This window comes from Pseudomonas sp. PWP3-1b2, assembly GCF_049896045.1.
Classification (GTDB): domain Bacteria; phylum Pseudomonadota; class Gammaproteobacteria; order Pseudomonadales; family Pseudomonadaceae; genus Aquipseudomonas; species Aquipseudomonas antarctica_B.
Genome location: NZ_JAFCTN010000020.1, coordinates 53,852 through 98,187, shown reverse-complemented (window position 1 = coordinate 98,187; position 44,336 = coordinate 53,852). Strand labels below are relative to the sequence as shown.

Genomic DNA, 44,336 nt, shown 5'->3' with positions numbered 1-44,336 from the left:
TCAGTCAACAAATTAATTGACTGACCCACCGCCTTCGCGAGCAAGCCCGCTCCCACAGTTTTATTCAGTCCGCAGTGAACTTGAAGATGGTGTTCTGGGTATAGGTCTGGCCCGGGTTCAGGCGGGTTGAGGCGAATGTCGGTTGGTTAGGCGCGTCCGGGAAGTGTTGGGTTTCCAGCGTGAAGCCACTCCAGTGTTGGTAGGTCTTGCCGGCCTTGCCTTTCACTGTGCCGTCGAGGAAGTTGCTGGTGTAGAACTGCACGCCCGGCTCGGTGGTGTATAGCTGCAAGCGTCGGCCCGAGGCGGGGTCGTGGACTTCGGCGGCGAGTTTTTTGATATCGCCTTTGGTGTCCAGCGCCCAGTTAAAGTCAAACCCGCCTTGTTTGGGCTCGGCAAATTTCAGCTGGGGGTGGTCGTCCTTGATGTGTTGGCCGATAGCCGTTGGTGTGAGGAAATCCATCGGTGTGCCCTTGACCGGGGCGAGTTCGCCGGTGGGGATCAAGGTAGCGTTGACCGGGGTGTAGTGGCTGGCGTGCAGGGTGGCGACTTGTTTGAGGATGTCGTCGTTGCCCGCGCCGGCGAGGTTGAAGTAGCTGTGGTTGGTGAGGTTGAGTACCGTCGGTTTGTCGGTGGTGGCCTTGTAGTCGATGTGCAGTTCGTTTTTGTCGTTGAGGCTGTAGGTGACTTCGGTTTTCAGGTTGCCGGGAAAGCCCATCTCGCCGTCTTTGGACAGGTAGGTGAGGGTTACGCCGACCGAGTCCTTGCCCTTGACCGGCTTGGCTTGCCACACGTGTTTGTCGAACCCCTGGGCGCCGCCGTGCAGTGAGTTGGGGCCGTCATTGAGCGGAACCTGGTAGCGTTTGCCGTCGAGCTCAAAGGCGCCGCCGGCGAGGCGGTTGCCGAAGCGTCCGATGGTTGCGCCAAAAAACGCGGTGCCGGCCTGGTAGCCTTGCACGTCGTCGAAGCCCAACACCACGTCCTCGGCCTTGCCGTTTTTGTCGGGTACTTTCAGCGACTGCAGCACGCCGCCGTAGGTGATCACCGTGGCTTGCATGCCGTGGCTGTTGCGCAACACGTACTGTTCGACGGCGGTGCCGTCATTGGTTTTGCCGAACGGTTTTTGCTCGCTGGTGAGGCCAGCGGCCTGGGCGCCGCCGCTGGCGATCAGCATGGACAAGGCGAGGCCGGACAGCAGGTGACGAGGGTGCTTCATGGTCGAACTTCCTTTTGTTGTTTTCAGTGGAATAGTTCTACTAATGTGCGATATTTTGTCGATGGAACAGCAGATTTATAGCCTTTTACCGTGTATTTGCAAAATAAAATAAGACTAATTGAGTGAGGCGATTGTTATATGAGTACTGAGCAGGCCGTTTATCCCGACCTCAAGGGCAAGACCGTATTGGTGTCTGGCGGTGCCTCGGGCATTGGCGAATTCATGGTGCGGGCATTCGCCGGGCAGGGCGCCAAGGTGGGCTTTGTGGACCGTGCGCAGAGCCAGGGCGAGCACTTGGCGGCGACGTTGAATGCACAGGGGCACAGCGTGGAATTCGTGCACTGCGACATCACCGATGACATCGCCTTCAAGGCCGCGATCGAGGGTTTTGAGCAGTCCCTGGGCCCCATCACCGTGCTGGTCAATAACGCCGCCAACGATGTGCGCCACACCCTGGAAGAAGTCGATTCGGCCATGTTCGACCGGCTGATCGCCGTCAACCTCAAGCACGCTTTCTTCGCCGCCAAGGCGGTGGCCCCGATGATGAAAAGCGCAGGCGGCGGGGCCATCATCAACCTTGGCTCGGTGGGCTGGATGATGGCGTCTGCCGGCTACCCGGTGTACGCCGCCAGCAAGGCTGCGGCGCATGGCATGACCCGCGCGCTCGCGCGTGAATTGGGCCCGAGCCGCATCCGAGTCAACACCCTGGTGCCCGGCTGGGTCATGACCGAAAAACAACTGGAAATGTGGGTGGACGACGCCGCCAGGGAACTGATCAGCCGCAGCCAATGCCTGCCGGGCAGCGTGTTGCCGGAACACATCGCCAATATGGCGCTGTTTCTCGCCTCTGATGCGTCGGCGATGTGTTCGGCGCAGAACTTTATCGTGGACGGTGGTTGGGTCTGAATCGATGACGAAACGGGTATTTCTTGAACGCCGGGTGTTGTTGCAAGCGTCCGGTTTGACGTTTCAGGTTGGCGTGGAGGGTTTATGACGCCTGTTTCATCGGCGACCGCTATCGTGTTATCGGGTGTCACCCATCACGACGTGGAGCATCTTGTCGCCATCCGGATTGAGGCCATGCGCGAAAGCCTCGAGCGGGTTGGGCGTTTTGATCCCGCCCGCGCGCGTGAACGCTTTCTCGCTGGGTTTGACGCCAGCAGCACGCGGCGCATAGAGAGGGACGGTGAGCCAGTAGGTTTTGTTGTTGTCAAAGACCGTCACGGCGAGCTTCTGCTGGATCACTTGTACGTGGTGCCTGCCGCTCAAGGTGCAGGGATAGGCTCTGCGGTGCTCGCTCAGGTGTTCAGAGAAGCTGACGCACTAGGGCGGCCCATCAGAGTGGGCGCGCTCAAGGAGAGCGCGTCAAATCGCTTTTACATGCGCCATGGTTTCGCGCTTGTCGAGAGTGGGGAATTCGATAATTACTACGTCCGATAACCCCTCGGCAAGGATGTCTTAACGCCAATCGCTCATGGTGCATCTGCATGTAAATGGGCCAGCAGCCACGCCGTAAAGCTGCGGGCCATGGGCTCATGCTCACTGTCGCGGTGCGTCAACAGCGCCCAGCTCGGGCCGCGAATAGTGGCCTCGACCAAGGGCACCAGTGCGCCGTCTTGCTGGCTTTTGCGGCTGAGCAATTGACTGACCAGGCCAATGCCCAGCCCCGTGCACACCGCGTCCAGTAATAAGCCGGGGTCGGAAAAATTCAGCCCCTGGTCCCTTTGCCCCACATCAACTCCGGCTTCCACGGCCCAATGGCTCCAGTCCATTTCCCGCTCGCCGTGCAAGGTGGTGCGTTGTTCCTTCGGTACCTTCAGCACGCGCGGGTGGCAGGCTGGGAACAAGCGGTCGGCATGCAGCACCTTGAAGCTGCATTCGGCCTGGGAGCTGATGTCGTCGCGCACCGCCAGGTCGATGGTCTGGCTGGCCATGTCGGGCACTTCGTCGGTGCTGAAAATCCACAAATCCACTTCCGGGTGCTGGCGGCGAAAGTCCTCCAGCCTCGGCAGCAACCAATGGCGCGCAAACGTCGGCGTGGTGTTGAGCACCAACTGATTGGGCTTGCGGTACTGCCCCAACCGCCGCACGCCCACCGCCAGTTGCTGCAACAACGCCTGGGTGGTGCTGAGGAAATCGTGGCCGGCGTCGGTCAGGCTCACGCTGCGCCCGCTGCGCAAAAACAGCGGCTGCTCAAGGTAGGCCTCCAGGCTGCGAATCTGCTGGCTGATCGCCGATTGGGTGAGGTGCAGTTCTTCGGCAGCCTTGTGGAAGCTGCCCAACCGGGCCGCGGCTTCAAAGCCGCGCAGGGTGCCGAGCGGGGGCCAGTGATTGAGCATGCTGATAAGTTCCTCTAATCAGTTTTCTACAAAATCCATCGTTTGTCCGGTCTTTATCGCCGCCGTAGCATGCATGCCAAGACTCCGTGGGCAGTGTTCACTGAACACAATGACTTAACTCAAAGGTGCTTGTCATGCAGCAGATTGAAAATCAGAGCAAGGGTTGGTGGATGCCTGCGGAGTGGTCCCCACATGCGGCCACCTGGATGGTCTGGCCGCATAACCAGGCCTTGTGGGAAACCACCTGGGGCGTGACGTTGGCGCAGGTGCAGGAAGATTTTGCACGGGTCGCGAATGCGATTGCGCGCTTTGAACCGGTCAAGATGGTTGTCGATCCTTCAGCTGTTGCCAGTGCCAGCGCCCTGTGTGGGCCACGGTTAGAGCTGATACCGCAGCCCGTGAACGACAGTTGGTGCCGCGACTCGGGGCCGAGCTTTATCTGCCATCCGCAACACGGACTGGCCGGGGTGAGCTGGCGCTTCAATGCGTGGGGCGGCAAGTCGGCCCATGACCTGGACGAAAGCCTCGCGCGCCGCGTGCTCAACCACCTTGGGCTGGAGTGCTTCGGCACGCCGCTGAGCAATGAGGGCGGCGCGATCCACGTGGACGGCGAGGGCACGTTGATCACCACCGAATCGGTGCTGCTCAACCCCAACCGTAATCCTGGCGTGACCAAAGCCGAATTCGAAGACATTTTTGCGCGCCTGCTGGGCATCAAGAAAACCATCTGGCTGCCCGGTGACCCGGATTACGTCACTGGCGACATGACCGACGGCCACGTGGATGGCGTGTGTGCCTTCGCGCGTCCCGGCGTACTGCTGGTGGACGCCACTCACGACCAACGCTCGGTCTACGCCGACGTGGTGCGCGAAAACCGCCGCGCGCTGCAATTGGCTACCGACGCCCACGGCCGCCACTTCGAGATGATAGAACTGTACGAGGCCACCGACGCGGTAGACACCGACGCTGAAGTGTTCTGCGCCTCTTACACCAACTTCTACATCGCCAACGGCGCAATCATCATGCCGGCCTATGGCATCGCTGCTGATCAGGTCGCCGCCGAGGTACTCGCCCAGGCGTTCCCCGGCCGTGAAATCGTGCCGGTGCAGATCAACCATCTGGCCCACGGCGGCGGCGGGGTGCATTGCATCACCCAGCAGCAACCGGCCTGGCCGCTCAAGGGGTAATGCCATGACCATTTTGACCCTTGCGACCACGCAGATGCACTGCACCTGGGACTTGCCCGGCAACCTCGATCGCGCCGAACAATTGGTGCGCGATGCGGCGGCGGAGGGCGCGCAGGTGATCCTCTTGCAGGAGCTGTTCGCCACGCCGTATTTCTGCATCGAGCAACACCACAAGCACTTGGCGCTCGCCGAGGAATATACCCACAGCCGTGTGCTCAAGCGCTTTGCCGCACTGGCCAGAGAATTGGGCGTGGTGCTGCCGCTGAGCTGGTTTGAAAAAGCCGGCAATGCCTTCTTCAATTCCCTGAGCGTCGCCGATGCCGACGGGCAATTGCTGGGGGTGTACCGCAAGACCCATATCCCGAATGCCATCGGCTATCAGGAGAAGGAATATTTCAGCCCCGGCGACAGCGGTTTTCGCGTGTGGCCCACGGCCTTCGGGCGCCTGGGCATCGGCATCTGCTGGGACCAGTGGTTCCCCGAAACCGCACGTTGCCTGGCGTTGCAGGGCGCCGACGTGCTGTTGTTTCCCACCGCCATCGGCTCGGAACCCGGCTGCGCCAGCCTCGATTCCCGCGACCATTGGCAAATGACCATGCGCGGCCACGCAGCGGCGAACATCCTGCCGGTGGTGGCGGCCAACCGTGTCGGGCGTGAAGTGGCGACCACCGACGAGGGCCTGCAAATGGCCTTCTATGGCTCGTCGTTTATCTGCAACCACAAGGGCAAGATGCTCGCCGAAGCCGACCGCGACAGCACCGGCGTGCTGGTGCACAGCCTGGACCTTGCCGCCATGCGCGAAGAGCGCCTGACCTGGGGCATCTTTCGCGACCGCCGCCCGGAAATGTACAGCGCTCTATTCACCCTGGACGGCCGCCCATCATGAAATTTCTTTTGACCTGTACCCTTATGCTTACCGCCGTTTGCGCCTCGGCCGATGAAAAAATCCTCAAGCTCTACAACTGGGCCGACTATTTTGCCGCCGACACCCTGTCACGGTTCACTGCCGAAACCGGCATAAAGGTGATCTACGACGTGATGGATGGCAGCGAAACCCTGGAAGCCAAGATGATGGCTGGCGGCAGCGGCTATGACCTGATTTTCCCTGGCGACACCGTGGCCGAACGCCTGATGCATGCGGGCGCCCTGCAGCCTTTGGACCCTGCAAAGCTCACCGAGACAGGCGATATCGAACCCGGCTTGCAGAAACTGCGCAGCCAGTATGTGCACTCCAACAAGGCCACGGTGCCCTACACCTGGGGCACCATCGGCCTGACGTACAACACGCAGCAGATTGCACAGCGCATGCCGAACGCGCCGGTCAACAGCCTCGATTTGCTGTTCAAACCGGAGAATGCGGCCAGGTTCGCTGACTGCGGTATCTCGGTGATCGACTCGCCGGACGAAGTGCTCGCCGTGGTGCTCAACTACCTGGGCCGAGACCCGCGCAGCGCCAAGCGCGAAGACCTCGCCGCCGCCAACGAGTTGCTGCTCAAAGTGCGCCCCTACATTCGCAAGTTCCAGTCGCAACCGGTGACCGACCTGGTCAACGGCAACCTGTGCCTGTCGCTGGGCTACAGCGGCGACATGACCCAGGCCCAGCGCGCCGCCGATGCGGCTGGCAAAGCCGTGACCTTCGGTTATCACATCCCCCGCGAAGGCACCACGGTGTGGATGGACACCCTGGCCATTCCGGTCGATGCGCAACACCCGGAATACGCCTATGCCTTTATCAACTTCGTGATGCGCCCGCAGAACATGGCCGCCATCACCAACGCCACCGGCTACCCCACGGCCAACGCCAAGGCCCGACCGGATGTGCAGGCGAGCATGCGCGACAACCCCGAGATCTACCCGGATGCGGCCACCTTTGATCGGTTGATCCCCGGCAGGGACATTCCCCAGGCCGACATGCGCGCGCGAATGCGCGTGTGGACCAAAGTCAAAACAGCCTCCGTCAAATAATTGTGGATAACAAGCTTCCTGTGGCGAGCGAGCTTTTGTGGCGAGCGAGCTTGCTCGCGTTGGGCTGCGTAGCGGCCCCGAAAAAAGCGGGAGCGCTGCGCACTCCAACGCGAGCAAGCGCGCTCGCCACAGAGGCTTGCTCAGCCTGATCAACGTCTTTGAACTCAACACCGTATCCCCGAGAACCACATGCCCACTCGCCGCACCTTCATCAAACAAACCAGCGTGGTCTGCGCCATGCCATTGATCAACACCCCACTGCACGCCGCCGTCAGCGGGCGTTTCTACATGCCCGACGAAGGCGAAAAACATCGCCAGGCATTTATCGCCTTTGGTGCTCAGGATGCGATCTGGGGAGGCTTCACCGCCGACGTACAAGCCGCCCTTGGCCGCATCGCCCGCGCCATCGCCGACCATGAACCGGTCACCGTGTTCTGCCGCGAAGACGAGCGCGCACTCGCAGAAAAACACTGCGGCACGCGCAATATCACGTTGGTGGAAGCCGCGCTGGACGACATCTGGATCCGCGACACCGGCGCCAATTTCGTCATTGACGGCTCGGGCGGCGTGGCCGCGGTGGGCTTTAATTTCAACGGTTGGGGAGACAAACAGCAGCACGCCGATGACGCGCAGCTGGCGGCCTTGATTGCCGCCCACACCGGCACCCGACACCTGCGCAGCAAGCTGGTGGGCGAGGGCGGGGCGATTGAGGTAGACGGGCGTGGCACCGGCATCATGACCGAGAGCAGTTGGATCAACCGCAACCGCAACCCCGGCTGGAGCAAGGCCGAGGTCGAAGCCGAACTGAAAGAACGCCTGGGCCTGCGCAAGATCATCTGGCTGCCCGGCATCAAGGGCAAGGACATCACCGACGCCCACGTCGATTTTTACGCGCGCTTCGTGTCGCCCGGCGTGGTAGTGGCCAACCTCGACACTGACCCTGCGTCTTACGACCACAAGGTTACGTTGGCGCACCTGGAAATCCTCAAGCACGCCACCGACGCCGACGGTCGCCCGCTGCAGGTGCACACCCTGTCGCCGCCGCTGAACCCGCGCAACAGCAAATTCAACGAAGGTAATCAGGAATTCGCGGCAGGCTACATCAACTATTTGGTGATCAACGGCGCGGTGATTACGCCCGAATTCGGCGACCCGGTGGCGGACCGCAAGGCGCTGGACCTGCTGACGCGGCTCTACCCGAACCGCACCGTGGTGCAGCTCAATATCGACGCAATTGCGGCGGGCGGTGGTGGCATCCACTGCGTGACCCACCACCAGCCGGTGGTTTAGTCGTCCTTGGCGAGCAACACCTGGGAGAACGCGTCGGAGGCAATAAAGTCGAGGGTTTGGCGCAGTTGTGCGGCGGCTTCCCGGCCAAACGCCTGATCGAAACGCTCGGCCATTTTCAGCGAGATTCGCCGGGCTTTTGCATAAGTGCTCTTGCCCGCTTCGGTCAGCAGCACGCGGCGGGTGCGGCGGTCGAGTTCGTCCACGCGCAACTCCACCAGCCCGTCGCGCACCAGCGGTTTGAGCGTGTGGCCGAGGGCAGACAGGTCCATCACCAGGGTCTGCGCCAGCTCACCCATTTTCGGTGAGTCGGCGTCGACCTACACCGTAGCTGTCAGCGTTGCGCCGATAGCCCTGCCGAACGTGCCGACCGGCGTGCCGTCGAGCCTGCTGCAACGTCGCCCCGACATTGCCGCCGCCGAGCGTCGCATCGCGTCGGCAAATGCGCGTATCGGCGTGGCCAGGGCGGCGTGGTTTCCGCAGATTAACTTGAGTGCCCAGGGCGGTTATCAAAGTGATGAGTTTGCGCGCCTGCTCAGTGCGCCTAACCTGTTCTGGGCCCTTGGCCCGTCGCTGGTGGGCACGCTGTTCGATGGCGGCGCGCGCCAGGCTCAGGTGGACATCGCCAAGGCAGCCACCGACGAAGCGGCGGCCAAATACCGTGGCGTGGTGTTGGCGGCGTTTGAGCAGGTGGAAGACAACCTGTCGCAGATCGCGGGCCTGGGCAGTGCGCTGGATGATCAGCGGGACGCGGCGGCTGCGGCGCAATACGCCGAAGACCTCTCCACCTCGCGTTATCGTCAGGGAGCGGTGGCGTATCTGGACGTGGTGACCGCCCAAGTGGCAGCGCTGGAAGCCAAGCGCACGGTATTGCAACTGCAAACCCAGCAATTGAGCGCTAATGTGGGCCTGATCAAGGCGCTGGGCGGCGGATGGAACGTGGCTCAATTGGCTGCGTCGAACACTATTGAGACCAAGGAGCAGTGAAATCATGACCGACTATGTACCCCCAAAAGTGTGGACCTGGGACGCCGAGAGCGGCGGCACGTTTGCCAGCATTAACCGGCCTGTTGCGGGGGCGACCCATGACAAGGCGCTGCCGGTGGGCAAGCACCCTTTGCAGCTCTATTCGTTGGCCACGCCGAATGGGCAGAAGGTTACGATTCTGTTGGAGGAACTGCTGGCGCTGGGGCACGCGGGCGCGGAATACGATGCGTGGTTGATCAAGATTGGTGACGGTGATCAGTTTGGCAGCGGGTTTGTGGCGGTGAATCCGAATTCGAAGATTCCGGCGCTGCTGGATTGCAGTGGGGAGACGCCGATTCGGGTGTTTGAGTCGGGTGCGATTTTGCAGTACCTGGCGGAGAAGTTCGGGGCGTTTTTTCCGACTGAGCCGGCGGCGCGTGCGGAGTGTTTGTCGTGGTTGTTCTGGCAGATGGGCAGTGCGCCGTATCTGGGGGGTGGGTTTGGGCATTTTTATGCGTATGCGCCGAGCAAGATGGAGTACGCCATCAACCGGTTTGCGATGGAGACCAAGCGGCAGCTGGATGTGCTGGAGCAGCGGTTGGCGGTGAGTGAGTACATTGCCGGGGATGACTATACGATTGCCGATATTGCGATTTGGCCTTGGTATGGTGGGTTGGTGAAGGGGCGGTTGTACGGGGCGGCGGAGTTTCTTTCGGTGCATCAGTATAAGCATGTGTTGCGCTGGGCTGAGGCGATTGAGGCCCGGCCTGCGGTGCAGCGGGGGCGCAGGGTGAATCGGGTTTCCGGGGAGGTGTCGGAGCAGTTGGCTGAGCGGCATGATGCTGGGGATTTGGATTGAGTGCATATCCGGTTTTTGGGTTAGGGCTGATATGGGTTCCGCTCTTACAGCGGGTCACTTTTGGAAAGACCGAGTAAGACTTCAATCCCTTCACACCCAGTTGAGTTTTTCTGTGGGAGCTGGCTTGCCTGCGATGCAGACACTTCGGTCCCTCAGGCACTCCCAGCAGATGCCATCGCAGGCAAGCCAGCTCCCACATTTTTTACCGAGTAAGCCTTCAATTCTTTCACACCCAGTTGAGCTTCACTGTGGGAGCTGGCTTGCCTGCGATGCAGACACCTCGGTCCCTCAGGCACTCCCAGCAGATGCCATCGCAGGCAAGCCAGCTCCCACCTTTTTTACCGAGTAAAACTTCAATTCTTTCACACCCAGTTGAGCTTTTCTGTGGGAGCTGGCTTGCCTGCGATGCAGACACCTCGGTCTCTCAGGCACTCCCAGCAGATGCCATCGCAGGCAAGCCCGCTCCCCCACGGACCGCGCGTTTCCAATAACAATTCTTCGGCGGTTTGCCATGACCCATGCGGTCTTGCTCAAGCTTTAAAAACACTTCACATATTCTCCGAGGTCACGATCTGCGGCGGGATGTGCACTCGATGCCGTACCGGGTCGAAGGCTTCGGCGGTCTGCAGTGCTACCAGCAATTGCACCAGCGCGGTGGCGATTTGGTGGGGTTGTGAGTCCATCACCACGTCGATCAGGCCCTGGCTCAGGGCTTGGCGCGACAGCGCTGTGGACTCTTGCAAAATGCAGCACAGCGCGGGGCGTTTGGGTAATTGCGCCAGGGCGCTGATCACGCCGTCGCCGCCGCCGCCGACCACGCACAGGCCGCGCAGGTCGCGGTGGCGGGTGAGCAGGTCGAGGGTGGCTTCTTCGGTGATGTCGCTGTTGTCGAGGTTGATCAGCGGTTCGAGCGGTTTGAGCCCGGGGGCGTGTTCGGCGAGGTAGCGGTGCAACCCTTCGACCCGTGCCTGGTGGCCCAGAAAACGATGGCCGCCCAGCACAATCCCGACGCTGCCTTTTCGCGTGCCACACAGGCGCGCGAGCAGCCAGCCCATGGTGCGCCCGACCACCGGGTTGTTCTGGCCCACGTAGGGCTCGGCGGCTTGCTCGTGAATGTCCGAGAGCAGCGCAACCACGGGCACACCGGCTTCGCGGATCTGCTTGAGCGCGACGTTGATCAGCGGATGGGCAAAACTGACGACCGCGAGGGCGTCGCATTGCACCGCCAGCCTTTCGATTTGCGCCACGATGGCGCTTGGCGAGCGATCAAACACGTAGTCGAACTGGCAGGTCAGGTTGGCCGTGGCGTGATGCTGTGCGGCATCGGTTATCGCCTCGGCGAGGTTGGCGTAGAACGCCTGCGCCGTGCCCAGCAGCAGCACGCCAAACCGGTAAGTGGGGCGGCGTTCGCGAATGCGCTGGCCGATCAGCCGCGCGGCGAAATACCCCACGGCTTCGGCGGCCTGGAACACCCGCTCGGCGGTTTCCGGGTTGACTGGCGCACGCGCGTTCAGTACCCGGTCGACAGTGGCCACACTGAGGCCCGCTTGCGCGGCGACGGTGGCAATGGTTGGGCGTTTATTGTTGTTCATGACGGGCCCCTTGAGTGCCTTGATAGAAAACTATCAAGCCTTGCTGGGGCCTGATGATAGCTTGATAGGGAATGGATTCAAGGCCTTGAGGGTGAATCAGCCGCTCTCTATATTTCTTCCCGCAGAGCACCTGAAGCTCACGCTTGCGGAGAACAATAACAATGCCTGAATCCACCGCTCGTCCCACCCGACGCGACTACAGCCTCACCGGCCCGGAAGCCGCCCGCGCGGCCGAAAAAGGCCTGGTCTCGGCCAGTTGGTATCAATCGCCTGTGCCGCGTAAACGCCTGAAAGAACTGATGCAGCGCCGCGACGGCCCGGCCTTGCTCGACACCGCCATCTGGGTGGCCGCGCTGTTCGCCACCGGGCTTGGCGGCTACCTGTTCTGGGGTTCCTGGGCCTGCGTGCCGTTCTTCCTGGCGTATGGCGTGCTGTACGGCACCGCGTCCAACCCGCGCTGGCATGAAACCGGGCATGGCACTGCATTCAAGACCCGCTGGATGAACGATGTGCTGTACCAGATCGCCAGCTTCATGTGCATTTTCGAACCCCATGTGTGGCGCTGGAGCCATGCCCGGCACCACACCGACACCATCGTGGTCGGGCGTGACCCGGAGATTGTCGAGCCGCGCCCGCCAAGCCTGTTGATGATGGGGTTGAGCGTGTTCAATCTGCCCCTGGCGTGGAAGACCTTCAGCGGCGTGGCGCGCCATGCCATCGGCCGGATGAGCGCCCAGGAGCAGGATTTCATTCCCGAATCCGAATGGCCGAAAGTGTTCCGCGCGGCGCGGGTCTGGGTCGGCATTTATGCGGTGGTGATCGGCACCGCGCTGTACCTGCACAGCTGGCTGCCGTTGATGCTGGTGGGTCTGCCGAGTCTCTATGGCGCCTGGCTCGGCTACCTGTTCGGCCTGACCCAGCATGTAGGCCTGGCGGAGGATGTACTCGACCACCGCAGCAACTGCCGCACGATCTACATGAACCGCGTGCTGCGCTTTATCTACATGGACATGAACTACCACCTCGAACACCACATGTACCCGATGGTGCCGTACCACGCGCTCAAGCACCTGCACGAAGAAATCCGCAACGACTGCCCGCCGCCGTACGCCCATTTGTTTGAGGCGTACCGGGAGATTATTCCGACGATCTGGAAGCAGCGCAGTGATCCCACTTATTTCGTCGAGCGCCACAGTAAGCGCTTGCCAGAAGGTGAACCAGTCACTTGGAGATTAGTGCCATGAACGATCAATGGATCGACGTTTGCGCCGTGGGCGAAATAGACGAAGAAGACGTGATGCGCTTCGACCACGGGCCGCACACGTACGCCGTGTACCGCTCGGCCGACAACGAATTTTTCGCCACCGCAGGCCTGTGTACCCACGAGAAAATCCACTTGGCCGACGGCCTGGTAATGGACCACGTGATCGAATGCCCCAAACATAACGGCCGCTTCGATTACCGCTCCGGCAAGGCCCTCGGTGCGCCGGTGTGCGTCAACCTCAAAACCTACTCGGTGCGGGTCGAAGCGGGGCGGGTATTACTCGCCGTCACGGCGTGATGATGGATGACGCCCTGATTATCGTCGGCGCCGGCCATGCCGGTGGCCGTGCGGCGCTGACCCTGCGCGAAGAAGGGTACGCCGGGCGCCTGATCCTGATCGGTGATGAACCGCACTTGCCCTACGAGCGGCCGCCGCTGTCCAAAGGTGTGTTGCAGGGCACGGCGGATCTGGCGGGTTGCAGCCTGTTCGACAACGCGCGGTTGGCCGAGTTGGGCATCGAGCACAGTGCGAACAACCTGGTGAGCCGACTGGACCCGCAGCACCAGCGCCTTCAGCTCGCCGACGGCCAATGGTTGCCCTACGCGGGTTTGCTGTTGGCCACCGGCGGCCGGGCGCGGCGCTTGCCCTGGGAAGCGCCCAACATTGTGTACCTGCGCACCCATGACGAAGCGCTGGCCCTGCGAGGTGCATTGCGCCCCGGCACGCGGCTGGTGATTGTCGGCGGTGGTTTTATCGGCCTGGAAGTGGCGGCGTCGGCACGCAGCCTGGGGTGTGAGGTGACCGTGCTGGAAGCCGGGCCGCGCTTGGCCGGTCGAGTGCTGCCGCCGGTCATCAGTGCGGCGCTGCTGGACCTGCATCGCCGCCAGGGCGTGGACGTGCGCTTGAACGTCGTGCTGGAAACCATCAACGCCGACGCCGTGCTGTTGGTGGACGGGGAGCGGCTGGCGTGCGACCTGGTGGTGGTTGGCATCGGCATGCAACCCAATCTTGAGCTGGCCGCTGCGGCGGGGTTGGACGTGGGGCAGGGCATTCGTGTCGACGCGTACCTGCGCACCAGCGCGCCGTATGTCTACGCGGCAGGCGATGTGTGCGAGTTCCGCCTGGGTGGCCTCTATCAACGCCAGGAAACCTGGCGCAACGCCGAAGCCCAGGGACGCCACGCTGCGCTGAATATGCTGGGGCGTGAATTGCCGTTCGAGGCGATTCCGGGGTTTTGGTCCGATCAGTTCGACTGGGGCGTGCAGACGGTGGGCGTGATGACGCCGCTGATGGTCAGTCGGCCGCTACCGGACGGCGGTTTGTTGCTGTTCTACCTGGATGCCGACAGGCGCTTGCAAGGCGCCTGCGGTTGGGCCATGGGCAGCCGCGCGGCCAAAGACATCAAGCTCTGCGAGCGGTTGATCACCGCCGCCATTCCGTTGAGCGAGGCCAGCCTGGCCGACCCCGACCTGTCCCTCAAACACCTGCTGCGAGGCCGATATGCGCCAATTTCTGGTGTTCCAATCCCTGTGGGCCATGCAAACCGAGCCGGGCCCCCTTGAAGCCCAACTGGATCGCATCGCCGCCGCCGGTTTTGACGGCATCACTGACCATTACTGGAAGCCTGTCGATGTCGCGCGCCTGCACGCGGCCGCCACGGCCCGTGGCTTACAGATTGAAGGCCAGCTGTTTCCGCAATCGGTGGATGACCTGGCCGCCGCGCTGGACGTGATCAGCCGCTACGGTTGCCACCACCTGACGCTGCAAGCCGACGTGCGCCCGCGCTCCCAGGCTGAGGCGGTGAAGCTGGTCGAAGGCTGGCAGCGTCTGGCCGAGCAAGTGGACTTTGCCGTGCTGCTGGAAACCCACCGTTACCGCCTGACCAACGACCTGTTGTTCACCCTCGACCTGGTGGCGCAGATGCCCGACCTCAAACTGTTGGCCGACCTGTCCCACTACGTCGTCGGCCGCGAGTTGCCCGAACCTGGCGCCGCCGAGGATGACGAGCACATACGCGAGATTCTGCGGCACAGCTGGGGGTTCCATGGCCGCGTGGCCAGTAGCGAGCAGGTGCAGGTGTCAATCGACTTTCCCCAGCACCAGGCCTGGGTGGAGCGTTTTACCGGCTGGTGGCGCTACGGCATCGAACACTGGCTGGCCCGCCCCGACACGCCCCAGAGCCTGTCGTTCACCTGCGAACTGGGCCCGCCACCCTATGCGATCACCGGCGCGGATGGCTGCGAAATCAGTGATCGCTGGGCGCAGGCGCTAAAGATGCAGGCGCTGATACGTGAGGTGTGGCGGGGCTGCCAGCAATAACCCGCCAATCAAGCACTACCAGTGTGGGAGGAAGGGGTTTGAAAATGATGTTAGATCAGCTCAACAGCCCAGTGCTGACCGCCACGATCAGGAAGATCCCCAGCAGCGCACGGTAGATCACAAACGGCCAGGTGGAGAACCGCTCCAGGAACTTCATCAGGCCCCAAATCGCAAAGAACGCCGAGATGCTTGCCACCACCAGGCCGAAAATCAAATGCGGCCAGGCGTGAACCGGCATGTCGGCGTGCAGCAGCGCCCACAACTCCTTCAAACCGGCAAGGGCGATGGCCGGCAAGCCCAGCAGAAAGGAAAAACGCGCGGCTTCTTCGCGTTTGAAGTTGAGGAACAGCGCAGCGGTCAGTGTCGACCCCGAGCGCGATACGCCCGGAATCAAAGCACCAATCTGTGCAACACCGACGATCAACGCATCGCGCAGGCGCATTTCGCCAACTTCACGGGTGTGCCGCGCACGCACCTCGGCCACGGCCAGCAATACCGCCATCACCACGCAGGAAATCCCGATCACCATCAGGCCACGCAACGGCGAGTTGCAGGCATTCAAGGTCGAAGACAAGGCCAGACCGGCGATACAGATGGGGATCGTCGCCAGCACAATGGCCACCGCCAGTTTGAACCAGCGGTCGTTGTAGTCGCCGCGACGCACCGCGCTGATGCTGCCCGTGGTGACCTGGCGAACATCGCTCCAGAAATAACTGACCACCGCCGCCAGTGCCGCCAATTGCATCGCTGCGGAAAACGCCGAGCCTGGGTCTTGCCAGCCGAGCAGGGCGGGTACCACGCGCATGTGCGCCGTGGACGACACCGGCAGCAGTTCGGTAATGCCCTGGATCACGCCCAGGATGAAAATCTGCAGGTAATCCAGGGAGGCAAAGCCCACGTCCAGGCCGGCGGAACAAACGTTGGTCAAAATAAGTGTCCTTTAGCAATAGGGGGAAGCTGGGAAAGTTTATTCTAAATGTTTCTGGATTTTGGGTGGGACCGGACAAATCCGCAATCGGTTCAGCAAACAGAAAGGTTCTGCAAGGTATTGGCCTGCGTGCAGGATGTGTGAACAATGGCGCCCTGCGTTTTTTGACCGAGAGCCCCATGCCTGAAACCACCGTCGAACTGATCCAGACCGGCCCTGAAGAAGCCGAGCTGATTCGCAACCTTTACCAGTACTACGCCTATGAATCTTCGGACTGGGAGCAGGAAGATGTCGAAGCGGACGGGCGCTTCTACATCCACGACGAACACCTGGCCCGCTACTGGCAAGACCCGCAATGGAGCGCCAACCTGCTGCTGGTGGACGGCTATATCGCCGGCTTCCTGTTGATCGAAGGCAGCGAACTGCCGGGGATCAACGCGCTGGAACTGGCCGACCTGTTCATCCTCAAGCGCTACCGCCGCAAAGGCATTGGCCGCGCTATCGCCACCCAGGTGCTGTGCAGCGGCGAGGCCGATTGGCTGGTGCGTTTTTTTGATCAGGACGAAGTGTCCCAGGCGTTCTGGCGCACGGTGCTCGACAACCTGCCGCGCCCGGTGCAAACCATCGAACTCGACGATGACCCGCACCTGGTGAGCTACCTGATCACGCGAGCGGCGCTGCATTGAACTGACCGGTGCAGGGCGGCTCCTGAATTCGTCAGATATCCACCCTTCAAGAGCGAACACTTTATCTGTGGCGAGCGGGCTTGCCCCGCGTTGGGCTGCGAAGCAGCCCTAAAACCAGCGGCCGAAGAGTGCCTGACTCACCGCATTCAACCTTTTTAGGGTCGCTTCGCAACCCAACGCGGGACGAGCCCGCTCGCCACAGGGGGGGGAGGCCTATGAGCCAGGCTTTTTATGCCCCCGCATTGAGCGCCTGCTGCACGGCCTGCGGCGGTTGCCCGAATGCCCTGAGAAACGCCTGGCGCAGGCGCTCGCGATCACCAAAACCGGTTTCGCGGGCCACCACTTCCACCGGGTGACGGCTGGTTTCCATCATCGCCCGGGCCGCTTCCACGCGCAGTGACTCGATGGCCTTGGCCGGCGTTTGCCCGGTCTCTTCGCGAAACACCCGGCTGAACTGGCGCGGGCTGAGCCGAGCCACCGCCGCCAGCGCTTCTACCGAGAGGTCATGGGTGAGGTTCTCGCGAGCATAGGCCAGCGCCAGTTGCACGCGGTCCGACTTGGGGTCGAGTTCCAGCAGTGCCGACAATTGCGATTGCTCGCTGCCCCGGCGTTGGGCAATCACCAGCTTGCGCGCGATGCGTCGGGCCAGGTCGCTGCCCAGGTCGCTTTCCACCATGGCCAGCGCCATGTCTACCCCGGCGGTCATGCCGGCGCAGGTCCATAGTTGGCCATCGACCACAAACAGCTTGTCTTCTTCCAGGTGAATAGCCGGGTAGCGCTTGCGAAAGGCTGGCGCGTGAATCCAGTGGGTGGTGGTGCGTTTGCCGTCGAGCAGCCCGGCTTCGGCCAGCACCAGGATGCCCATGCACAAAGAGGCCACGCGCCGTGATTGGGCGCAGGCGGCCTTGACCAGCTCCGGCAGGCTGGCCTCGGGCAAGCAAAAATCTACATAGCCGCTGATGATCAACGTGTCGTAACCCTGCGGCCGAATGGGCGTGGTGTTTACCGAGAACCCTTGCGAGGTCATGACGGCGCCGCCGTTCTGCGACACCAGATGAAACTCATACGCCGGTTCGCCCCGCAGCAGGTTCGCGCACTCGAACACCGAGCCTGTGCTGAGGCTCAGGCATTCAAAATTCGGGTAAACCAGCAGCGCAACGCTGTGCATCGTCATTCTCCAGGGGCGGTTGTGGGGGGATTGTCGGCGTGTCCCAGGTAAACGGCAACTGCGTAGGCGCCGTGTCCGAAATCCTTGCGCATTTGACATTGTTGCGGTTTCGTCCAACGCCTAACATGCCCTCATTGATCTAGACGACTGGTCTAGTCTTAGGGGGTAAGCGATAAAAGGCAACCCTGACGTGCAAGGCAGGCCCCGCTGGACATGGCGCAATTAATCGTTGGCCGCAGCGTTGTTTCGGCAAATGCGTTGCCGTCAAACGGGGTGCCCAGGTGTCAGACCTTTCATAGCCGGTGCGCCTGGCCGTGCTGACCCGACAGCTGTTGGGTCTCGCTTAACACACTGATACTCACCGATTCGAGGCACTGCACAATGAAAGTATTAATGGTACTGACCTCTCACGACACCCTTGGCGACACTGGCCGCAAGACCGGGTTCTGGCTCGAGGAGTTCGCTGCACCTTATTACGCGTTCAAGGACGCCGGTGCCGACGTGGTGCTGGCATCCCCGGCCGGCGGGCAGCCGCCGCTGGACCCAGTGAGCGATGAGCCAGACGCGCAAACCGACGATACCCGCCGTTTTGCAGGCGACCCGGCTGCGCAAAAAGCCCTGGCGACCACGCTGAAACTGGACGCTGTGAAGGTCGATGATTTCGACACCGTGTTCTACCCAGGCGGCCACGGCCCGCTGTGGGACCTGGCCGAATCGGCTACCTCGATCGCGTTGATCGAAGCCTTTGAACGTGCCGGCAAGCCAATCGGTTTTGTGTGCCATGCGCCCGGTGCGCTGCGCCATGTCAAAGCGGTCAACGGTGAGCCGTTGATCAAGGGCCGCCGGGTCACCGGTTTCTCCAACTCCGAAGAAGCCGCTGTGGGCCTGACCGATGTCGTGCCGTTCCTGATTGAAGACGACTTCAAGAAGCTCGGCGGCAAGTACGAGAAGGGCGCTGATTGGAGTTCCTTCGTCATCGAAGACGGTCTTTTGGTCACTGGGCAGAACCCTGCCAGTTCCAGTGATGTTGCCAAGGCCCTGCTTAAACTCACCGCGTAACCTGATTAACCGTTGTATTTGTTGGCGACTCTTGTGAGTCGCCAATGCTTGCGCACGCCTGCAATTTGGAAACCCTTACATGACTGACAGTATTCTCAGCACCCCGGTAACACTGGGGCATCACACCTTGAACAACCGTGTTGTCCTGCCGCCGTTGACCCGTCAACGCAGCGCGCAGCCCGGCGATATCGCCACCGACTTGATGGCCAACTATTACCGTCAGCGCGCCAGCGCCGGGTTTATGATCAGCGAAGGCACGCAGATCGAGCCCCGTGGCCAGGGCTACGCCTGGACGCCAGGCATCTACAGCCCGGCGCAGATCAACGGCTGGCGCACCGTCACCGACGCCGTGCACGCCGAGGGCGGGGTGATCTTCGCCCAGTTGTGGCATGTCGGTCGTGTGTCTCATCACGCCTTGCAACCCGACGGCGCCGCACCGGTGGCGCCGTCTGCGATCCAGCCGACGCAAGTCAAGGCCTTCATCGAAACCGCGCCGGGCGCCGGTGAACTGGTGCAGCCGCCAGTGCCTCGCGCGTTGACCACTGCCGAGGTCAAGGCATTGGTCGCGCAATACGCACAGGCTGCGCGCAATGCCATTGATGCCGGGTTTGACGGCGTGGAAATTCACTCGGCGAATGGCTACCTGGTCAACCAGTTCATCTCGGCGCACGCCAACCAGCGTGATGACGAATACGGCGGCTCGCTGGACAACCGCCTGCGTTTCCTGCGCGAAATCGTCGAAGCCGTGAGCGCTGTGGTCGGGCCTGAACGCCTGGGTGTGCGCTTCTCTCCGCTGTTCAGCGGCACTGATCAGGACCGCGTTTACATTGGCTTGGTGGAAGAAGACCCGCATCACACCTACATCGAAGCGATCAAGGTGCTGGAGCAGTCAGGTATTGCCTACGTGTCCATCGCCGAAGCGGATTGGGACAATGCGCCGGAGTTGCCGGAAACATTCCGCCGTGCCGTGCGCGACACGTTCAGCGGGCGGGTTATCTATGCAGGCCGTTACACCGCTGAGCGCGGCGCACGGTTGCTGGAAGCCGGGCTGGCAGACTTGATCGCGTTCGGGCGGCCGTTTATTGCCAACCCGGACTTGCCGCAACGCCTGTTCAACGGCTGGCCGTTAAACCCGCTGCGGGCTGAGGGCATGTATGGCGGGGGTGAAGCGGGGTATGTCGACTATCCGGTTTATACCGGATAGTTATCCTGCTGAACTTGGTGTTTTGAGTGGGGCTGTTGTGGCCAGCAGCCTTGCTGTGGCAAGCGGGCTTACTGTGGCGAGCGGGCTTGCCCCGCGTTGGGCTGCGCAGCAGCCCCAAAACCTGCAACCGCGCTCTACCGGTAGAAATGCAGCGGCTTTATTGGGGCTGCTGCGCAGCCCAACGCGGGGCAAGCCCGCTCGCCACAACAGGGCTGCTTGCCAAGACAGGCCCACACTCCAAGACAGGCCCGTTCACTGAACAAGCCCCGCCCTCAGACCACCCGCAACACAATCTTGCCGATATGATCCCCGCCTTCCATCCGTGCGTGCGCTTGATCGGCTGCGGTGTAATCAAACACCTGGTCGATCATCGGCAGGCAACGCCCCGCTGACAGCACCGGCCACACGTGTTCGCGCAGTTGGTCGGCGATGGCGGCTTTCTCATCCCTGGTACGTGCGCGCAGCAGCGAGCCGGTCACGATTGCGCGTTTGCCGAGGATGGTCAGCAGGTCGACGTCGTTGGCCTTGGCGCCGCCGAGGAAGCCCAGCATCACCAGGCGCCCGTCCATGCCCAGGGCCTTGAGGTTGTTGTTGAGGTAGGAGCCACCCATGATGTCCAGAATCACATTCACGCCCTTGCCATCAGTTTTCTCGGCGATGACCTCGGCAAAATCCTGCTCGCGGTAGTTGATCGCCTCGGCACCCAGGGCGCGGATGGCCGCGCATTTGTCTTCACTGCCAGCGGTGGCGAACGCCTCGATGCCGAACTCACGGCACAGCATCAACGCGGTGGTGCCGATGCCGCTGGTGCCGCCGTGGATCAGCACACGCTGGCCCTTGTGCGCGCCACCGATGCCGAACAGGTTGGCCCACACGGTGAAGAAGGTTTCCGGAATGGCTGCCGCTTGAATCCACTCCACGCCTTCAGGCACCGGCAGCGCCTGGCCGACGGGCACTGCGCAGTACTGCGCGTAGCCGCCGCCGTTGGTCAGGGCGCAGACCTTGTCGCCCACACGGTATTGGTTCACGCCGTCGCCCAGCGCCACCACTTCACCGGCCACTTCCAGGCCTGGAATCGGGCTCATGCCGGGCTTCATCGGGTATTTGCCAGCGCGTTGCAGGGCGTCGGGGCGGTTGACCCCGGCGGCGTGCACCTTGATGAGCAGTTCGCCGGCCGCCGGGGAGGGCAGTGGCTCCTGGCGCGGTTTCAATACCTCCGGGCCGCCAGGGGTGGTGATTTCGATCAGGGTCATGTCGTTGGGAAGGGTCATGGAGCGTTCCTGTAGCGATGAGCGTATGGGTTGGGACCGTGGCGAGCCGTCGGCAGTTCTGAATATTTTTCGCTGGCGCCCAGCATAGCGAGAACCGCTGATGCAATTACACTGCGATGCGATGCACATCTGCATCAAGAGGGCGACGATGAATTAGATCGTCGCGGCGTTTGCCGGCACCGGGGAATAAGGTCAGCACAGGCTTGCAAGCTCGACGACGCTCACTTTTTACGGACGTCGCTTATGAACGAATCAAACTATCAGCAACTCGGGCTGTTGTTACTAAGGGTCAGTGCTGACACGCCCTGATGCCGGCTGCAATAGAGCCAGCAACCGCAAACCTGTGGCGAGGGAGCTTGCTCCCGCTGGACTGCGTAGCAGTCCCATTTTTCAGGGCCGCTTCGCACCCCAGCGGGAGCAAGCGCCCTCGCCACAGACTCGCAAGAGTCAGTCTATTCAGCGGTTGAGGAACGCCAGCAGGTCTTCATTCAGTTGCTGGGTGTGGGTGGCGGCAAACCCGTGCGGCGCGTCTTTATAGACCTTGAGTTCGGCACCCTTGATCATCTCGGCCGCCACCTTGCCGGTGGTTTCGAACGGCACAATCTGGTCGCCGTCGCCGTGGATGACCAGGGTCGGCACGTCGATCCTGGCCATGTCCGGGCGGAAGTCCGTCTCAGAGAACACGGTGACGCAATCCACGGTGGATTTGAGCGATGCCAGCAATGCAATCTGCAACGTCTGGGTCAGCACACCCTCGGAGACGGTCTGGCCCTTGTTGATGCCGAAGAACGGGGTGTTGAAGTCGGCAATGAATTGCGCGCGGTCCTTCAGCAGCCCGGCTTTGATGCCGTCGAACACCGTGGTCGGCACGCCTTGCGGGTAGTCCGGTTTCTGGCCGAACATGGGCGTGACAGCGCCGAGCAGCACCAAACCGGCCACGCGTTCAGTGCCGTGGCGGGCGATATAGCGCGCCACGTCGCCGCCGCCCATGGAGAAGCCCACCAATGTCACGTCTTTAAGGTCCAGGTGTTCGATCAACTGGGCGATATCGTCGGCAAAGGTGTTGTAGTCGTTGCCGGTCCACGGCTGATCCGAGCGGCCAAAACCACGGCGGTCAAACGCGATGGTGCGAAAGCCACGGCTGCTCAGGTATTCCATCTGGTATTCCCACATGTCGGCATCCAGCGGCCAGCCGTGGCTGAACAACACGGGCTTGCCGCTGCCCCAGTCCTTGAAGTAGATCTGGGTACCGTCTTTGGCAACGAATGTGCTCATGGAAAACTCCTTGGGTTCAGGGGGAAAAAGCCCGGCGTTACTATTGCTGCAAAGCCTGCGCGAGGCTTGTACGGGTGTGCTTGTTTGGGGTTACCAGCTGAACTTCAGCTCGACGCCCAGGTAATTGCTGTCGCCGCCGCCCGCGTCGCGCAGGGTTTGGCCGACCGCGTAATGCACCGCTTCGACGGCGCCCGTGAGATTGGGCGTAAACACGTAGTCGGTACGCAGTTGAGCGTAGGCGCCGGTCCAGCGTTCACCTGTGCCTGCGGTGCCGGCGACGGGCAGGTTCGGCTGGGTGTAAACCGCGTCGCTGGTGGTCTGGCGCCAGAGCAGGCCGATAGCCGTTTGCACGCTGAGCGCGGCGATTGGCTTGACGGTGATCGACGGTTTCACATGAATCAGGTTGCTGTAGCCGGTATAGCCCGCCAGCGAAAAGTAGTAACCATTGGGGAACAGCGGATTGAACGTGCCGACCTGGCCGTCGCCGTTTTTGCGGTCGCCCGAGGCAATGTCCAGTTGCAGGCCCAGGCGCGGTTTCCACGCCAGGCTGTCAAAGGTGTAGCCCGTGCGGCTGCCGCCGGCCCAGGCGCGAATATCCTTACTGCCGACTGAGCCACTTTGCAGCATGGCCTCCAGGTCCCAGTCAAAACCCATCGCCGCGCCACCCAGGCGTGCATCGAACAACTGGCGTGTTTCATCGCCGTCGGCGTCCAGGTAATGCGCGGCGCTGCGCTCATACACGCCGTAATAGGCGGACAGCTCGTTTTTGCCGCCCACCAGCCGCTCCACCCGCAGCATATGAAAGCGCGCGTCGCGGGTGGACGTGTCGTCAAAATGCCGCTCATCCTGATATTGCACGGGCTGGCTGGCGAGCCCGATAAAGCGCCAATCGGGCGTTTCCCAATCGGCCCATAACGCATCAAAGGACTGCCGCACATTCGGGCCGTCCCGCGACGAGATGAAGCGCTGCAAATCGAAGGCAAAATCCTGACGGCCGACGCGGGCCTTGAGGGTTCCGGCACTGAAGGTTTTCACGTACTCGGCAAAGGCCAGGCGCACGTCGACACGGTTCTGGTCGGCCCCGCCGATGGTGGTTTTGTCGTACGCCCGCGCATCTTCGAGCTGGGTGAATACACGCCAGTGTTCGTTCAGGTGCAGGTCGGCGTGTAGCTGAAACCGTTGGATCAGGTAGCGATCACGCTTGACGTCTTTCACGCCGAAACCGCTGGCGTCGTTCATCTCGAAACGCTCACGCAACGTGGCGCCCAGGGACAGATACGTGTAGGGGTTGGTGCCCGACAGCGGGATGTACTTCAGGCTGTCCAGCGGTTGCGTGCGCAGCGCCGGGTTCTGCAGCACCGACCAGTCTTCCTGCCAGCGGTTGGTTTTGATGCCCGGTCGAGTCGGTTGATCGTCTGCGTGGGTGACTCCAGCGAGCAGCGGCCAGAGCACGGCCAGGCCCCAGCCTGTGCATCGTGTGCTGGGCATGCGCTTAGTGGGCCGCGGTGAGCTGGTGAATTTCCGCGACGTACCCGCCGGGGAACTCGACCAGTGCGCTGCGTCGGCCCTTGCTGTCGAAGGCAGGCACCAGCACCGTGGCCCCGGAGCCGGTCGCCTTGCCCAGCGTGGAGGTAAGGTCGGTCACTTGATAACCGGTGGTTTCGTGGCCGAAGGGGTAGGGCAGTTGGCCGTTGGTGACCAACACGGCCATGCGCCCGAATGGCGACTCAAGGTCAACACGGCGGTACGTCTTGCCCTGGCCTACGTCAGCGCCCGGCGCATGTTTGTCATCGGCCAACACCTTGCCGTGTGAAAAGCCGAGGAACGCTTTGATAAACGCGGCAGCACGGTCGGCGCTGAGGTACACGCGGTTTTCCGGCACGGCCTGGAAGGGCGCGTAGTTCGGCGTTTGGGTGTGCCAGTAAAGTTGCATGTTCACCCCGCCTGGCCACTGCACCACTGCGTCGCGCCCGATGGGGTCTGGAAAGTCGCTGACGATCACGGCGGCGCCGTTGTCGCGGGCAGCCTTGAGGGCGACGTCCATGTCGTTGACCAGGTAACCATTGCGCTCCTGGCCAAAGGGATGAGGGATGGGCGTGGTGAAGCCGAACAGCGACACCGTGCCTACCGGCGTTTGCAGCAATTGCGAAGTCGTACTGCTGGGCACCGGCAGCACATTGACGACGACCTGAGGCGTGCTTTTACCGCCGAACGTGGCCAGGAAACTTTGGCTAAAACGCTCCACATCCGCCGGGGCGACGTAGACGTGGCTGGTGTCGTATTGCGCGGCCACCGCCACACTCGGCGTGGCGGCGCAGGCGTTACCCAGCATGGCGCCGGTCAGTAACGTTAATGCCAGCGATACGGTGATCGATCGTTTACACATGCCCGCTCTCCTGCTTGTCAGAAAAGTCACGAGCTTAGGAGCGGCGCCGAACGGTGGATTGTATGAGCGTGCTCGATTGAACGGTTCAGCGTTCAGGCAGGTCCACTGACCTCTACCGTCAGATCAATAGGTGAACCAAATGGCTAAGACTTACAGCTACGCCGCGCGGGATTCCAAGGATTCGCTCAAGCCCTTTTCCTTCGAGCGCCGTGCGCCAGGGGCTGATGACGTACAGATCGACATTCTCTTTTGCGGTGTGTGCCACTCCGACCTGCACACTGCGCGCAATGAGTGGAACAACACGCTTTATCCGTCCGTACCCGGCCATGAAATCGTCGGGCGGGTGACGGCGGTCGGCGCCAATGTGACCAAGTTCAAGGTCGGCGACCTGGCCGGTGTCGGCTGCATGGTCGACAGCTGCCAGGCATGCGCCTCCTGCGCCGAGGGCGAGGAGCAGTACTGCGAGAAAGGCTTTACCGGCACCTACAACGGGCCGATGTTTGGTGGCGAAAACACCTATGGCGGCTACTCGGACAACATCGTGGTCAAGGAGAAGTTCGTGCTGCGCATCTCCCACGGCGATGACAACCTGGCCGCGGTGGCGCCGCTGCTGTGTGCGGGGATTACCACGTATTCGCCGCTGCACCACTGGAAGGTTGGCCCGGGGACCAAAGTCGGCGTGGTTGGCCTGGGCGGGCTCGGCCATATGGCGGTGAAAATTGCCCATGCCATGGGCGCGCACGTGACGCTGTTTACCACGTCGCCGAACAAGCGTGAAGACGGTTTGCGCCTGGGCGCCGATCAGGTGGTGGTATCCAAAAACGCGGATGAAATGGCCAAGGTGACCAATAGCCTGGATTTCATCCTCAACACGGTGGCCGCGCCGCATAACCTCGATGCGTTTATCAGCTTGCTCAAGCGCGACGGCACGATGACGTTGGTGGGGGCGCCTGACAGCCCGCACCCGTCGCCGGCGGTGTTTAACTTGATCTTCAAACGCCGCAGCCTGGCGGGCTCGTTGATTGGCGGGATTCAGGAGACCCAGGAGATGCTGGATTTCTGTGCCAAACACCAGATTGTGTCGGATATTGAGATGATCGATATTCAAGGCATCAACGAAGCCTATGACCGCATGCTTAAGGGCGATGTGAAGTATCGGTTTGTGATTGATATGGAGAGTTTGAAAAAGCAAAATCACGCGGCGTAACAGGGCCCATCCTCTGGCTAGCCTGACCCGGTAAAAAAATGTGGGAGCGGGCTTGCCCGCGATGGTGGTGTGTCAGTCAACAGATGTATGAGCTGATTCACCGCTATCGCAGGCAAGCCAGCTCCCACATTTGCCAGGTGGTGGCGCCTTAGTCCACGCAAATCGACCGGCCAAGCTGGCCTTTTTCTACCGTCGCCGAGCAACCGAAGCGGCTGTTATCCACCTGGCAAGCCCCCGTCACAGGGCCTTTCCCCGTTTGGGTGGTCACACTGGTCCGGCACTCACCTTCACACTGGCTCGAGTCCGTACACGCCTTGCCCGCGTCCTTGTACGGCGTGATGCACTTCCAGCCCTGCAACCTGCCCACCTGCTTCATAGTGCCGCCGCCTGCCAGGCAGGTCGACGCCGCCGAGTCCTGAGCCGGCGCCGCGCCGTGCGGAGCAGTCGAACAGGCCGATACCAACAGCAGTGCAGCCAAACCCATCATCAATTTCATGCAATCAATCCTCGTCAAATAGCCACAGCGGTGCAGTGTATGGGCATTTGGACTACTTTGATTGACGAGCTATCCCTTCCTGGTGATTTACCATGCGCACGTTATGGGCACGCTACATGGCCTTGCTGGAAAACGACCTGAGCACGCAGATTTTCGACAACGTGAAAAACCTGCTGGTGTGCGCGCTGTTGTTTGCGGCGGGCACCAATACGCTGCTCGGGCAACGTGAGCTGTTCGTCGGGGTATTTGCGTCGAACGTGGCGGGCTGGGGGCTTATCGTCCTGTCCACGGTGTTGATGTTTTTGAACATCAGCGACGGTATTCGCAGGCTCGCCAAGCTGCGCTACCACCTGGCACTGCAACTGTTGCTGATCCTGATTTATCTGGTGATTGCCGAGCGAGTGGTGGAGATAGTCTGGGGCTTTCGGGCGCATTGAAGTATCCTCCGCGACCCGCTTATCACTGATTTAAAGACAGATGACAGGACAAGACATGCAGGCGTTGCTGGAGTCGATTCTCGACGAAGTGCGCCCACTGATCGGCCTCGGCAAAGTCGCCGACTACATCCCCGCGCTGGCCGACGTGCCCGCCAACCAACTCGGCATCGCTGTGTACGGCAACGACGGCGCGGCCTATTGCGCCGGGGACGCCGACACCCTGTTCTCGGTGCAAAGCATTTCCAAAGTGTTCAGCCTGGTACAGGCCATCGACCACGGCGGCGAAACCATCTGGGAGCGCCTGGGCCACGAGCCTTCCGGGCAACCGTTCAATTCCATGGTGCAGCTGGAATTCGAGCGCGGCCGGCCGCGCAACCCCTTCATCAACGCCGGCGCGCTGGTGATCTGCGACATCAACCAATCGCGTTTTGCCGTGCCAATCCTGTCCATGCGCGACTTCGTGCGGCGCCTGTCGGGCAACCCGCAGATATTGGTCAACAGCGTCGTCGCCGACTCCGAAGCCCAGCACGGCGCACGCAACGCGGCCATGGCCTACCTGATGAAGTCATTCGGCAACTTCCACAACGAAGTGGACGCGGTGCTGCACAGCTACTTCAACTACTGCGCGCTGCAGATGAGCTGCCTGGACCTGGCCCGAGCCTTCAGCTTTCTCGCCAACGAAGGCGTGAGTGCCCATAGCGGCGAGCAGGTCCTGACCGCGCGCCAGACCAAGCAAGTCAACTCGATCATGGCCACCAGCGGGCTGTATGACGAGGCCGGGAATTTTGCCTACCGCGTGGGCTTGCCGGGCAAGAGCGGGGTCGGCGGCGGGATTGTCGCGGTAGTGCCGGGGCAATTCACAGTGTGCGTGTGGTCGCCGGAGCTGAATGCGGCGGGCAACTCGCTGGCGGGGATGAAGGCGCTGGAGCTGTTGAGTGAGCGGATTGGGTGGTCGGTGTTCTAACGAGCGCTGGTGCTGAACGGCTGGAATGCACTCTACCCGCACCACAATTCCCCTGTGGGAGCGGGCTTGCCCGCGAAGGCGCTGGATCAGCCATGCGTTAGCTGACTGACAGTGCGCCATCGCAAGGCTGCCATTCACCACAGGGATGAGAGATCGCTTCAGGCCTTGCGTTTCAAAAACAAATCCACCATCAAAAACAACGCCCCGGCGGTTATCGCGATATCGGCAATATTGAACACGCCGGTATGCGTCGGGCCGACGGTGAGCATCATGTAATCCACCACATGACCGTCGCGAAACACGCGGTCGATCAGGTTGGCGATACCGCCCAGCGCGATGGCATACAGCGGCAAGACTTTACGCAGCGGCTGGCTCCAGTTGGAGAGCGACCACCACATCGCCCAGGCCACCACCACGGCAACCCCGACGATAAAAATCAGCTGTTTAACCTGAGGCGGCAAAGCGGCGCCCAGGCTGAGGAACGCGCCTGGGTTCAGGCTCAGTTCCAACGCGAGATTGAAGGGGGTGGAGCCGAATTTAAAACTCTGGGCGGACAGTGAAACCAGCGCCAAGAGTTTTACAAGCTGGTCCAGGGCAATAAAGGCGATGCCAGCGAAAAGGGCGAAGGTGCGGCCTCGCAATAGGGGCGACGTGCTCAAGCGGTAACTTCCTGTTCCAGGCTTTCAATAAAGCGCCCGAAGATAGCTCAGGCGCTTTATCTCGTCTATCTCAGACCGTCGGATGAGCCACGTTCAGTGCTTTGTCGACCAACAGTTGCACACCTTCCAGCAGGCGGCAGATTCCCAGCGCGACATTGCGTTGGGAACCGTCGATTTCAAAGGCCATGTGGTGGGCGATATCGCAGATGGACGCCAGGTCCTGGGACGCGTTGACCAGCAGGGTTTCCGTGCCCAGATCGTCGCGCACGGTGAAGAGGCCATCGCTGGGCTCGGGTATGGGTTTGCCGGGGTTGAGGTAGTGATTGATCGCGCGGTAGGCCACTTCGTGCAGGGTGGTGGTGTCGAAGTCTGGATGGCCGGGTGGATTTGGGCTGTCTTTAATCATGGTGGAACTCCAAGGGAAAATGGAGCTGCCACGATTCGCGGTCAAACGAAATAGGGTGGCAGCTATACGCGGGTTGACCGACCGGTCCCGAGGAGCCCGGCATACCCGAAGGTATCCCGCGTACAGCTGCCGCGACACGATACAGCAGACGCAAAAAAAACGCCTGAATCGATGGTGGCAATCATGTACCTCGGGATCGGACGGTCAAATCCGGCCGCTGATTTGGCAGCGACGTCGGAGAGGTTAGTCAGCGAAGTTCCGAGCGACAACCTGAAACGGTCGTGGGAAATCTCCGAGAACCTGAGGCGCAGTGCCATCCCTGTGGGAGCGGGCTTGCCTGCGATAGCAGTGTGTCAGCTGGCACATCCGGCACTGGCAAACCGCCATCGCAGCCCAGCGGAAGCAAGCCGTCAGCTATTGCTTAATGACGTCTTTGTACCTTCACATTTTTTATCGGTTGCCCGACAATGCGACCCTTGTTCCGGAGTAGTTCAGCGGTAGAACACTTGGCTCTTAACCGAGTGGGCGCTGGTTCGAATCCAGCCTCCGGACCCATCACATCACAAGGCAATCTGGACACGTCTCCAGAGCACACGGAGTGACTGGCATGGACGCGGGATATGCGGTCTTCCAACTGTCCAAGGCGCTGATTGCGCACGATCAAACTAGCGGCCCTCTCGCTCGATTCAATGCCCGCCGACGCATCTCACACTGGCGACAGGTGGTTGCGCACATGCTGCGAGGCACTGCTGAGTATGGCTCGCGCACCCCGATTGCCGAGATTCCAGCGTGGGTTACGCTGGAAGTTATTACAGGAGGCTTTACTACCGGCAATCTATTGGCAGGTGGCGAATTAACCGACTACGAGCGTGAGCTGGCTGCATCTATTCCGAGTATTCGCCAAGGGTTCGAGCGTTTGGATATCAATGCCTGGCATCTGACGGATGACGGCCTTGAGGCTCTGCAACAGCGTCTGATCAGTTGTGACTATCGAATTGATGTACCGGAAGAGGCCGCGCTATTGACAGTCGCGTGGCTTTGCAGCCAGCGGCGCACCGACGAGGCTCGGGCACTGATAGACGTGATTGTTCCGTTCTTTGACCGGTTGCGTTTCTTTCCATCGAACTGCGCACATTTGCCGATTTCAGCCACGCAGGTTCATGTCGTTGATGCAGGTGAGGTCAAACGGTTGCTGTCGACCTTGCCACCTCAGGCTCAGATCGTTGCACAGAAACAGACGATTGAAGCCCGTCTGCCCCTTTATGATGCCGCCGTCGCGCATTTTCTCCTGACTTATCAGGCGGGTTGGCCGTGCCGCAGTTACCCGGCTCAGTGGCATGAGCAGGCGGCTGAATTAGAGGCGGATTATAAAAGACTCGAAATCGACACGCGCTCCCCCGATCGTGTGGCACAACTGTTTCATTTGCTTGGGCAATGCGCCCGCGACGCCGGATCGCTCACAGGGCGTCAGGTGGGACGCATACGGCAGATCGTCGATGACTTCGTGCGTAAACATGGCGCGCCAGATTCGGCCTCTCACCTTGCATTTCGCGCGAGCCAGCTTCGCCAGGTTAAAGGGCCAGCGCATCATCTCATTGCCCGTGTTGTGGCAAAGCGTCTCTCTAAGTATCCAGCGCAAAGTGGTATTTCGGATTTTGTTGATTTGGCCGTTCCGCTCACTGCGGAGGAGGCATTGGACTGCGCGCAGGGCGAAGGTGTCGCGATACCGCCGGCCATCCTGCGCCGCGTTCAACGCTGTCGCAGCGGGACGATTAGCGAACTGATCGAGCATGGGCTGATCACGTCGGGTGACACAGTTGCACGGGTGCTGCCCGCGATGACTGCGCAGCTCAGTAGCTCGGGCTTGCGCGACGAAGCGCTGAGGATGGTCTACGCCTCGACCTACCAGGCGTTCCGTCGACGCCGCTCGTTATTATTACTGAATCTTCAACGGCAGGTTGGCCTCAGCGAGTTGCCATGGGTTGCCGCCATTGAGGGTGACCGGCAGTCAGGAACCGGGACAGCGGGTGCCGCCAGGCAAGCCCTTGTTGAGTCATCGGCGTTAACGCTGCATGCCTTTCCCTACGCCATCCTGCCTAACAAGCTTCTCCAGGAGTTTGGAGCACTGGCGGACACTGCGGAACTGGACCTTCCCTTCGTCGAGGAGGTCGCTGCAGATATCTTCATGGGGCAGTTTTCGAGCAAGTTCGCTGACACTGCCCAGCGAGCGGGGCCGGTGTTAGCGGGTTCCCTTTACGCGCGTTACTACGCCATCGATACCGACGAACTCGCCAGTCTTGTCATCCGAGGGCGAAGACGTGCGCGAGTTGCAAGCGATGCCTTCGCTACCTTGTGCGCAAAGCGTGCGGGGACTGAGTTAGGTACTTGGCATCCTGCAACCAATGGCACCATCCTTGAGCAGCAGCAAATCCTGACGACGCAAAACCTTGCGCTGCTGTTTGATGAGCTGGGGTTGAAAGTTATGCTGCGTCCTCGACTGGCGAGCATGGTCCAGGCCTGTTTTGAATGGATCTGTAAACGGCACCAGATGCAGATTGAGCTCTACCATGCGCAGCTGATAATGCTCAAGAATACGGCCTATGCCTGGCGTCAGATGGTGTTTTACCTCGCGATGCTTGACGAGCATGAACGTGAAAAAGCCCTGAAGTCGATCGAAGCTTTTTTCGCCACGCAACCGGTGGCTTTTCGAGAAAAATTTCTCCCGCTGATGAGCGGTTTACGCAAAGCGGCGGCAGGCGAAGTATTGCCCCAGCACGTTCTAACGGCCGATGGAGCGAGAGTCTTTTTGGGGTGGACGACTACGCGGCACTGGTTACTGCCAGCGCAGGGCGTTAATTCAAAACGTGCCGTTGAGCCTTAGGTATTAAAGGGCCTGAAGTCGGTATTTTTGTGTTGCTCTCGAGCACTGAGCAATTGTGCCCGGAACCTGGAGTAACCTCAGGAGCAGACGCGGAGCGTCCAGGGCTGCATTACCACGCAGAGCGTGGGAACTATCACTCAATCATGGCCACCAGCGGGCTGTATGACGAGGCGGGCAATTTCGCCCACCGCGTGGGATTGCCGGGCAAGAGCGGCGTAGGTGGCGGCATTGTTGCGGTGGTACCGGGGCGGTTTACGGTGTGCGTGTGGTCGCCGGAGTTGAATGCAGCGGGGAATTCGCTGGCGGGCATGAAGGCGTTGGAGTTGTTGAGTGAGCGGATTGGGTGGTCGGTGTTTTGATCTGATCAAGCTGGGACTCGGACGCCGTAAACGCTGGCTGAGAGGACAAGGGGAGACATATTGAGGTAAAGTCGCCCCTGCGATCGACGCCTGATGTGATCTATGCTAATTGTCATTGATCCTCCCTTGTCCTAAGCCGGAGACCAGCATGTCACGTAAGAAAATTAAGCCGCAAATCACTGAAGCGCAGATTCTTGCTCAAGAGTCGAGTATTCCTTCTATCGCTGCCAAGGCCTTCAGGGATGCTTATGAAGTTGCGATTTCCAACGGTGGGTCTGTGCTCGTGGTCCGTGCTGGCCAACTGATGAAAGTCTCAAATACAGAGACGCTGGTCATCCGCCCAGTTGAAACATACGGAACTATCAAGGCCGGTACCCGTTTAAAAACCAAAAAGTCTCTTTTGGATCGTCGGTCTGCTCAGGCGCAGATTCAGGCTTGAGTACGACGCCTCGAGTCCGCATGTTCGCCGGCCCGAACGGGAGTGGGAAGAGCACATTCAATTCGAAGGTTCCTGCTCACTTATTGGTTAACTACATCAATCCAGATGCTATTGAATTGAGCATTCGTGAGACGGGTGTATTCGAACTCTCCGCGTTTGGCCTTCACTCATACACGAAACTCGCGATTCCATTCTTGCGAAGCCATTCGTTGCTTTACAAATTTACCGACTCTCTTGTCAAGCTTGATGACTTGGTTGTGGAGGGCGATCGGCTAGTCTTCACTTCGCGTCAAGTCGACTCTTACATAGCTTCCGCGCTTTCAGACTTTATTCGTGTCTCGCTGATCAAGGAACGGGTGAGTTTTACCTTTGAGACAGTCATGTCGGATGGCAGCAAAATTGAACTGCTTCGGCGTGCAAAAGAGGCCGGCTACCGAGTGTACGTTTACTACGTAGCCACAGCGGATGCAGATATCAATGTTGCCCGTGTCGCTTACAGGGCCTCCATCGGTGGCCATGATGTCCCTTCGGATAAAATTCGGTCTCGTTATTCGCGCTCTTTGGAAAACCTATCCGAGGCCATTTTGCTTTCAAATCGGGCCTATATCTTTGATAACTCTCAGGACGGTGAGCCGAGTTTTGCTCAACTTGCCGAAATTACAGAGGGGGAGGACATTGATATCGTTTCAGATACGCAGCCTGCGTGGTTTCAGCAGTACGTGATTGACAAGTTGACGTAGACGGGAGGGAGCAGGGTGCTTGCTGGCGGGAATAAGTGCGTTTGAGTTGCTGCGAGCGTATTGTGCGCCCTCTAGGGTGATGGCGTTAATCCGCTGGAATGCAATCTATCAGCACCACAATTTTCCTGTGGGAGCTTGCCTGCGATAGCCGTGTGTCAGCTGGCACATCCGGCACTGGCGGACCGCTATCGCAGGCAAGCCAGCTCCCACATTTTGATCTTCATTGGTTTTGGGATTTGTGTTTGCCCAAACAAAAAATGCGCCCCTCGGGGCGCATTTTTTTGTTCGGTCAGCTATCGCTTATCAAGCAATCGCATCCCAGGCCCGATCACCGTTCTCGTCTTTAATGCGAGTCGGCAACCCCATCACGTCCAGCGCTTTCAGGAACGGCTCAGCCGGCAGTTCCTCGACGTTGGCCATGTGCTTCACATCCCACTCACCACGGGCCACCAGCAGCGCAGCGGCTACCGGCGGCACGCCGGCGGTGTAGGAGATGCCCTGGCTGTCGGTTTCGGCGAAGGCTTCTTCGTGGCACGCCACGTTGTAGATGAAGACTTCGCGCGGCTTGCCGTCCTTGGTGCCTTTGACCAAATCGCCAATGCAGGTTTTGCCGGTGTAGCCGGGGGCGAGCGAAGACGGGTCTGGCAGCACGGCCTTGACCAGTTTCAACGGCACGACTTCCAGGCCTTCGGCGGTGGTAACCGGTTTTTCGGAGAGCAGGCCGAGCTTGTTCAGCACGGTGAACACGTTGATGTAGTGTTCGCCAAAACTCATCCAGAAACGCACGTTGGGCACGTCGAGGTTTTTCGACAGCGAGTGCACTTCATCGTGGCCGGTCAGGTACAGGTTCTGCGAACCGACCACCGGCAGGTCGTCGGTGCGTTTGACTTCGAACATGGTGTTGCTGGCCCACTGGCTGTTCTGCCAGCTCCACACCTGCCCGGTGAACTCGCGGAAGTTGATTTCCGGGTCGAAGTTGGTGGCGAAGTATTTGCCATGGGAGCCAGCATTGACGTCGAGAATGTCGATCGAATCAATGCGGTCAAAATGCTTTTGTTGGGCCAGCGCGGCGTACGCGTTGACCACACCCGGGTCGAAGCCCACGCCCAGAATGGCGGTGATGTTCTTCTGTTTGCACTCTTCCAGGTGGTTCCACTCGTAGTTGCCGTACCACGGCGGGGTCTCGCAGACCTTGCCCGGCTCTTCGTGGATGGCGGTGTCGAGGTAAGCCACGCCCGTGTCGATGCAGGCACGCAGTACCGACATGTTGAGGAACGAGGAACCGACGTTGATGACGATCTGCGACTCGGTCTCGCGGATCAGGGCCTTGGTCGCTTCCACGTCCAGGGCGTTCAGCGCGAAGGCCTGGATGTCGGCGGGTACCTTGAGGCTACCCTTGGCCTTGACGCTGTCGATGATGGCCTGGCATTTGGAGATGTTGCGCGACGCGATAGCAATACGACCGAGTTCGTCGTTGTGCTGCGCGCACTTGTGGGCCACCACCTTGGCGACACCTCCTGCACCAATGATAAGAACGTTCTTTTTCAATTGCTTTATCTCTCCTTTATCCGCCAGCTTACGAAAGGCTGGACAGGTAGTCGTCGTAACCAAATTCACGAACCACTTCGACTGTACCGTCGAGTTGTTTCACTACGATGGACGGCATTTTCAGGCCGTTGAACCAGTTTTTCTTGACCATGGTGTAGCCCGCGGTGTCGATAAACGACAGCCGATCGCCGATGGCCAACGGACGATCAAATTGGTATTCGCCGAAGATGTCCCCGGCCAGGCAGGATTTGCCGCACACCATCACGGTGTGTTCGCCGTCGCTCGGCGCCAGCTTGGCGTTGAGGCGGTAGATCAGCAGGTCCAGCAGGTGGGCTTCGATGGAGCTGTCGACCACGGCGAGGTTTTTGCCGTTGTAGAGGGTGTCGAGTACGGTCACTTCCAGCGAGGCGCTGTTGGTGATCGCCGCTTCACCCGGTTCCAGGTACACCTGCACGTCGTATTTCTGCGAGAACGCTTTGAGGCGCTGGCAGAACGCGTCGAGGGCATAGCCTTCGCCGGTAAAGTGGATGCCACCGCCGAGGCTGACCCAGTTGACCTTGTGCAGCAGCGCGCCGAAGCGTTCTTCGATGGTGCCGAGCATCTTGTCGAACAGGTTGAAGTCACCGTTCTCGCAATTGTTGTGGAACATGAAGCCGGAGATTTGATCAATCACGCCTTCGATTTTCACCGGGTCCCATTCGCCCAAACGGCTGAACGGGCGCGCCGGGTCGGCCAGCAGGTAGTCGGAGCTGCTCACCTGCGGGTTCACACGCAGGCCACGGGTTTTGCCTTCGGACCGCTCGGCAAAACGTTGCAGTTGGCTGATGGAGTTGAAGATGATCTTGTCGCAGTTCTGCAGCATCTCTTCAATTTCGTCGTCGGCCCAGGCCACGCTGTAGGCGTGGGTTTCGCCTTCGAACTTCTGGCGGCCGAGCTTCAACTCATACAGCGACGACGACGTGGTGCCGTCCATGTATTCCTGCATCAGGTCAAACACCGACCAGGTGGCGAAGCACTTGAGGGCCAGCAGAGCCTTGGCGCCGGACTGTTCGCGCACGTAAGCAATCTTCTGCAAGTTGACCAGAAGCTTCTGTTTATCGATGAGGTAGTACGGCGTTTTGATCATTTTTGAGAGCCTGCGGCGGTGCCTGCCAAAAAAGGACACGCATTGTGCCCGCACTTGGATCGAATCGAAAGGTTAGCCAGCGGAAATTGCTGCGCCGGATTTTCAAGCATAGCGCAGGAGTATGACTGTCTATAGGCACACACCGGCTCAATGTGGGAGCTGGCTTGCCTGCGATAGCGGTCTTTCAGTGCCGGCTGTATTGGCTGATCCACCGCTATCGCAGGCAAGCCAGCTCCCACCCTTGATTGCCACCCGCTGACATCAAACCGTCATCTCCCCACCACCGTCCTGCCACATTCCCTCGCTACTGTCCTCGCCAATGAGATCGATCTCAAGCGAGACACCATGACTGACCTTAAAGACGTTGCACGCCTGGCTGGGGTTTCCCGCGCAACCGCCGCGCGCACCTTTGCTTCCCCCGACCAGGTGCGCCCGACCACCCGCGAGCAAGTGTTTTCCGCCGCCCGTGAGCTGGGCTTTCGGCCCAACTTGCTCGGCCGCCAACTGCGCCTGCAAACCACCCAGCTGATTGGTGTGGTGGTGCCCAACCTGTTGAACCCGGTGTTCGCCGAACAATTCCAGGCCATGGAGCGCGCCGCGCGGTTGCGTGGCTACAGCCTGTTGCTGGCGACCACCGACTACAGCAGCGAGCGCGAATGCATCGTGGTCGAAGAGCTGTTGCGCCAGCGTGTCGATGGGCTGGTGCTGACGGTCACCGATGCCGAAAGCAACAGCGTGCTCAGCAGCCTGAACACCGAACAAACACCCTTCGTGCTGGCGTACCACCAGCCGAGCAACCCCAATTACAGCGCCGTGTCGGTCGACAACCGCGCGGGCATGGCCATGGCCACGCGGTACCTGCTCGACACCGGGCACCGGCGTATCAGCATGGTCGCCGGGCCTGCGTTGCAGTCTGACCGCGCGCGCCTGCGTTACGCAGGCTATTGCGACGCGATGAACGACTACGGTCTCGATAGCCGGCCGGTGATCGAAATGCCGGCGCATACCCAGGCCGAATTCTCCGCCATCGCACCTTATCTGCAAGGTCCGCAGGCGCCCACCGCATTGGTCTGCTCCAACGATTTTCTGGCGATCAGCCTCATTGCTGAACTGCGCCGCAACGCCTGGAACGTGCCCGAGCAACTCTCGGTGATGGGCTTCGACGGCATTGCCCTCGGCACGCAGATGCACCCGACCCTGTGCAGCGTGGTGCAGCCCATCGCGCTGCTCGCTAGCACGGTGATTGATCAACTGCTGGCGCAAATCGCCGGCAACGTCCCGATTTCCCACTGCCTGCCTTGCCATATCCGGCCCGGCGAAAGCACTCAACCCCATGAGGAGACGCCTGATGCGCGCGTTCAGTAAAACCCTGGCAGCCGTGCTGCTGTGCGGCGTGGCCAGCCTGGCCCAGGCCGCCGAGACTGCGATTTGCTACAACTGCCCGCCGGATTGGGCCGACTGGGGCACCCAACTCAAGGCCATCGCCGCCAGCACCGGCGTGCACGTGCCGCTGGACAACAAGAACTCCGGCCAATCCCTGGCCCAATTGGTGGCCGAGAAAGCCGCGCCGGTGGCCGACGTGGTGTATTACGGCGTGACCTTCGGCTTGCAGGCGCAAAAAGCCCAAGTGGTCGATACCTACAAACCCAAAAACTGGGAGCAGATTCCCGACGGCCTCAAAGACCCGGCCGGCCACTGGTTCGCGATTCATTCCGGCACTTTGGGCATCATGGTCAACGTCGATGCGCTGGGCGGCCTGCCAGTGCCGCAAAGCTGGGCCGACCTGCTCAAGCCTGAATACAAAGGCATGGTTGGCTACCTGGACCCGTCCAGCGCCTTCGTCGGCTATGTCTCGGCAGTCGCGATCAACCGCGCGTTGGGCGGCGACCTCGACAACTTCGCCCCGGCCATCGACTACTTTCAGAAGCTGGCAAAAAACGCCCCCATCGTGCCCAAGCAAACCGCCTATGCGCGGGTGCTGTCCGGTGAGTTGCCGATTCTCGTGGACTACGACTTCAACGCCTACCGTGCCCGCTACAAGGACAACGCCAACGTCGCCTTCGTGATTCCCAAAGAAGGCAGCATCAGCGTGCCCTACGTGATGAGCCTGGTGGCCAACGCACCGCACCGCGCGAATGCCGAAAAGCTCCTCGATTTTGTGCTGTCCGACGAGGGCCAGGCACTCTGGGCCAAGGCCTACCTGCGCCCGGTGCGCCCGATGAAGATGCCGGCTGAGGTGGCCGCGCAGTTCCTGCCCGACAGCGACTACGCCCGCGCCGGTGTCGTGGACTACGAAAAAATGGCCGCCGTGCAGGAAGCCTTCGCCGCCCGTTACCTGAGCGAGGTGAAATAAGTGAACAGGCACGCCGCCTGGGCGTTGGCCCCCGCGTTCGCCGTGCTGCTCGCGTTCTGGCTGTTGCCGTTGGCCCATTTGATCGTACTCGGCACCCAAAGCCGTGACGACAACGGCAGCGGTTACTGGCAGGTGCTGAGCAGCGCGCAGTATGTGGGCAGCCTGGGGCAAACGCTGGTGCTGGCTGTGGTGGTGACGCTGGTCGCCTTATTGATCGGTGGCATCAGCGGCGTATTCCTTGCCCGCCAGCAGTTCTTCGGGCGCTCGGCGCTGGTGGCGTTGCTGACATTCCCGCTGGCGTTTCCCGGCGTGGTGGTGGGCTTTCTGGTGATCCTATTGGCCGGGCGCCAGGGCCTGTTCGCCGCCCTGGGCCTGCAACTGGCGGGTGAGCGCTGGATTTTTGCGTATTCATTGGCGGGGCTGTTCGTGGGCTACCTTTACTTCTCGATTCCTCGGGTGATCCTCACCGTGATGGCCGCCTGCGAAAGCCTCGACCGCAGCCTCGAAGAGGCCGCGCATTCACTCGGGGCAGGGCATTGGCGCGTGGTGTGCGACGTGATCGTGCCCGGCCTCGCGCCGGCCTTGGCGTCATGCGGCGCGATCTGTTTTGCCACGTCCATGGGCGCCTTCGGCACCGCTTTTACCCTGGGCACACGGCTCAACGTCACCCCGGTGGCGATCTACAACGTGTTCACCAACTACGCCAACTTTGCCGTCGCCGCTGCGCTCTCGGTGGTGCTCGGTGCGGTGACGTGGGCGGTGTTGCTGCTCACGCGCCGCCTGGTGAAAAACGCGGGGACCGTCCTGTGAAGCGCTCACCGTTGTTCGTGATTCAACTGCTGTTCACCACGCTGGTGTGCGCCTTCATGTTGGTGCCGGTGGTGATGTCGCTGCTCGCCGGGCTGACCCGAAATTTCTTCGTCGGCCTGTCCAGCGGCCTGACGTTCGATTGGCTGATTCAGGTGTGGCAGGCCTATTCGCCCACCGTGTGGCTGTCACTGCAACTGGCGCTGGCCTGCGCGGTGTGCGTCTGCGTGATCGGCGTGCCGGCGGCCTACGCCCTGGTGCGCATGAATAACCGCTTCAGCCGCGCCTTCGAGGAGTTGATGGTGCTGCCGGTGGCCATGCCGGGGTTGGCCAGTGCCTTGGCGCTGCTGTTGACCTACGGCCAGTTCGGCAGCTTTCGCAGCAGCTGGCTGTTCATCCTCGTCGGCCATGTGCTGTTCACCTTGCCGTTTCTGGTACGGCCGGTGATGGCGGTGATGCAACGCCAGCAACTGCCGGTGCTGGAAGAGGCGGCGGCCAGCCTCGGTGCCGGGCCGCTCAAGCGCTTTTTCAGCGTGGTGGTGCCCAATTGCCGCGCGGGGATTCTGGCGGGCGTGCTGATGGTGGTCACCTTGTCCCTGGGTGAATTCAACCTGACCTGGATGCTGCACACGCCGATGACCAAAACCTTGCCCGTGGGCCTGGCCGACAGCTACGCCTCGGCGCGCCTGGAAATCGCCAGCGCCTACACCCTTATCTTTTTGCTGATGATCGTGCCGCTGCTGATCGCGCTGCAGGCCATCAGTGCTCGTTTGTCCCGTGGAGAGCGTCGATGACCGCTATCACTATCCGCCTGCAAGGCTGTCGCAAGGCGTTCGCCGATGGCACCGTTGCCGTGCACGACTTGAACCTGACCGTCGAAGGCGGCGAAACCCTGGCCATTCTCGGCCCGTCGGGCTGCGGCAAAACCACCACGTTGCGCCTGATTGCCGGCCTGGAACGCCCGCATGTCGGCCAGGTGTTTTTCGGTGAACAGGACGTGACGCGCCTGCCCATCGAACGCCGCGACGTGGGCATGGTGTTCCAGAACTACGCGCTGTTTCCCAACCTGGATGTGGCCGGCAATATTGTTTACGGCTTGAAGGTGCGCGGCATCGCTGCGCCCGAGCGCAACAAGCGCTGCGAAGAGTTGCTGGAGTTAGTGGGGTTGCAGAACCACGGCAAGCGCAGCATCCATGAATTGTCCGGCGGTCAGCGTCAGCGTGTGGCGTTGGCTCGCGCCCTGGCGCCAAGGCCCAAAGTGCTGCTGCTGGATGAACCGTTGGCCGCCCTCGACGCGCAGTTGCGTGAGCGCCTGCGCAGTGAACTGGACCAGTTGCTGCGCGGCCTCGGCATCACCTCGGTATTCGTCACCCATGATCAGGGCGAAGCCATGGCCCTGGGGGACCGCATTCTGGTGATGGAGCAGGGCCGCGTTGCGCAGCTGGCCAGCCCACGCGAGATTTACCAGCAACCGGCCAACGCGTTTGTGGCGGGTTTCGTCGGCAACCTCAATGCCTTCGCGGTGCTTGAGCAGTCAGCCACCGGCCTGAAAGTGTGCGGCGGCGAATTGCCGTGGCATGAAGCCAACGTGCCGAACACCCTGTACTGCCGCCCCGAACACTTGCGCGTGATGGAGCGCGAAGGGCACTTGCACGGCCATCTGGTTGCGCAGTTTTTCCAGGGCGCTCAAAGCCGTCTGCTGGTGGACGTCGGCGGCCCACAACCGTTGCTGGTCGACAGCCACGACAACCACCTTTACAGCGTCGGCGCGCCGATCGCCCTGGCCGTTGCGCCGCACATGTTGTTCACCCTGAATGCCTGAGAATTTATGTTGAATCGTCCCTTTGTTGTCGCGCACATCAGCGACCTGCACCTTAAAGCCGGCCAGCGCCTCACCTACGGCGTTGTCGATACCCTGGGCGCGCTGCGTCGTGCCGTCGACCACCTGAACGCCAGCCAGCCCCGGCCCGACATTGTGGTGATCAGCGGCGACCTGGTGGATTTTGGCCGCGCCGATGAATACGCCGTGCTGCACCCCGAACTTGCGCGCCTGCACATGCCTTGCTACCTGGTGCCCGGTAACCACGACACCCGCGGGCCAATGCTCGATGCGTTCCGCGATCACCGCTACTTGCCGGCGTCGGCCGAAGCGCCGCTGGACTGGGTGGTGGACGAGCATCCGCTGCGCCTGATCGGTCTGGATTCGACCATCCCCGGCGGCCATGGCGGGCAGTTGTCGGGCCGCCAATTGCAGTGGCTGGACGAGCAACTGGCGCTGCGCCCAGACACGCCGACCTTGCTGATTCTGCATCACCCGCCGTTTATCAGCGGCATCGGCCACATGGACCGCGAACCCTTCATCAATGCCGCCGGCCTGGAAACAGTCGTCGCCCGTCATCCGCAGGTGGAACGCCTGCTGTGCGGTCACTTGCACCGGCCGATGCAGCGGCGATTCGGCGGCAGCGTGAGTTGTGTGTGCCCCGGCACCTCCCACCAGATCGTGCTCGACCTGCAAGCCACCGCGCCCGCGCATTTCAACCTGGAGCCTGCGGGGTACCTGCTGCACCGGTGGGACGGGCAGGGGCTGGTTAGCCATAACGGCGTGTTTGGGGAGTATGCGGGGCCGTATCCTTTCTATGATGCGCAGGGGTTGATCGACTGACCTTGCCACAGTGCCGGGAGGGTTATGCCACCCGGTTTCTGCCTGCGGCCTTGGCTTCATACAATTGCATGTCTGCGCGCTTGAGCAGCCCCAGCGAATCACGGTCTGAGGGTTCGGCGATGCCGACGCCGATGCTCACGGTGAGTTGGCCCACTTGCGGAAAATTCGCCGCCGCAATGGCCGCGCGGATTTTTTCGGCGACCACCTCCGGGCTGTCCGGCTCTTCGACTTCCGGCAGCAACACCGCAAACTCTTCACCGCCATAGCGCGCTACAAAGTCGGTGGCGCGAGTGGTGCTTTCGATCAGCGCCGCGAGTTGGCACAGCACCTCGTCACCGACCGCGTGGCCGTAGGTGTCGTTGACGCGTTTGAAGTAGTCGGCGTCGATCAGCAGCAGGGCAAAGGTGCGGCCGGTGCGCTGGAACAGCAGGCTATTCTCGGCGAGTTTTTCGTCGAAACGGCGGCGGTTGTAGACGCCGGTCAGCGCGTCGTGGGTGGCCAGTTTCAGCAGGTCGGCATTGGCTTGGGTGAGGTCGGCGGTGCGCTGCACCACGGTAGCTTCCAGGGACGCATTGGCTTCTTGCAGCTCGCGCTCCTTGTTGAGCAGTGACTGGGTCATGCTGCTGATGGACTGGCCCAGTTGGGCGATTTCCAGTACCGCATGCTCCTGGTGGAATACCGCGCCGGGTTTTTGCTCCTGCACCTGTTTGGCCGACCGGGCCAGCCGCTCGATGGGTTTGCTCAGGGTCAGCGACAGGTAATAAGCCACCACGGTGATGAGGATGGCCGCCAGCACGCCGAGTATCAGCAATTTGTTCAGCAGCACCCGCGCCGGTTGCAGTGCGATGTCCAGCGGTTGGCGCACCACGATGTACCAGGACAGGTTGGCGTTGGACGGGCTCGGCACGGCAACAGACGCACTGACGTAACCCTCATCAGTAGTCCAGCCGGAGGGCGAGTTCAGGCTGTCTTTTTGCATTTGTTGGCCGGCGAGCGTCTCGGGGTAGAGCACCTTGCCGTCGAAATCGATAATCAGCGCCTGAAGATCGGGCGCAGTGTTTTTTTGCATCACCGCCGAATCAACGATCTGCGTCACCCAGTTCCAGTGCGCATGGGCGCCGAGCACGCCAATCGTCTTGCCGTTGGCGTCTCGGATCGGCGCGGCGAAGTCGATAAAGCGCAGCGGTTCGCCATTCTCCGAGCCGGGCAGCAGCTTGGCGAGCAGTACGGCTTCGTGGGGATCACCGGTGTATTCGCCCCGCATGCCCGCCTGGAACCACGGGCGCGGTGCAACCGATTGGTTGACCAGCAAACCGTTCACCGCCTGGTGCACACGGCCTTCGGCGTCAGCCACGCCCATCCACGCGTACTCGGCGCGCGATTGGGTGCGCAGCTGCATCAAGGTCATGATGTCGGGGTCGTCCAGATTGCCCCGGCGAAACAACGGCGCCTTGCTCAGCAACGACACTTCCAGCTGACGCTCGCGCAACTGCACAGCCAATAGTGCGGCGCTGGAGCGGGCGGTACTGAGCAGGGCGTTGCCGCTGGCCTGCTTTACCTGTTCCGTCGCGATATGCCCGACGTAAAACCCCACGCTGAGCAGGATGAGTAAGGACAAACCGGCAAACCACAGGGTCAGGTGAGTACGCAGACTGGCTTTGAGCATGGGGCACTGTCTTGGGTGGTGAGTGATCGCATGGTAGGCGTAATGCCAGCAGCGGTGCCAGCGGTGGCGACCACAAACGTACAAGATTCCCCGATCCAGTTGCTCGATCCCAAGGGCATCGTGGCGGTGCTGCCGATTGCCGCGTTCTATGTGCATGCGATCCAAACATGAATGGATCTTGTGATGATCTGGAATAAAATGAGTTTGTCTCACGATTGCGCGCTGTCGACAATGGGTCCCATAAACGTACCTATTGGAGTTGTAAGTCATGGCAGTCGCTCATTCCCTTGGATTCCCGCGCATTGGGCGCGATCGTGAACTTAAAAAAGCGCAGGAAGCGTTTTGGAAGGGCGAACTCGACGAAGCCGGCCTGCGCGCCGTGGGCCGTGAGCTGCGCAAGGCCCATTGGGACCTGCAAAAAAACGCTGGCATCGAGTTGCTGCCCGCCGGTGATTTCGCCTGGTACGACCAGGTGCTGACCCACTCGCTGATGTTCGGCGTGATCCCCGAGCGTTTTCGCCCAGCCGACGGCAACGCCACGCTGCACACCCTGTTCGGCATGGCCCGTGGCGTCAGCAACAGCGGTTGCGGCGGTGCCCATGCTCAGGAAATGACCAA

At 61.1% G+C, this 44,336-nt stretch carries 43 protein-coding genes, 1 tRNA gene and 2 pseudogenes (1 of these 46 cut by a window edge); 30 read left to right on the top strand and 16 right to left on the bottom strand.

The features are described from left to right. Positions 1-64: 64 nt before the first annotated feature. Positions 65-1,213, bottom strand: coding sequence for an aldose epimerase family protein (locus tag ACP7A2_RS15140; RefSeq protein ID WP_426134846.1), 1,149 nt, complete (start codon positions 1,211-1,213; stop codon positions 65-67). 138 nt (positions 1,214-1,351) lie between these two features. On the opposite strand from ACP7A2_RS15140, the gene ACP7A2_RS15135 reads away from it, so the two are divergent. Both ACP7A2_RS15135 and ACP7A2_RS15130 read left to right on the top strand, forming a co-directional pair. Next, positions 1,352-2,119, top strand: coding sequence for an SDR family NAD(P)-dependent oxidoreductase (locus ACP7A2_RS15135; RefSeq protein WP_426134845.1), 768 nt, complete (start codon positions 1,352-1,354; stop codon positions 2,117-2,119). Positions 2,120-2,203: 84 nt separating this feature from the next. Continuing rightward, complete coding sequence (locus tag ACP7A2_RS15130; protein ID WP_426134844.1) at positions 2,204-2,653, top strand: GNAT family N-acetyltransferase; 450 nt, start codon at positions 2,204-2,206, stop codon at positions 2,651-2,653. 32 nt (positions 2,654-2,685) lie between these two features. On the opposite strand, the gene ACP7A2_RS15125 is transcribed toward ACP7A2_RS15130, so the two are convergent. Beyond that, the gene (locus ACP7A2_RS15125; RefSeq protein WP_426134843.1) at positions 2,686-3,552 is read right to left on the bottom strand and encodes a LysR substrate-binding domain-containing protein; all 867 of its coding nucleotides are present in this window, start codon (positions 3,550-3,552) and stop codon (positions 2,686-2,688) included. Between the two features lie 134 nt (positions 3,553-3,686). Here ACP7A2_RS15125 and ACP7A2_RS15120 point away from each other — a divergent pair, with 134 nt between their 5' ends. From ACP7A2_RS15120 to ACP7A2_RS15105, 4 genes are all read left to right on the top strand, one after another. Further along, a complete protein-coding gene (locus tag ACP7A2_RS15120) occupies positions 3,687-4,739 on the top strand; it encodes an agmatine deiminase family protein (RefSeq protein ID WP_426134842.1) in 1,053 nt (350 codons plus the stop codon). A gap of 4 nt (positions 4,740-4,743) precedes the next feature. Further along, positions 4,744-5,625 carry an N-carbamoylputrescine amidase gene (gene aguB / locus ACP7A2_RS15115; RefSeq protein ID WP_426134841.1) on the top strand — a complete coding sequence of 294 codons (882 nt, stop codon included), beginning with the start codon at positions 4,744-4,746 and terminating at the stop codon, positions 5,623-5,625. Then, positions 5,622-6,704, top strand: coding sequence for an extracellular solute-binding protein (locus ACP7A2_RS15110; protein ID WP_426134840.1), 1,083 nt, complete (start codon positions 5,622-5,624; stop codon positions 6,702-6,704). The genes aguB and ACP7A2_RS15110 overlap by 4 nt, the downstream gene beginning before the upstream one ends. Before the next feature lie 189 nt (positions 6,705-6,893). After that, positions 6,894-7,994: an agmatine deiminase family protein gene (locus ACP7A2_RS15105; RefSeq protein WP_426134839.1), complete on the top strand. Its 1,101-nt coding sequence runs from the start codon at positions 6,894-6,896 to the stop codon at positions 7,992-7,994. On the opposite strand, the gene ACP7A2_RS15100 is transcribed toward ACP7A2_RS15105, so the two are convergent. Then, positions 7,991-8,290 (bottom strand): MarR family winged helix-turn-helix transcriptional regulator, encoded by a 300-nt coding sequence (locus ACP7A2_RS15100; RefSeq protein WP_426134850.1) that lies wholly within the window; start codon positions 8,288-8,290, stop codon positions 7,991-7,993. The two genes, ACP7A2_RS15105 and ACP7A2_RS15100, sit on opposite strands and share 4 nt — an antisense overlap. Here ACP7A2_RS15100 and ACP7A2_RS15095 point away from each other — a divergent pair. Beyond that, positions 8,289-8,978 (top strand): annotated as a pseudogene (locus ACP7A2_RS15095) (efflux transporter outer membrane subunit); the annotation flags it as partial. The gene ACP7A2_RS15100 and the pseudogene ACP7A2_RS15095 sit on opposite strands and share 2 nt — an antisense overlap. A gap of 4 nt (positions 8,979-8,982) precedes the next feature. Further along, positions 8,983-9,816, top strand: a complete 834-nt coding sequence (yghU, locus tag ACP7A2_RS15090) for a glutathione-dependent disulfide-bond oxidoreductase (protein ID WP_426134838.1) — start codon at positions 8,983-8,985, stop codon at positions 9,814-9,816. 548 nt (positions 9,817-10,364) lie between these two features. On the opposite strand, the gene ACP7A2_RS15085 is transcribed toward yghU, so the two are convergent. Next, on the bottom strand, positions 10,365-11,408 hold the full coding sequence (locus ACP7A2_RS15085) for a LacI family DNA-binding transcriptional regulator (RefSeq protein ID WP_426134837.1): 1,044 nt from the start codon (positions 11,406-11,408) through the stop codon (positions 10,365-10,367). Positions 11,409-11,569: 161 nt separating this feature from the next. Between ACP7A2_RS15085 and ACP7A2_RS15080 the strand changes: the two genes are divergently transcribed. Genes ACP7A2_RS15080 through ACP7A2_RS15065 form a run of 4 tightly spaced genes read left to right on the top strand, consistent with a single transcriptional unit; the run spans position 11,570 to position 14,991 of the window. After that, complete coding sequence (locus tag ACP7A2_RS15080; RefSeq protein ID WP_426134836.1) at positions 11,570-12,652, top strand: fatty acid desaturase family protein; 1,083 nt, start codon at positions 11,570-11,572, stop codon at positions 12,650-12,652. Next, on the top strand, positions 12,649-12,969 hold the full coding sequence (locus ACP7A2_RS15075; RefSeq protein WP_426134835.1) for a MocE family 2Fe-2S type ferredoxin: 321 nt from the start codon (positions 12,649-12,651) through the stop codon (positions 12,967-12,969). Before ACP7A2_RS15080 ends, ACP7A2_RS15075 begins: the two co-directional genes overlap by 4 nt. Positions 12,970-12,971: 2 nt before the next feature. After that, positions 12,972-14,234 (top strand): NAD(P)/FAD-dependent oxidoreductase, encoded by a 1,263-nt coding sequence (locus tag ACP7A2_RS15070; protein ID WP_426134834.1) that lies wholly within the window; start codon positions 12,972-12,974, stop codon positions 14,232-14,234. Further along, a complete protein-coding gene (locus ACP7A2_RS15065; protein WP_426134833.1) occupies positions 14,173-14,991 on the top strand; it encodes a sugar phosphate isomerase/epimerase family protein in 819 nt (272 codons plus the stop codon). The genes ACP7A2_RS15070 and ACP7A2_RS15065 overlap by 62 nt, the downstream gene beginning before the upstream one ends. 55 nt (positions 14,992-15,046) lie before the next feature. On the opposite strand, the gene ACP7A2_RS15060 is transcribed toward ACP7A2_RS15065, so the two are convergent. Continuing rightward, positions 15,047-15,919, bottom strand: a complete 873-nt coding sequence (locus tag ACP7A2_RS15060; RefSeq protein ID WP_348061684.1) for an undecaprenyl-diphosphate phosphatase — start codon at positions 15,917-15,919, stop codon at positions 15,047-15,049. 179 nt (positions 15,920-16,098) lie between these two features. On the opposite strand from ACP7A2_RS15060, the gene ACP7A2_RS15055 reads away from it, so the two are divergent. Continuing rightward, positions 16,099-16,605, top strand: coding sequence for a GNAT family N-acetyltransferase (locus tag ACP7A2_RS15055; RefSeq protein WP_348061686.1), 507 nt, complete (start codon positions 16,099-16,101; stop codon positions 16,603-16,605). 229 nt (positions 16,606-16,834) lie between these two features. Here the strand turns inward: ACP7A2_RS15055 and ACP7A2_RS15050 are convergent, their stop codons facing one another. Then, positions 16,835-17,773 carry a GlxA family transcriptional regulator gene (locus ACP7A2_RS15050; RefSeq protein ID WP_426134832.1) on the bottom strand — a complete coding sequence of 313 codons (939 nt, stop codon included), beginning with the start codon at positions 17,771-17,773 and terminating at the stop codon, positions 16,835-16,837. A gap of 381 nt (positions 17,774-18,154) precedes the next feature. Between ACP7A2_RS15050 and ACP7A2_RS15045 the strand changes: the two genes are divergently transcribed. Both ACP7A2_RS15045 and ACP7A2_RS15040 read left to right on the top strand, forming a co-directional pair. Continuing rightward, positions 18,155-18,832 (top strand): type 1 glutamine amidotransferase domain-containing protein, encoded by a 678-nt coding sequence (locus tag ACP7A2_RS15045; protein ID WP_426134831.1) that lies wholly within the window; start codon positions 18,155-18,157, stop codon positions 18,830-18,832. Positions 18,833-18,911: 79 nt separating this feature from the next. Then, positions 18,912-20,036, top strand: a complete 1,125-nt coding sequence (locus ACP7A2_RS15040) for an alkene reductase (protein WP_426134830.1) — start codon at positions 18,912-18,914, stop codon at positions 20,034-20,036. A 272-nt stretch (positions 20,037-20,308) separates the two neighbouring features. Here the strand turns inward: ACP7A2_RS15040 and ACP7A2_RS15035 are convergent, their stop codons facing one another. From ACP7A2_RS15035 to ACP7A2_RS15020, 4 genes are all read right to left on the bottom strand, one after another. Further along, the gene (locus tag ACP7A2_RS15035) at positions 20,309-21,307 is read right to left on the bottom strand and encodes an NAD(P)H-quinone oxidoreductase (RefSeq protein ID WP_426134829.1); all 999 of its coding nucleotides are present in this window, start codon (positions 21,305-21,307) and stop codon (positions 20,309-20,311) included. A gap of 456 nt (positions 21,308-21,763) precedes the next feature. Further along, the gene (locus ACP7A2_RS15030) at positions 21,764-22,582 is read right to left on the bottom strand and encodes an alpha/beta fold hydrolase (RefSeq protein WP_426134828.1); all 819 of its coding nucleotides are present in this window, start codon (positions 22,580-22,582) and stop codon (positions 21,764-21,766) included. Between the two features lie 90 nt (positions 22,583-22,672). Next, positions 22,673-24,070: an alginate export family protein gene (locus ACP7A2_RS15025; RefSeq protein WP_426134827.1), complete on the bottom strand. Its 1,398-nt coding sequence runs from the start codon at positions 24,068-24,070 to the stop codon at positions 22,673-22,675. 4 nt (positions 24,071-24,074) lie between these two features. Then, entirely contained in the window at positions 24,075-24,968 is an 894-nt protein-coding gene (locus ACP7A2_RS15020) for a VOC family protein (protein ID WP_426134826.1), read from the bottom strand. A 139-nt stretch (positions 24,969-25,107) separates the two neighbouring features. Here ACP7A2_RS15020 and ACP7A2_RS15015 point away from each other — a divergent pair, with 139 nt between their 5' ends. After that, positions 25,108-26,175: an NAD(P)-dependent alcohol dehydrogenase gene (locus ACP7A2_RS15015; protein ID WP_375068995.1), complete on the top strand. Its 1,068-nt coding sequence runs from the start codon at positions 25,108-25,110 to the stop codon at positions 26,173-26,175. Between the two features lie 148 nt (positions 26,176-26,323). Here ACP7A2_RS15015 and ACP7A2_RS15010 read toward each other — a convergent pair whose 3' ends face one another. Continuing rightward, the gene (locus tag ACP7A2_RS15010; protein WP_348061446.1) at positions 26,324-26,671 is read right to left on the bottom strand and encodes a hypothetical protein; all 348 of its coding nucleotides are present in this window, start codon (positions 26,669-26,671) and stop codon (positions 26,324-26,326) included. Positions 26,672-26,763: 92 nt separating this feature from the next. On the opposite strand from ACP7A2_RS15010, the gene ACP7A2_RS15005 reads away from it, so the two are divergent. Both ACP7A2_RS15005 and glsB read left to right on the top strand, forming a co-directional pair. Further along, positions 26,764-27,108: a hypothetical protein gene (locus ACP7A2_RS15005; RefSeq protein ID WP_348061444.1), complete on the top strand. Its 345-nt coding sequence runs from the start codon at positions 26,764-26,766 to the stop codon at positions 27,106-27,108. A gap of 55 nt (positions 27,109-27,163) precedes the next feature. Beyond that, entirely contained in the window at positions 27,164-28,072 is a 909-nt protein-coding gene (glsB, locus tag ACP7A2_RS15000; protein WP_348061442.1) for a glutaminase B, read from the top strand. 158 nt (positions 28,073-28,230) lie between these two features. On the opposite strand, the gene ACP7A2_RS14995 is transcribed toward glsB, so the two are convergent. Together ACP7A2_RS14995 and ACP7A2_RS14990 are read right to left on the bottom strand one after the other, a co-directional pair. Continuing rightward, complete coding sequence (locus tag ACP7A2_RS14995) at positions 28,231-28,731, bottom strand: signal peptidase II (RefSeq protein WP_375068998.1); 501 nt, start codon at positions 28,729-28,731, stop codon at positions 28,231-28,233. A 70-nt stretch (positions 28,732-28,801) separates the two neighbouring features. Further along, positions 28,802-29,137, bottom strand: a complete 336-nt coding sequence (locus ACP7A2_RS14990) for a DUF6124 family protein (protein ID WP_426134825.1) — start codon at positions 29,135-29,137, stop codon at positions 28,802-28,804. Between the two features lie 480 nt (positions 29,138-29,617). On the opposite strand from ACP7A2_RS14990, the gene ACP7A2_RS14985 reads away from it, so the two are divergent. From ACP7A2_RS14985 to ACP7A2_RS14965, 5 genes and pseudogenes are all read left to right on the top strand, one after another. Continuing rightward, positions 29,618-29,692, top strand: a tRNA-Lys gene (locus tag ACP7A2_RS14985). A 52-nt stretch (positions 29,693-29,744) separates the two neighbouring features. Beyond that, a complete protein-coding gene (locus tag ACP7A2_RS14980; protein WP_426134824.1) occupies positions 29,745-32,018 on the top strand; it encodes a hypothetical protein in 2,274 nt (757 codons plus the stop codon). Between the two features lie 134 nt (positions 32,019-32,152). Beyond that, a pseudogene (locus tag ACP7A2_RS14975) lies at positions 32,153-32,377 on the top strand (glutaminase); the annotation flags it as partial. A gap of 148 nt (positions 32,378-32,525) precedes the next feature. Next, a complete protein-coding gene (locus ACP7A2_RS14970; RefSeq protein ID WP_426134823.1) occupies positions 32,526-32,816 on the top strand; it encodes a hypothetical protein in 291 nt (96 codons plus the stop codon). A gap of 20 nt (positions 32,817-32,836) precedes the next feature. Continuing rightward, on the top strand, positions 32,837-33,556 hold the full coding sequence (locus ACP7A2_RS14965; RefSeq protein WP_426134822.1) for a zeta toxin family protein: 720 nt from the start codon (positions 32,837-32,839) through the stop codon (positions 33,554-33,556). A gap of 303 nt (positions 33,557-33,859) precedes the next feature. On the opposite strand, the gene ACP7A2_RS14960 is transcribed toward ACP7A2_RS14965, so the two are convergent. Next, the gene (locus tag ACP7A2_RS14960; protein WP_426134821.1) at positions 33,860-35,104 is read right to left on the bottom strand and encodes a saccharopine dehydrogenase family protein; all 1,245 of its coding nucleotides are present in this window, start codon (positions 35,102-35,104) and stop codon (positions 33,860-33,862) included. A 28-nt stretch (positions 35,105-35,132) separates the two neighbouring features. Continuing rightward, positions 35,133-36,230, bottom strand: coding sequence for a carboxynorspermidine decarboxylase (locus tag ACP7A2_RS14955; protein ID WP_426134820.1), 1,098 nt, complete (start codon positions 36,228-36,230; stop codon positions 35,133-35,135). 345 nt (positions 36,231-36,575) lie between these two features. Here ACP7A2_RS14955 and ACP7A2_RS14950 point away from each other — a divergent pair, with 345 nt between their 5' ends. Genes ACP7A2_RS14950 through ACP7A2_RS14925 form a run of 6 tightly spaced genes read left to right on the top strand, consistent with a single transcriptional unit; the run spans position 36,576 to position 42,052 of the window. Further along, a complete protein-coding gene (locus ACP7A2_RS14950; RefSeq protein WP_426134819.1) occupies positions 36,576-37,595 on the top strand; it encodes a LacI family DNA-binding transcriptional regulator in 1,020 nt (339 codons plus the stop codon). Continuing rightward, on the top strand, positions 37,579-38,583 hold the full coding sequence (locus ACP7A2_RS14945; RefSeq protein WP_348059581.1) for an ABC transporter substrate-binding protein: 1,005 nt from the start codon (positions 37,579-37,581) through the stop codon (positions 38,581-38,583). Before ACP7A2_RS14950 ends, ACP7A2_RS14945 begins: the two co-directional genes overlap by 17 nt. Then, positions 38,584-39,393 (top strand): ABC transporter permease, encoded by an 810-nt coding sequence (locus tag ACP7A2_RS14940; RefSeq protein WP_375069011.1) that lies wholly within the window; start codon positions 38,584-38,586, stop codon positions 39,391-39,393. Beyond that, positions 39,390-40,184, top strand: coding sequence for an ABC transporter permease (locus tag ACP7A2_RS14935; protein ID WP_348059579.1), 795 nt, complete (start codon positions 39,390-39,392; stop codon positions 40,182-40,184). Before ACP7A2_RS14940 ends, ACP7A2_RS14935 begins: the two co-directional genes overlap by 4 nt. After that, positions 40,181-41,212 carry an ABC transporter ATP-binding protein gene (locus ACP7A2_RS14930; RefSeq protein WP_426134818.1) on the top strand — a complete coding sequence of 344 codons (1,032 nt, stop codon included), beginning with the start codon at positions 40,181-40,183 and terminating at the stop codon, positions 41,210-41,212. The genes ACP7A2_RS14935 and ACP7A2_RS14930 overlap by 4 nt, the downstream gene beginning before the upstream one ends. Before the next feature lie 9 nt (positions 41,213-41,221). After that, the gene (locus ACP7A2_RS14925) at positions 41,222-42,052 is read left to right on the top strand and encodes a phosphodiesterase (protein WP_426134849.1); all 831 of its coding nucleotides are present in this window, start codon (positions 41,222-41,224) and stop codon (positions 42,050-42,052) included. 22 nt (positions 42,053-42,074) lie between these two features. Here the strand turns inward: ACP7A2_RS14925 and ACP7A2_RS14920 are convergent, their stop codons facing one another. Further along, entirely contained in the window at positions 42,075-43,718 is a 1,644-nt protein-coding gene (locus tag ACP7A2_RS14920; RefSeq protein WP_426134817.1) for a sensor domain-containing diguanylate cyclase, read from the bottom strand. Between the two features lie 268 nt (positions 43,719-43,986). Here ACP7A2_RS14920 and metE point away from each other — a divergent pair, with 268 nt between their 5' ends. Beyond that, positions 43,987-44,336, top strand: the beginning of a protein-coding gene (gene metE, locus ACP7A2_RS14915) for a 5-methyltetrahydropteroyltriglutamate--homocysteine S-methyltransferase (RefSeq protein ID WP_426134816.1). The gene runs 1,939 nt beyond the window's last position; 350 of the gene's 2,289 nt are visible here — the first part of the coding sequence; the start codon lies at positions 43,987-43,989; the stop codon falls past the right edge of the window.

Excerpts from the sequence above, each read along its gene's own strand:
- ACP7A2_RS15120 (WP_426134842.1), top strand. The coding sequence starts at position 3,687 with ATGCAGCAGATTGAAAATCAGAGCAAGGGTTGGTGGATGCCTGCGGAG.
- ACP7A2_RS15065 (WP_426134833.1), top strand. The coding sequence starts at position 14,173 with ATGCGCCAATTTCTGGTGTTCCAATCCCTGTGGGCCATGCAAACCGAG.
- ACP7A2_RS15070 (WP_426134834.1), top strand. The coding sequence starts at position 12,972 with ATGGATGACGCCCTGATTATCGTCGGCGCCGGCCATGCCGGTGGCCGT.
- ACP7A2_RS14955 (WP_426134820.1), bottom strand. The coding sequence starts at position 36,230 with ATGATCAAAACGCCGTACTACCTCATCGATAAACAGAAGCTTCTGGTC.
- ACP7A2_RS15130 (WP_426134844.1), top strand. The coding sequence starts at position 2,204 with ATGACGCCTGTTTCATCGGCGACCGCTATCGTGTTATCGGGTGTCACC.
- ACP7A2_RS15030 (WP_426134828.1), bottom strand. The coding sequence starts at position 22,582 with ATGAGCACATTCGTTGCCAAAGACGGTACCCAGATCTACTTCAAGGAC.
- ACP7A2_RS15040 (WP_426134830.1), top strand. The coding sequence starts at position 18,912 with ATGACTGACAGTATTCTCAGCACCCCGGTAACACTGGGGCATCACACC.
- ACP7A2_RS15055 (WP_348061686.1), top strand. The coding sequence starts at position 16,099 with ATGCCTGAAACCACCGTCGAACTGATCCAGACCGGCCCTGAAGAAGCC.
- yghU (WP_426134838.1), top strand. The coding sequence starts at position 8,983 with ATGACCGACTATGTACCCCCAAAAGTGTGGACCTGGGACGCCGAGAGC.
- aguB (WP_426134841.1), top strand. The coding sequence starts at position 4,744 with ATGACCATTTTGACCCTTGCGACCACGCAGATGCACTGCACCTGGGAC.
- ACP7A2_RS15015 (WP_375068995.1), top strand. The coding sequence starts at position 25,108 with ATGGCTAAGACTTACAGCTACGCCGCGCGGGATTCCAAGGATTCGCTC.
- ACP7A2_RS14970 (WP_426134823.1), top strand. The coding sequence starts at position 32,526 with ATGTCACGTAAGAAAATTAAGCCGCAAATCACTGAAGCGCAGATTCTT.
- ACP7A2_RS15100 (WP_426134850.1), bottom strand. The coding sequence starts at position 8,290 with ATGGGTGAGCTGGCGCAGACCCTGGTGATGGACCTGTCTGCCCTCGGC.
- ACP7A2_RS14965 (WP_426134822.1), top strand. The coding sequence starts at position 32,837 with ATGTTCGCCGGCCCGAACGGGAGTGGGAAGAGCACATTCAATTCGAAG.
- ACP7A2_RS14990 (WP_426134825.1), bottom strand. The coding sequence starts at position 29,137 with ATGATTAAAGACAGCCCAAATCCACCCGGCCATCCAGACTTCGACACC.
- ACP7A2_RS15020 (WP_426134826.1), bottom strand. The coding sequence starts at position 24,968 with ATGTGTAAACGATCGATCACCGTATCGCTGGCATTAACGTTACTGACC.
- ACP7A2_RS15075 (WP_426134835.1), top strand. The coding sequence starts at position 12,649 with ATGAACGATCAATGGATCGACGTTTGCGCCGTGGGCGAAATAGACGAA.
- ACP7A2_RS15140 (WP_426134846.1), bottom strand. The coding sequence starts at position 1,213 with ATGAAGCACCCTCGTCACCTGCTGTCCGGCCTCGCCTTGTCCATGCTG.
- ACP7A2_RS15010 (WP_348061446.1), bottom strand. The coding sequence starts at position 26,671 with ATGAAATTGATGATGGGTTTGGCTGCACTGCTGTTGGTATCGGCCTGT.
- ACP7A2_RS14945 (WP_348059581.1), top strand. The coding sequence starts at position 37,579 with ATGCGCGCGTTCAGTAAAACCCTGGCAGCCGTGCTGCTGTGCGGCGTG.
- ACP7A2_RS14930 (WP_426134818.1), top strand. The coding sequence starts at position 40,181 with ATGACCGCTATCACTATCCGCCTGCAAGGCTGTCGCAAGGCGTTCGCC.
- ACP7A2_RS15035 (WP_426134829.1), bottom strand. The coding sequence starts at position 21,307 with ATGACCCTTCCCAACGACATGACCCTGATCGAAATCACCACCCCTGGC.
- ACP7A2_RS15045 (WP_426134831.1), top strand. The coding sequence starts at position 18,155 with ATGAAAGTATTAATGGTACTGACCTCTCACGACACCCTTGGCGACACT.
- glsB (WP_348061442.1), top strand. The coding sequence starts at position 27,164 with ATGCAGGCGTTGCTGGAGTCGATTCTCGACGAAGTGCGCCCACTGATC.
- ACP7A2_RS15135 (WP_426134845.1), top strand. The coding sequence starts at position 1,352 with ATGAGTACTGAGCAGGCCGTTTATCCCGACCTCAAGGGCAAGACCGTA.
- ACP7A2_RS15080 (WP_426134836.1), top strand. The coding sequence starts at position 11,570 with ATGCCTGAATCCACCGCTCGTCCCACCCGACGCGACTACAGCCTCACC.
- ACP7A2_RS15125 (WP_426134843.1), bottom strand. The coding sequence starts at position 3,552 with ATGCTCAATCACTGGCCCCCGCTCGGCACCCTGCGCGGCTTTGAAGCC.
- ACP7A2_RS15105 (WP_426134839.1), top strand. The coding sequence starts at position 6,894 with ATGCCCACTCGCCGCACCTTCATCAAACAAACCAGCGTGGTCTGCGCC.
- ACP7A2_RS14950 (WP_426134819.1), top strand. The coding sequence starts at position 36,576 with ATGACTGACCTTAAAGACGTTGCACGCCTGGCTGGGGTTTCCCGCGCA.
- ACP7A2_RS14980 (WP_426134824.1), top strand. The coding sequence starts at position 29,745 with ATGGACGCGGGATATGCGGTCTTCCAACTGTCCAAGGCGCTGATTGCG.
- ACP7A2_RS15085 (WP_426134837.1), bottom strand. The coding sequence starts at position 11,408 with ATGAACAACAATAAACGCCCAACCATTGCCACCGTCGCCGCGCAAGCG.
- ACP7A2_RS15110 (WP_426134840.1), top strand. The coding sequence starts at position 5,622 with ATGAAATTTCTTTTGACCTGTACCCTTATGCTTACCGCCGTTTGCGCC.
- ACP7A2_RS15005 (WP_348061444.1), top strand. The coding sequence starts at position 26,764 with ATGCGCACGTTATGGGCACGCTACATGGCCTTGCTGGAAAACGACCTG.
- ACP7A2_RS15050 (WP_426134832.1), bottom strand. The coding sequence starts at position 17,773 with ATGCACAGCGTTGCGCTGCTGGTTTACCCGAATTTTGAATGCCTGAGC.
- ACP7A2_RS14920 (WP_426134817.1), bottom strand. The coding sequence starts at position 43,718 with ATGCTCAAAGCCAGTCTGCGTACTCACCTGACCCTGTGGTTTGCCGGT.
- ACP7A2_RS15025 (WP_426134827.1), bottom strand. The coding sequence starts at position 24,070 with ATGCCCAGCACACGATGCACAGGCTGGGGCCTGGCCGTGCTCTGGCCG.